The sequence below is a fragment of the Ammonifex thiophilus genome (assembly GCF_003368535.1).
Lineage (GTDB): Bacteria > Bacillota > Desulfotomaculia > Desulfotomaculales > Ammonificaceae > Ammonifex > Ammonifex thiophilus.
Genome location: NZ_QSLN01000003.1, coordinates 110,718 through 168,246 on the forward strand (window position 1 = coordinate 110,718; position 57,529 = coordinate 168,246).

56 protein-coding genes and 2 tRNA genes (1 of these 58 running past the window's edge) are annotated in these 57,529 nt (G+C 58.0%); 16 read left to right on the forward strand and 42 right to left on the reverse strand.

The features are described 5' to 3' along the window. Positions 1–123: 123 nt before the first annotated feature. The 5 genes from plsY to DXX99_RS04010 all read right to left on the reverse strand — a co-directional run bounded on the left by plsY (position 124) and on the right by DXX99_RS04010 (position 5,290). On the reverse strand, positions 124–702 hold the full coding sequence (gene plsY, locus DXX99_RS03990; protein WP_115792224.1) for a glycerol-3-phosphate 1-O-acyltransferase PlsY: 579 nt from the start codon (positions 700–702) through the stop codon (positions 124–126). Further along, positions 695–2,038, reverse strand: coding sequence for a ribosome biogenesis GTPase Der (gene der / locus DXX99_RS03995; RefSeq protein ID WP_115792225.1), 1,344 nt, complete (start codon positions 2,036–2,038; stop codon positions 695–697). The genes plsY and der overlap by 8 nt, the downstream gene beginning before the upstream one ends. Then, positions 1,977–3,347 (reverse strand): DUF512 domain-containing protein, encoded by a 1,371-nt coding sequence (locus DXX99_RS04000; RefSeq protein ID WP_115792226.1) that lies wholly within the window; start codon positions 3,345–3,347, stop codon positions 1,977–1,979. The genes der and DXX99_RS04000 overlap by 62 nt, the downstream gene beginning before the upstream one ends. Before the next feature lie 112 nt (positions 3,348–3,459). Further along, positions 3,460–4,602: a stage II sporulation protein P gene (spoIIP, locus tag DXX99_RS04005; protein ID WP_240610807.1), complete on the reverse strand. Its 1,143-nt coding sequence runs from the start codon at positions 4,600–4,602 to the stop codon at positions 3,460–3,462. Next, positions 4,586–5,290 carry a DUF1614 domain-containing protein gene (locus tag DXX99_RS04010; protein ID WP_115792227.1) on the reverse strand — a complete coding sequence of 235 codons (705 nt, stop codon included), beginning with the start codon at positions 5,288–5,290 and terminating at the stop codon, positions 4,586–4,588. The genes spoIIP and DXX99_RS04010 overlap by 17 nt, the downstream gene beginning before the upstream one ends. A gap of 151 nt (positions 5,291–5,441) precedes the next feature. Between DXX99_RS04010 and DXX99_RS04015 the strand changes: the two genes are divergently transcribed. Beyond that, positions 5,442–5,729 (forward strand): hypothetical protein, encoded by a 288-nt coding sequence (locus tag DXX99_RS04015; RefSeq protein WP_115792228.1) that lies wholly within the window; start codon positions 5,442–5,444, stop codon positions 5,727–5,729. On the opposite strand, the gene DXX99_RS04020 is transcribed toward DXX99_RS04015, so the two are convergent. The 8 genes from DXX99_RS04020 to panC all read right to left on the reverse strand — a co-directional run bounded on the left by DXX99_RS04020 (position 5,726) and on the right by panC (position 12,973). Next, positions 5,726–6,949 (reverse strand): HD domain-containing phosphohydrolase, encoded by a 1,224-nt coding sequence (locus tag DXX99_RS04020; protein ID WP_115792229.1) that lies wholly within the window; start codon positions 6,947–6,949, stop codon positions 5,726–5,728. The two genes, DXX99_RS04015 and DXX99_RS04020, sit on opposite strands and share 4 nt — an antisense overlap. A 65-nt stretch (positions 6,950–7,014) precedes the next feature. Continuing rightward, on the reverse strand, positions 7,015–7,689 hold the full coding sequence (deoC, locus tag DXX99_RS04025) for a deoxyribose-phosphate aldolase (RefSeq protein WP_115792230.1): 675 nt from the start codon (positions 7,687–7,689) through the stop codon (positions 7,015–7,017). A 3-nt stretch (positions 7,690–7,692) separates the two neighbouring features. Next, positions 7,693–8,619 (reverse strand): D-alanine--D-alanine ligase, encoded by a 927-nt coding sequence (locus DXX99_RS04030; protein WP_115792305.1) that lies wholly within the window; start codon positions 8,617–8,619, stop codon positions 7,693–7,695. Positions 8,620–8,663: 44 nt separating this feature from the next. Further along, complete coding sequence (dinB, locus tag DXX99_RS04035; RefSeq protein ID WP_115792231.1) at positions 8,664–9,818, reverse strand: DNA polymerase IV; 1,155 nt, start codon at positions 9,816–9,818, stop codon at positions 8,664–8,666. A gap of 41 nt (positions 9,819–9,859) precedes the next feature. Further along, positions 9,860–10,591 (reverse strand): Rossmann-like domain-containing protein, encoded by a 732-nt coding sequence (locus tag DXX99_RS04040; protein ID WP_115792232.1) that lies wholly within the window; start codon positions 10,589–10,591, stop codon positions 9,860–9,862. A gap of 48 nt (positions 10,592–10,639) precedes the next feature. Continuing rightward, positions 10,640–10,888, reverse strand: a complete 249-nt coding sequence (locus DXX99_RS12090) for an FmdB family zinc ribbon protein (protein WP_115792233.1) — start codon at positions 10,886–10,888, stop codon at positions 10,640–10,642. Between the two features lie 15 nt (positions 10,889–10,903). Continuing rightward, positions 10,904–11,908, reverse strand: coding sequence for a radical SAM protein (locus DXX99_RS04050; RefSeq protein ID WP_240610808.1), 1,005 nt, complete (start codon positions 11,906–11,908; stop codon positions 10,904–10,906). Between the two features lie 195 nt (positions 11,909–12,103). Continuing rightward, positions 12,104–12,973, reverse strand: coding sequence for a pantoate--beta-alanine ligase (gene panC, locus DXX99_RS04055; RefSeq protein ID WP_115792234.1), 870 nt, complete (start codon positions 12,971–12,973; stop codon positions 12,104–12,106). A gap of 337 nt (positions 12,974–13,310) precedes the next feature. Here panC and DXX99_RS04060 point away from each other — a divergent pair, with 337 nt between their 5' ends. The 3 genes from DXX99_RS04060 (at position 13,311) to tatA (ending at position 16,647) form a co-directional block, all read left to right on the forward strand. Then, positions 13,311–15,029 carry an ABC transporter permease gene (locus DXX99_RS04060; RefSeq protein ID WP_115792235.1) on the forward strand — a complete coding sequence of 573 codons (1,719 nt, stop codon included), beginning with the start codon at positions 13,311–13,313 and terminating at the stop codon, positions 15,027–15,029. A 12-nt stretch (positions 15,030–15,041) separates the two neighbouring features. Beyond that, a complete protein-coding gene (locus DXX99_RS04065; RefSeq protein WP_115792236.1) occupies positions 15,042–16,322 on the forward strand; it encodes an ABC transporter ATP-binding protein in 1,281 nt (426 codons plus the stop codon). An 82-nt stretch (positions 16,323–16,404) separates the two neighbouring features. Beyond that, positions 16,405–16,647, forward strand: a complete 243-nt coding sequence (gene tatA, locus DXX99_RS04070) for a twin-arginine translocase TatA/TatE family subunit (protein ID WP_115792237.1) — start codon at positions 16,405–16,407, stop codon at positions 16,645–16,647. 57 nt (positions 16,648–16,704) lie between these two features. Here tatA and DXX99_RS04075 read toward each other — a convergent pair whose 3' ends face one another. The 11 genes from DXX99_RS04075 to DXX99_RS04125 are packed head-to-tail and all read right to left on the reverse strand — an operon-like array spanning position 16,705 to position 29,224. After that, positions 16,705–17,709, reverse strand: a complete 1,005-nt coding sequence (locus DXX99_RS04075) for an isocitrate/isopropylmalate dehydrogenase family protein (protein ID WP_115792238.1) — start codon at positions 17,707–17,709, stop codon at positions 16,705–16,707. Positions 17,710–17,716: 7 nt separating this feature from the next. Then, a complete protein-coding gene (locus tag DXX99_RS04080; RefSeq protein ID WP_115792307.1) occupies positions 17,717–18,217 on the reverse strand; it encodes a 3-isopropylmalate dehydratase small subunit in 501 nt (166 codons plus the stop codon). A gap of 18 nt (positions 18,218–18,235) precedes the next feature. Then, positions 18,236–19,492: a 3-isopropylmalate dehydratase large subunit gene (locus tag DXX99_RS04085; RefSeq protein WP_115792239.1), complete on the reverse strand. Its 1,257-nt coding sequence runs from the start codon at positions 19,490–19,492 to the stop codon at positions 18,236–18,238. A gap of 9 nt (positions 19,493–19,501) precedes the next feature. After that, positions 19,502–20,647 (reverse strand): homocitrate synthase, encoded by a 1,146-nt coding sequence (gene nifV / locus DXX99_RS04090; RefSeq protein ID WP_115792240.1) that lies wholly within the window; start codon positions 20,645–20,647, stop codon positions 19,502–19,504. 31 nt (positions 20,648–20,678) lie between these two features. Next, positions 20,679–20,873: a DUF6485 family protein gene (locus tag DXX99_RS04095; RefSeq protein WP_115792241.1), complete on the reverse strand. Its 195-nt coding sequence runs from the start codon at positions 20,871–20,873 to the stop codon at positions 20,679–20,681. Between the two features lie 12 nt (positions 20,874–20,885). Then, complete coding sequence (gene gatB / locus DXX99_RS04100) at positions 20,886–22,325, reverse strand: Asp-tRNA(Asn)/Glu-tRNA(Gln) amidotransferase subunit GatB (protein WP_115792242.1); 1,440 nt, start codon at positions 22,323–22,325, stop codon at positions 20,886–20,888. Then, a complete protein-coding gene (gatA, locus tag DXX99_RS04105) occupies positions 22,322–23,791 on the reverse strand; it encodes an Asp-tRNA(Asn)/Glu-tRNA(Gln) amidotransferase subunit GatA (RefSeq protein WP_115792243.1) in 1,470 nt (489 codons plus the stop codon). The genes gatB and gatA overlap by 4 nt, the downstream gene beginning before the upstream one ends. 25 nt (positions 23,792–23,816) lie before the next feature. Continuing rightward, entirely contained in the window at positions 23,817–24,098 is a 282-nt protein-coding gene (gatC, locus tag DXX99_RS04110; RefSeq protein WP_115792244.1) for an Asp-tRNA(Asn)/Glu-tRNA(Gln) amidotransferase subunit GatC, read from the reverse strand. Positions 24,099–24,156: 58 nt separating this feature from the next. Then, complete coding sequence (gene ligA / locus DXX99_RS04115; protein ID WP_115792308.1) at positions 24,157–26,175, reverse strand: NAD-dependent DNA ligase LigA; 2,019 nt, start codon at positions 26,173–26,175, stop codon at positions 24,157–24,159. 56 nt (positions 26,176–26,231) lie between these two features. Beyond that, entirely contained in the window at positions 26,232–27,104 is an 873-nt protein-coding gene (locus tag DXX99_RS04120) for a lipid II flippase Amj family protein (protein WP_115792245.1), read from the reverse strand. Further along, positions 27,101–29,224 carry an ATP-dependent helicase gene (locus DXX99_RS04125; RefSeq protein ID WP_115792246.1) on the reverse strand — a complete coding sequence of 708 codons (2,124 nt, stop codon included), beginning with the start codon at positions 29,222–29,224 and terminating at the stop codon, positions 27,101–27,103. Before DXX99_RS04125 ends, DXX99_RS04120 begins: the two co-directional genes overlap by 4 nt. 147 nt (positions 29,225–29,371) lie before the next feature. Between DXX99_RS04125 and DXX99_RS04130 the strand changes: the two genes are divergently transcribed. Beyond that, positions 29,372–29,662 carry a DUF5320 family protein gene (locus DXX99_RS04130; RefSeq protein WP_115792247.1) on the forward strand — a complete coding sequence of 97 codons (291 nt, stop codon included), beginning with the start codon at positions 29,372–29,374 and terminating at the stop codon, positions 29,660–29,662. 40 nt (positions 29,663–29,702) lie between these two features. Here DXX99_RS04130 and DXX99_RS04135 read toward each other — a convergent pair whose 3' ends face one another. From DXX99_RS04135 to DXX99_RS04165, 7 genes are all read right to left on the reverse strand, one after another. Continuing rightward, positions 29,703–30,545 (reverse strand): ATP-binding protein, encoded by an 843-nt coding sequence (locus tag DXX99_RS04135; RefSeq protein ID WP_115792248.1) that lies wholly within the window; start codon positions 30,543–30,545, stop codon positions 29,703–29,705. After that, the gene (locus DXX99_RS04140; protein WP_115792249.1) at positions 30,542–31,378 is read right to left on the reverse strand and encodes an ATP-binding protein; all 837 of its coding nucleotides are present in this window, start codon (positions 31,376–31,378) and stop codon (positions 30,542–30,544) included. Before DXX99_RS04140 ends, DXX99_RS04135 begins: the two co-directional genes overlap by 4 nt. Further along, entirely contained in the window at positions 31,375–31,758 is a 384-nt protein-coding gene (locus DXX99_RS04145; protein WP_115792309.1) for a NifB/NifX family molybdenum-iron cluster-binding protein, read from the reverse strand. Before DXX99_RS04145 ends, DXX99_RS04140 begins: the two co-directional genes overlap by 4 nt. A gap of 4 nt (positions 31,759–31,762) precedes the next feature. Then, positions 31,763–32,236 (reverse strand): NifB/NifX family molybdenum-iron cluster-binding protein, encoded by a 474-nt coding sequence (locus DXX99_RS04150; RefSeq protein WP_115792250.1) that lies wholly within the window; start codon positions 32,234–32,236, stop codon positions 31,763–31,765. 62 nt (positions 32,237–32,298) lie between these two features. Continuing rightward, a complete protein-coding gene (locus DXX99_RS04155; RefSeq protein WP_115792251.1) occupies positions 32,299–32,595 on the reverse strand; it encodes a hypothetical protein in 297 nt (98 codons plus the stop codon). 45 nt (positions 32,596–32,640) lie between these two features. After that, complete coding sequence (locus tag DXX99_RS04160) at positions 32,641–33,771, reverse strand: glycosyltransferase (protein ID WP_115792252.1); 1,131 nt, start codon at positions 33,769–33,771, stop codon at positions 32,641–32,643. A gap of 185 nt (positions 33,772–33,956) precedes the next feature. Beyond that, on the reverse strand, positions 33,957–34,493 hold the full coding sequence (locus DXX99_RS04165) for a PepSY domain-containing protein (protein WP_115792253.1): 537 nt from the start codon (positions 34,491–34,493) through the stop codon (positions 33,957–33,959). Between the two features lie 222 nt (positions 34,494–34,715). Here DXX99_RS04165 and DXX99_RS04170 point away from each other — a divergent pair, with 222 nt between their 5' ends. From DXX99_RS04170 to DXX99_RS04215, 10 genes are all read left to right on the forward strand, one after another. Beyond that, entirely contained in the window at positions 34,716–35,417 is a 702-nt protein-coding gene (locus DXX99_RS04170) for a response regulator transcription factor (RefSeq protein ID WP_115792254.1), read from the forward strand. After that, entirely contained in the window at positions 35,414–36,763 is a 1,350-nt protein-coding gene (locus DXX99_RS04175; RefSeq protein WP_115792255.1) for a HAMP domain-containing sensor histidine kinase, read from the forward strand. Before DXX99_RS04170 ends, DXX99_RS04175 begins: the two co-directional genes overlap by 4 nt. Positions 36,764–36,854: 91 nt before the next feature. After that, entirely contained in the window at positions 36,855–37,718 is an 864-nt protein-coding gene (locus tag DXX99_RS04180; RefSeq protein WP_115792256.1) for a zinc metalloprotease HtpX, read from the forward strand. Positions 37,719–37,939: 221 nt separating this feature from the next. Continuing rightward, the gene (gene aprB / locus DXX99_RS04185) at positions 37,940–38,383 is read left to right on the forward strand and encodes an adenylyl-sulfate reductase subunit beta (RefSeq protein WP_115792257.1); all 444 of its coding nucleotides are present in this window, start codon (positions 37,940–37,942) and stop codon (positions 38,381–38,383) included. A 20-nt stretch (positions 38,384–38,403) separates the two neighbouring features. Next, positions 38,404–40,311: an adenylyl-sulfate reductase subunit alpha gene (aprA, locus tag DXX99_RS04190; protein ID WP_115792258.1), complete on the forward strand. Its 1,908-nt coding sequence runs from the start codon at positions 38,404–38,406 to the stop codon at positions 40,309–40,311. Positions 40,312–40,520: 209 nt separating this feature from the next. Next, the gene (locus DXX99_RS04195) at positions 40,521–41,771 is read left to right on the forward strand and encodes a CoB--CoM heterodisulfide reductase iron-sulfur subunit A family protein (RefSeq protein ID WP_115792259.1); all 1,251 of its coding nucleotides are present in this window, start codon (positions 40,521–40,523) and stop codon (positions 41,769–41,771) included. A gap of 6 nt (positions 41,772–41,777) precedes the next feature. Beyond that, positions 41,778–44,012, forward strand: a complete 2,235-nt coding sequence (locus tag DXX99_RS04200; protein ID WP_115792260.1) for an FAD-dependent oxidoreductase — start codon at positions 41,778–41,780, stop codon at positions 44,010–44,012. Between the two features lie 81 nt (positions 44,013–44,093). Further along, positions 44,094–45,242, forward strand: a complete 1,149-nt coding sequence (locus DXX99_RS04205) for a 4Fe-4S dicluster domain-containing protein (protein WP_115792261.1) — start codon at positions 44,094–44,096, stop codon at positions 45,240–45,242. Positions 45,243–45,399: 157 nt separating this feature from the next. Beyond that, on the forward strand, positions 45,400–45,846 hold the full coding sequence (locus DXX99_RS04210) for an Hsp20/alpha crystallin family protein (RefSeq protein ID WP_165847708.1): 447 nt from the start codon (positions 45,400–45,402) through the stop codon (positions 45,844–45,846). Positions 45,847–46,001: 155 nt separating this feature from the next. Beyond that, positions 46,002–47,021, forward strand: a complete 1,020-nt coding sequence (locus DXX99_RS04215; protein ID WP_115792263.1) for an alpha-hydroxy-acid oxidizing protein — start codon at positions 46,002–46,004, stop codon at positions 47,019–47,021. Here DXX99_RS04215 and DXX99_RS04220 read toward each other — a convergent pair. The 10 genes from DXX99_RS04220 to DXX99_RS04265 form a co-directional block, all read right to left on the reverse strand. Then, the gene (locus DXX99_RS04220) at positions 47,018–48,130 is read right to left on the reverse strand and encodes a YeaH/YhbH family protein (RefSeq protein WP_115792264.1); all 1,113 of its coding nucleotides are present in this window, start codon (positions 48,128–48,130) and stop codon (positions 47,018–47,020) included. The genes DXX99_RS04215 and DXX99_RS04220 overlap by 4 nt on opposite strands. Before the next feature lie 13 nt (positions 48,131–48,143). Next, a complete protein-coding gene (locus tag DXX99_RS04225; RefSeq protein ID WP_115792265.1) occupies positions 48,144–50,024 on the reverse strand; it encodes a PrkA family serine protein kinase in 1,881 nt (626 codons plus the stop codon). A gap of 54 nt (positions 50,025–50,078) precedes the next feature. Beyond that, positions 50,079–50,483 (reverse strand): PaaI family thioesterase, encoded by a 405-nt coding sequence (locus tag DXX99_RS04230; RefSeq protein WP_115792266.1) that lies wholly within the window; start codon positions 50,481–50,483, stop codon positions 50,079–50,081. Further along, on the reverse strand, positions 50,476–51,657 hold the full coding sequence (metK, locus tag DXX99_RS04235) for a methionine adenosyltransferase (protein WP_115792267.1): 1,182 nt from the start codon (positions 51,655–51,657) through the stop codon (positions 50,476–50,478). Before metK ends, DXX99_RS04230 begins: the two co-directional genes overlap by 8 nt. Positions 51,658–51,843: 186 nt before the next feature. Next, the gene (locus DXX99_RS04240) at positions 51,844–53,457 is read right to left on the reverse strand and encodes an alkaline phosphatase (protein ID WP_205664631.1); all 1,614 of its coding nucleotides are present in this window, start codon (positions 53,455–53,457) and stop codon (positions 51,844–51,846) included. 139 nt (positions 53,458–53,596) lie between these two features. Then, positions 53,597–53,672 (reverse strand) — tRNA-Glu (locus tag DXX99_RS04245). Positions 53,673–53,677: 5 nt separating this feature from the next. After that, a tRNA-Gln gene (locus tag DXX99_RS04250) sits at positions 53,678–53,751 on the reverse strand. 56 nt (positions 53,752–53,807) lie between these two features. Continuing rightward, positions 53,808–54,398: a TetR/AcrR family transcriptional regulator gene (locus tag DXX99_RS04255; RefSeq protein ID WP_115792269.1), complete on the reverse strand. Its 591-nt coding sequence runs from the start codon at positions 54,396–54,398 to the stop codon at positions 53,808–53,810. Beyond that, positions 54,379–55,932: a DHA2 family efflux MFS transporter permease subunit gene (locus tag DXX99_RS04260; RefSeq protein ID WP_115792270.1), complete on the reverse strand. Its 1,554-nt coding sequence runs from the start codon at positions 55,930–55,932 to the stop codon at positions 54,379–54,381. The genes DXX99_RS04255 and DXX99_RS04260 overlap by 20 nt, the downstream gene beginning before the upstream one ends. After that, positions 55,899–56,681, reverse strand: a complete 783-nt coding sequence (locus DXX99_RS04265; RefSeq protein ID WP_115792271.1) for a UbiA prenyltransferase family protein — start codon at positions 56,679–56,681, stop codon at positions 55,899–55,901. Before DXX99_RS04265 ends, DXX99_RS04260 begins: the two co-directional genes overlap by 34 nt. A 263-nt stretch (positions 56,682–56,944) precedes the next feature. On the opposite strand from DXX99_RS04265, the gene DXX99_RS04270 reads away from it, so the two are divergent. Next, positions 56,945–57,262, forward strand: coding sequence for a carbohydrate-binding protein (locus DXX99_RS04270; RefSeq protein WP_115792272.1), 318 nt, complete (start codon positions 56,945–56,947; stop codon positions 57,260–57,262). Positions 57,263–57,308: 46 nt separating this feature from the next. Here DXX99_RS04270 and DXX99_RS04275 read toward each other — a convergent pair whose 3' ends face one another. Then, a protein-coding gene (locus DXX99_RS04275) for a rhomboid family intramembrane serine protease (protein WP_240610810.1) crosses the window boundary here: on the reverse strand, positions 57,309–57,529 show its 3' portion. Its footprint extends 316 nt past the window's final position; 221 of the gene's 537 nt are visible here — the last part of the coding sequence; its start codon lies beyond the right edge, outside the window; it ends in the stop codon at positions 57,309–57,311.

Here is a 57,529-nt window from a genome sequence, read left to right on the forward strand (position 1 = left end):
AATGCTTTGGCCTCGGGTACGCCACGTCCCCGTCCTTTTGTCCCTCCTGCACGGCTAATTCGGTGCTGCCGGCGAGGCCTATACCTTTTAGGCGAGCGGGAGTACCTTTAGAGCCGTAAGCCTTCAGCGACCGAAGCGGTGCTCCCTTCCTTCCAGAAGGCGACGAATATTATCGCGGTGCCGGAGAATAACTACCACTGCGGTCAGGAGGCTAAAGATGCAGATGCTGCGAGGATATCTAAAGGCAGAGGCCAGTATGGGAAGACTCCCCGCAGCTATGATGGAGGCCAGGGAAACATAGCGGCCTAAAGCAAAGACAAAAATCCAAACAGCCAAAGCCCCTAAAGTGGCCTTGGGGGCCAGAAGGAGAAAGACCCCCAAAGCCGTGGCCACCATTTTACCTCCCCGGAAGCGCAGGAAGACGGAGAAGGCGTGGCCCACCAGAGCCGCCGCTCCGGTTAAAACGGCAGCGGTGGGACCCAGGCACATCCCCAGGTAAGCGGCCAGAGCTCCTTTACCCGCGTCCCCTATAAAAGCCAGGGTCCCGTAAAAAGGCCCCAGCGTCCGCCACACGTTGGTGGCCCCTATATTACCACTACCCCGCTCAAAGATGTTAACCCCTTTAAGCCGGGCCAGCAGATACCCGGTGGGAAAAGAGCCGATCAAGTAGGCCAGGAGTGCAAACCCCAAAAGCTTAAGCATTCCTTCCCCTCCCCTTCTTATGGCGGCGCAGGACGAAACGTATGGGGGTGCCGGTAAAATCAAAAGCCGCCCGCAACTGGTTTTCCAGATACTTGCGGTAGTAAGGAGTCATGAGCTCCGGGTCGTTCACCTGCAAGAGAAAGACCGGCGGCTCCACCGCCACCTGGTAGGCCCGGTAGATCTCCAGCCGCTTATCTTTTACCCTGGGGGGCGGATTGCGTAGCTGGGCTTCTTCCACAACCTCCCTCAGCTCCTGCTCACGCACCCGACGGCGAGCATTGGCTACCGCCCTTTCCACCTCGGTCAGGATCTGGGTAACCCCGAACCCCTCCGTGGCCACGGTGAAGACCACCGGAGCATAGTCGATGAAGTAAAGCTCTCGCCTCAAGGCCTCCAGGTAGCGGGGAGCGTCCTTCCGGGAGGAAGGCACCAAATCCCACTTGTTGACCGCTATAACCACCGCCCGCCCCGCTTCCTCAATAAGACCGGCAATCCTCTTGTCCTGCATGGTCACCCCTTCGGCGCCGTCCAGAACCAGGACGGCGGCATGAGCGCGCTTCAGAGCCTGCCGGGCCCGCAGGCAACTCTGCCGCTCCGCCTCTTCTTTTATCCGGCTGCGGCGCCTGAGCCCCGCCGTGTCGATCAAAACGTAAGGCTTCCCCTCCCAGGTGAGGAAGGTGTCCACTGCATCGCGTGTGGTACCAGGAATATCGCTCACTATCACCCTCTCCTCGCCCAAAAGGGCGTTCACCAGAGAAGATTTGCCCACGTTGGGACGCCCCACGATGGCCACCGCCACGGCATCGACCTCCGGCCTCTCCTCCTTCCTATCCTCCGGCGGGAGCTGGTCGATTACCGCGTCCAGGAGGTCGCCCACGTTTAAGCCCTGGGCTGCCGACACGGGTATGGGCTCGGTACCCAAGCCCAGAGCGTAAAAGTCGGACAGCACCGGCGGGGGGTCGAACTTGTCTACCTTGTTCACCACCAGCAAGATGGGTTTACCCGTTCGGCGCAGCATAGAAGCTATAGCCTGATCCTCGGAGGTGACCCCTGTCTTGTAGTCCACCACGAAAAGCACGACATCGGCCTCTTCCAAGGCCTGCTCCACCTGGCGCCTGATGGCTAGCCCTAAAGGGCTCTCCGGGCTCTCCACCACTCCTCCGGTGTCCACCAGCACGAACGTGCGCCCGCACCATTCTACCTCCCGGTAGAGGCGATCGCGGGTCACGCCCGGCTCCTCTTCCACTATGGCCACTCCTTTTCCTACCAAACGGTTAAAAAGGGTGGACTTGCCTACATTCGGGCGCCCCACTATCACTACCACGGGTCTTCCCACCCTTTCCCGCCTCCTTCCGCTGCTTCCCGGTCAGTAACCGCACCAGTTCCTCCGGCGTACCGGCTGCCCTTACCTGATAACCCAGCTCTGCCGCCAGCTCTTCCAGGGTGAGATCGTCTAAGAAAAGCCGCCCCTCCTTTAAAGCCGCTGCCGGCACCACCACCAGGTCCGGTCGGGAAGGGTAAGCGAGCAAGGCCCGCTTTATGTCCCGGCCGGTTAAAAGCCCGGCCACGGTTACGGTGGATCCAAAGAACTCGTTTTCCACCACCACCAGCTCCACTTTTAGCCCCCTTATCTTATTCAGACGGGCCACCACCGGTTCCAGAAGCCCCGCCGCCAGCACCCCGGTGACGATAACCGCTCGGAGGGGCGGAACCTCCCGGGGAAGGCGGGGTTCCAGCCTTTCCCAACGGGAAAGGAACTGCCGCGCCAAGCCCACCCCGTTTTCCAGCTGAGGGAATCCTTCGTAAGCGGAGACCGGAGGGAAGGCGCTGCCGGCCAGAAGGTAGAGTTCATCGGCTGCATAAACCAGTCTGGTTCCCCAGCGCCGGCTAAACTCTCGCTGCCAAGAATGTATCTTTTCTAAAAGCGCTGCCGCCTCCTCCCGGGAAACAGGGCGCAGAGGATAAAGCCCCTGCCGGTAGCGGGTGAGGCCCACCGGAACCACGGCGATGGAGGCCACCGCCGGATAAAGGCTGGCCAGATCCCCCACCGTCCGCTCGAGTTCAGTGCCGTCATTAAGGCCCGGGCAGAGCACTATCTGGGTGTGCAAAGTTATGCCACCGGCGGCCAGGAATTTCAGCTGTTCCATGATAAGCCCGGCACGGGGGTTGCCCATGAGCTTCACCCTGAGCTCCGGGTTGGTGGCATGGACAGAGACGTAAAGCGGGCTTAGCCGCTGCCTGATGATGCGCTCAAGATCCCGCCGGGTGCAATTGGTCAAGGTGATGAAGTTCCCTTCCCAGAAGGAGAGGCGGTAGTCGTCGTCCTTGAAAGTCAGCGAGGAACGCAGACCCGGGGGCTGCTGGTCCACAAAACAAAAAAGGCAGTGGTTGGCGCACCGACGGATGGAGCCAAAAGGGCGCACGAAGTCCAGCCCCCAGGGGCGCTCCGGCTCGGAAAGACGCAGCACCAATCCCCGTCCGCCGCGCCGCAAGAAAAGCCGGCGGCCAGAAGCGGCGTAAAAGTAAAAGTCGATGACGTCCCGCAGGACATACTCGTCTACCCGTAAGAGCAGGTCCCCGGGTTTCAAACCCAGCAAAGCTCCTTGCCCCTGAGGGTCGACTGCTTTGATCTCCAGGCCCCGCAAAGTGAAAAGATGCCTCCGTTTACGCTTTCCCAATCCCAAAATAACAGAAAAAGCCCGGGCAAAGCAAACGGCTCCGCCCGGGGGCGCATCCTTTTCCTTGGATGCCCGCTTCTCACCCCTTTTTCTTGCGGAGGCCGAGCTCTCTGGACCAGAACTGGCGCAGCTTTTCTCTAGCACCCTGCCAGCTGCCCGTGCTGAGGAGGAGAAAGCCCCCCACCCCTACTACTGCCGCCAAGGCCAGCCAGCCCACCGCCCGCCAGACCCCCGGCGAGCGCTCGGTCAAGGGGCGCTCCCCTTCGGGCAGATCGGGGCGGGATCCCTGTAGTCCCAGAACCACCGGCACGGCCTCGGCCAAAAGCATCACTCCCCGCTCCGCCTCCGGCCGGGTAAGGGTGTGGGTACCGCACTCCAGCAGAAGGGCGGTGGGAGAAAGGTCCTGGTTATAGTTTCCCCGCCCCAGGTAAATTCCTTTAACCAGTCCCGGATGTACCCGGTTGGCGTAGCTCATGAGGCGCTTGGCAAAGTCAAGGTTGGCACTCATCTTGGGGTTCTGCCGCCCTACCACGATCCGGATCTGCCCCACGGAGCTCCCTCTTATGTAGGCTCGGTAAAAATCGGGGTCGGGAACCCCGTCCCGGTGCACGTCGAAGAGGGCCAAGGGCCGACTCTGCAAAAGCCGGGTTGCCGTCTTGCGGGAACGCACATAGGCGTAAGCATCATGAGGGTCGTGGGGAGTGACATCGTGGTTCACTTTCACCCCCTCCCTTTCGAGCTTACGACTGAAACGCGCTCCTACTTTTAGAATACCGCCGCGGTAGGGAATGGAGGCTGCCCCGTCGGTGGGCACGTAAGACTCGTCACTGTGAGTGTGGTAGATGGCCACCGTGCGGTCGGGCCCTAAGACCGCTGCCGGCACGGCCACCTGCTCGAAGTAGGCCTCCCAAGCCAATATATCCCTGTCCCTGCCCAAAAGACGGGCCTCGGCCACCTTCCCTTTTACCCTCTCCACCCGGTAATGCCTACCGTCAGGCGCAAAGAACTCGTCTCCAGGAGCCACCTCGCGGGACAAGCGGTCGATCACCCGCCGCTCTTCGTCCACCACGGTGTAAAATTCCCCAGGGTTGAGTTCCCCATCGTAATCCCCCAACCGAGAGCCCAAAACGGGCACGGTTCTGCTTCCCGCCCAGCAGGTGAGCAGGCCCGCCGCTAAGAGAAGCAGCAAGAAACCCAACCAGAGCTTACTTTTTCTTATCATTTCTTTCCTCCCCCTCTGGCGGTTGCAGTTGCTCCAGCAAAGCTTCTGGTCGCCCTTCTGTCTCTGGTCCTCCCTGCAAGCGCTCGCGCGCTTCCCCGACAAGCTCGGCCAGAAGTACAGCCAAGAGACCCGAGAGTACCACGGCGTCGAAGACACCCCCACCTCCTAAACTTACGGTGACGGGAGCTCGGTTTTTCAGGACCCAAAAGTAATGGCCCAGGTCTCCCAGCAGCACCCCCAGGGTGGCCGCTACAAAAGCGGCCCGGCGTGAGCGCCCGGCAAGATAGGCCACCGCAGCGGCCACCAGGGGAAAGAGGTAAAGAGGCTCCAGAAAATCGTAGCGCCCCGCTGGTTCCTTCAGCCCCCGCATAAGGTAGGTGCCCAACAGGTAAACCACCAGGCCGGTGATTAAGGCTCCTGCGAGTGCCCGCACTTTCTCTTCCCTGGTTCCGGCGCCGGCTACTAGATAGACGGCCATCGCTACCGGAACTAACGCCCCACCCGCGTTGAGTGTGAGTTTAGGGCCCAAGGGGAACTCTATGAGGCTTCCGATCACCATAGCTCCTATGATGAGAAGAGCTGCTCGGTCGGAAAGGCGCATGCGGTCTAGCACCCTATGCCCTATGCCCAGGTAAAGAAGCAGAGAAAGCAAGATTAGGAATAAAATTCCTACTGGCATGCGTTCCATCTTTTCTCCCCTCCCTCTCCAAGGCTTTCCCCGAAAGGAGAGGGATATGCACCAAAAAGAAAGGCCGCTTCGAAGCGGCCTTTCTTTCTAAAATTTACACTTTCGTCTAATGCTGGTGATCGTGCTCTTCGTCGTGGTGGGAATGATCTAGATGAATTTCACCATGCCCCTCCCCGCCGAGATGTACGTGCTCGTGGACATGGGTTATCGCAGGGTGCTCATGTTCGTGCTCGTGCACCAAATCGCCGTGCCGATGCGGGTGGGAGTGCCGGTAAGCTGGATGGGTGTGCTCGTGGGAGTGGATCACAACAGTTTTTTCTTCTTGCTTGTGGCAGTGAGGCATCCCTCTTCACCTCCTCCGTGGAAGCTGCGCTACCGTCCTTCGGTAGCATCTCCTAAAGCCATTTTAGGCATCCTTCCCTGCCAGAAGCAACCCTAACTTACCTCCAGCCAGAGCTCCTCAAGCTCCCGCCGGCTGTCCCGCAAAGCTTCCACCACCCGGCGGTCCAGCAACCCTTGCTCTGCCTGGTCGGCTATAATACGCATCGCTTTCTCCCAAGAAAGGCTCGCCCGGTAAGGCCGGTCCTCTCTCAAAGCGGTAAATATATCGCTCACCGCCATGACCCTTGCTCCCAAGCAGAGCTCGGCTCCGGTTAGGCGGAAGGGGTAACCTTGACCGTTAAGCTTCTCATGATGGTAAGCCGCCCAGCGTACCAGAGGGAGTTGCCCGTCCAGAGGTTTGAGGAGCCAATAGGTGTAATAGGGGTGCGTCTTTATCAGGTTGAATTCCGCCTCGCTCAACGGCCCCGCCTTTTCCAGGACCTCGTCCGGCACGGCCAGTTTACCCAAATCGTGCAGCAGCCCTGCCAGTTCTATGAGGAAAAGGTCCCCTTCTTTCATACCCAGGTACTCGGCCAAGAACCTTGCCACCACTGCCACGCGCTTGGAGTGAAGGTAGGTGAAAGGGCTTTTGGCATCGACCACGCGGGCAAAGAGTTCGGCCACTGCCCGTAACTGATCGGGGGAAAGAAGAAATTCTCCGCCCGCCCAGAGGCGGAGGCTGTCGCTCAGAAAGGGGGAGGTGAGGTCAAACCACAGGCTTTCGTTTCGCGCCACCTCGCGCAGGAGGCAGACCAACTCGGGGTCGAAAAGCCGGCCCGCCTGAAGCTCGATCTCCCGTATTATCCGGTCCTTGTGGTTTAGAATCTCCTGCTCCGTCCACTCTTCCTTAGTGAGAAGTACCGAAACCCGATCAGCTAAGTGGATGATTCGGGAGCCCAGTGGTATCTCCGCTCCCTTCTTACCAGAAGGATTACCCCCCAGCCAGCGATCGTGATGGTGCAGTATGAGCTCGGCCGCTTCTTGAAGGATCTCCACTTTTCCGACTAATTCGTAGCCTCGGCGACAATGGGGCCAGGGGTCTTGTACGTCAAAAGTGTCTAGGCGGTTCTTCTCGGCCCAGCTAACCACCCCCAGATCGTGGATGATGGCCGCCTTGAAAAGGGCGATCTTGTCGTCCGGTGTCATCCGGGCCGCCTCAGCCAGTCTGAGGGACAAAAGGGCAACTCGCTGGTGGTGACGAAGCAGGCCGCGGTGGGAAAAGTCCAAGGCCAGGGAAAGGTTGCTTAGAAGCCAGACAAGGTCTACGGACCGACCCATCTCCCTACTCCTCTTTCCCAACTTTCACCAAGGAGAAGTTCGGCCCCCGGAGAAAAAACTTGAGCCTAGCCTTGTTGCAGTTCCCTCATGATTTTCGCGGCAGAGCTTGAGCCGATGCGATCCGCCCCCGCCTCCAGCATGGAGAGCAAATCTTTCAGTGTCTTTATTCCGCCCGCTGCCTTCACGCCGGCCCGGTCACCCACCGCCTGACGCAGAAGCTTGACGTCCTCCACCGTGGCCCCGCCCGGACCGAAACCAGTAGAGGTCTTGACGAACTCTGCACCTACTTCCAGCACAAGCTCGCACCCTTTAAGCTTTTCTTCCCGCGTCAGAAGAGAGGTCTCCAAGATTACTTTCAGCACCCCTTGGGGGCAGATCTCCTTCACTGTCTCCCTTACCGCTTTCAGTTCTTCCCGGAGGTAAGAGAACCGCCGATCCTTGAGTGCCCCCAGATTGAGTACCAGATCGAACTCTTCCGCTCCCTCCCGGGCTGCCTGCCGCGCCTCCACTACTTTGGTCACCACGCTGTTGGCCCCTAGCGGAAACCCCACCACAGTGCAGACCTTGACCGGAGAGCCCCTGAGAGTCTCCACCGCCAAGGGAACGTAGACCGGGTTGACGCATACGGCGAAAAAGCCGTAGCGCAGGGCTTCCGCGCAGAGACGCTTTATGTCCTCTTCCCCGGCCTCCGGGCGTAGTAAGGTATGGTCTATGCGTCGGGCCAGCTCTCTCAAATCCATTTCTCATTCCTCCTGTCCCAGGGCCAGGTAGATAAGCTTTTCTACCAGTTCGCCGAAGCTCATACCAGCTGCGCGGGCAGCGTCAGGGAAGAGGCTTACCTCGGTAAGCCCCGGAATGGTATTCACCTCCAGGATGTAGGGATTACCTGTGCGGTTCACCATGAAGTCGATGCGCGAGAACCCCCGGCAGTCAAGCCAGCGGTAGGTAGCCAGTGCCAGTTCCTTTATTTTTTCCTGCCAAGGTTCGGGGAGGCGGGGAGGGATGATGTGCCGGCTTTTCCCGGGAGTGTACTTGGCCTCGTAGTCGTAAACCCCTTTATCGGCCACGATTTCGATGAGGGGAAGTACCACCGGCTTCCGGTTACCCAGCACCGCCGCCGTTACTTCCACCCCTTCTATGAATTCCTCCACCAGTATCACCGGGTCGTAGCGGAAGGCTTCCATAAGAGCCGGGAGCAGCTCTTCTTCCCGGCGCACGATGCTCATACCCAGAGAGGAACCCTGAGTAGGAGCCTTGACCACCACCGGGAAGGAGCGAAACTCTTTCACCCTTCGCAGCCATTCATCGGGGGATTCTTCTTTGTCTAAGATTATGAAGTCAGGGGTGGGAAGGGAAGCCGAAAGTAGATAGCGTTTGGTAGCTATTTTATTCATGGCCAAGGCGCTGGCGAGAATGCCCGGTCCGGTGTAGGGCAAGCCCATGACCTCCAAAAGCCCCTGGATGCTGCCGTCCTCTCCCCCTTTGCCGTGCAGGGCTAAGAAGACCACGTCCGGCTTGACTTCGCTCAACCGCAGGGCGATGTCCGGTCCCACATCGATTTTTACCGCTTCCCAACCCCTTTCTCGCAGGGCCCGGTACACGGCTTCGCCCGAGCGCAAAGAAACTTCTCTTTCGGCCGAGTTCCCGCCGCACAGCACCGCCACTCGCATGTTCACCTGCCGCTCCTTCCCTTGTGCACTTTTCTCCGGAAAGCTTATTCTTCTCCCTCCGGCAAAATCCCTTTAAGCCCGGACGCCCGGCGCACCACCGGTCGGCCGTAGCGGGAACGCAGCGCGTCCAAAACCAGGGCCAGCATCCGCTCCCTCTCCTCCCGCTCGTCTTCCAGCCAGGAAAGCTGCTTCCAGTTAGAAAGCTCCGCCACCTTTATCCCCACCAGCCGCCAGGGAGGAGAAGAGGCGAATTCCTGAAAGAGCTCCCAAGCTGTGCGGTAGATGAGGGAGTCACGGTTGATACCCTCGGCCAGGCAGCGGGTGCGGGTGATGGTGCGGAAGTCGGCAAAGCGCAGCTTTAAAGTAACGCTACGGGCCAAGAAGCCGTTCTGCCGCAGACGGTAGCCCAGATCCTCTGCCAGGCGCATCAAAGCTCCACGCACTACTTCCGGCTCCCACACATCGCGGGGGAAGGTCGTCTCTTTGGAGAAGGAAAGAGGCGGGCGGGAGAGGACCAAACCGCGCCGGTCTACTCCGTGGCTGTACTCTTTGAAACGCAGGGCCTCGCTTCCCAAGACCATTTTGAGCAGGTAAAGGGGAGCAGCGGCCAAGTCGCCCACAGTCCTTATTCCTCTCTCTTTAAGCTGCTTTTCGGTTTTGGTCCCTATCCCGGGCAAAACACCGACCGGCAGAGGCCAGAGGATTTGCGGCACCTCATCCGGCCAAAGGGCTTTGAGACCCTGCGGCTTGGCCAAGTTGCAGGCCACCTTGGCCAAAAGCTTGTTCACAGAAACACCTATGGAAAGGGGAAGGTCGAGTTCCTTCCTCACCGCCTCCTTGATGGCTCGGGCTACCTCTAACCCTTCTCCTGGAGCCACACCCAGGTAGGCCTCGTCTATGGAAACCACTTCGATAAAGGGGGTGAAACGCCGGTAGACGGCCAGTACCTCGGCCGCCACTTCCCGGTAGCGGCTTATGTTCACCGGCAGGAGAACGGCGTGAGGGCAGAGTTTCAAAGCTTTTTTAAGCGGCATGGCAGAGCGGACGCCAAAGCCCCGGGCTTCGTAAGAGCAAGTGGCCACCACTCCCCGGCCCGTAAGTCCGCCCACTATGACCGGCTTGCCCCGGAGCTCGGGGTTATCCCTCTGTTCTACGGCGGCGAAAAAGGCGTCAAGATCGCAAAGCAATATCTCCTGCACACTTCTATTCTACCGTAGCCTTCGGAAGAGATCATTTAGTTTCAGGTGCTACAGGGGCAGAAACGAAGCAAGCCTAGCAGAGAAGCCGCACCCGCTATGGTGGTGCCGTAAAAAAGCGCCGGGCAAGGGGCGTTGAGCCAATCGGCAATAGTGCCGTTAGTTAAGGTGCTCCCGGTAACTAGCAAAACCTCGGCCCAGCGCCGGAATGCTTCTATGTCGCCGCGACCGTCTTCGATTAACACCCCGAACTTCTCTCGGCCGATATTCTCCGGATCGAGATCCAGCACGCGCACCGGGAAATACCTGGAGCAGGCCTCCACCAGGGCCGGCTGCAGCCCGATGAAACCCACCTGCGGCGTGCCGAAATGCTCTTTTAAATAGCTGACCAACTCCTCCGCGCAGCGGCGCGGCCCCTCGTTGCGGCAGTGCACCGTGCCCGTAACCTTTCCCAGGTGACGCAGCAAAGCGTTGAGGGTGGCGACGAACACGGCACGATGATAGTTGTCCTCAAGCGGGAGTGTTAACACCTGCTCCAAAGTGCCGGTAAAATGGCCCGGGTGGTCGGTGAAGGCCTGGCCCCGCGAACCTTGAAACTGCGCCTCCACCAGACTCTCTTTTCCCTTTTGCAGGGGAAAATCGGACCTCCCCGGATCACCAATTGCTTCCCGGGGTGTGAGCACCCGAGCCCGTACCTCGACCGGCAGAGCTAGCAACCCCGCTTGTTCGGCTAACTCCACCGCCCTCCGGCGCAGGGTAGTATAGATATCCTCCACTTTTCAGAACCTCCGTTCTGAACGAAAGTCCTTGCCTCCCTACCTAGCTTACCAAATTTCATTTTTCCGACAACCTCCCCCTCCGGCGCAAGGAGGGGTGTCACACCGTTCCTCCCGCCCACAGCACGTCCGTCCCGGAGGTTGGCCAACGCTTCTCAATAAATTAGGTGCAGGGAAAAGCCTTTGCAGATCGGTTCCCCCACAGCGGGGACAACTTGCAGGGGTTGAATCCGCCGACTCAGAACGCTCCTCCCAAATGTACCCGCAGCTCCGGCACTTGTAATCGTAAATAGGCACCTTTGTCCCCCTCCATCAAGATTGATTGGCCAGAAGATAGTAAATAATACTACCAACTTTTGTAGACTTGATTTTCCCGGTAGCCAGAAGCTCCTGGACCCGCTTCGCAGCCTCGGCAGGGTGAATCCCCAGCCCGGCGGCTATTTCCTCAAGAGTAACGGGGCGCCTCCGGAGTACATTGAAGAGTTCCTGCTCCTGAATCCAGGTTTTCCCTTGGGCTGCAACTTCGTGGTGTAATGCGATCACCTCAGCGTTTCTGCCCAGAATAGGAGCAAGCCGATGTAATTCTTCTTCCGGCACGGAAAAAGCAAATTCCTCTGCAGGGGGACGGGTTACAGTATTGATCTGGATTTTATCCGGCTTTATCAATTCTACCCACTTGGCTAGCTTGCGAACCTCGTCCTCGATGGCAGTAACACCGCCAAGCAAAAAGACCTCGAGCCAAAGTGCCCCTGCATATTCCTCCCGGAAGCGGATTAACCCCTCGACTACCTGATCGAAGCTAAGGGCCGGGTGGGGCCGGTTTACGTAGTTAAAGAGTTCGGCATCGCCAGCATCGAGCGAGGGTAAAACCACATCTGCTCGTAGCAACGCACGCCGCACTTCTGCCTGATAAAGAAGCGAGCCGTTGGTCAGCACAGCCACCGGAATCTGGCTCCGTTCTTTGAGTTTGGCGATAATAGCCTCGATTTCGCTGTGAAGCGTCGGTTCGCCTGAGCCGGAAAGGGTAATGTAGTCAGGCGGGGGTCCGGCGGCAAGCTTTGCTTCTACCTCATCCAGCACTGCCGCCACCGGGAAAAACGCTCGCCGCTCAAGCGTCCGGTTGGTGGTTCGACCAAGCTGGCAATAGATGCAATCGTAAGTACAGGTTTTAAATGGCACCAGATCTACGCCAAGAGAGTTGCCTAAACGACGGGAAAAGATGGGGCCGAAAACTCGCCCGGAGAAAATCGCTAATCCCTCCTCGCAATTACCCGTCGCTCGAGCTGGCTCCTGTGCGCCTTGGGTCGCCGCGAGCAAATTTCGATCATATGACCACTATCATAGTAAGGCCCATTCCTCACTGTGTCAATACCTTCCTACCCTCGTGGGCGGAAGGACCAGAGTTTCGCTCACAAATGACATTATCCAGCAGCTTAAAAGGAGCGGAAATCCCAGGCAGTCGCCCAAACCGTGGCTTTCTTCCTTAATATACCTCCCAAGGGCGGGAGGAGATCACTCTACCTCAACCTCCACCAGGCTGTGATCGGTCAGGTGGGTCGGGCCAAAGTAAGCTGAAACGGTCAGGATATAGCGCCCAGCTTTAAGCCTTTCTACCGGCTGCAAGGTAGGCCACTGCAAGATCTCCACATAATCGAAACGAGCCAAGGGCTCCTCTTTTATGGTATTGATCATGAGCTCCTGCAAGGCAGCCACTTCCCTTTCCCCCTTTTGAATCGCCTGCTCAGCCGCCTGCAGGCTCCGGTAAAGGACCTTGGCCGCTTCTCTTTCTTCCTCGCTCAAAAGGAAGTTCCGTGCGCTCACCGCCAGGCCGTCCTCGTCCCGCACTACCGGGTGTACCTTCACCTTAACGGGGAAGTTGAGATCCCTTATCATGCGGCGGATGGCCACTACCTGGTAGGCATTTTTTAGGCCTAAATAAAGGCAGTCAGGTTGCACTATGTTAAGGAGCTTGGCCGTGGTGGTCAGAGCTCCCCGCATCCTTTCCGGGTGACGCTTGACTTCGGTGACGTGCTCTAAGCCCCCTACGCTTATAAGAGTAGCGAAGCCTTCAGGGTAAAGTTCTTCTGCCGAAGGGACGAAAAAGACGTCGGCTCCCGCTCCCAAAGCTACCTCTTTATCCCAGCGGATATCCCGGGGATAGCCCCGGTACTCTTCCGCCGAAGAAAACTGAAAGGGGTCGATGAAGACCCCGACCACCAGCCGATCGAACTCCTTATCCCGGTCCTCACGAGCCCAGCAGAGGATGGTCAGGTGCCCCGCGTGCAAGTAACCCATGGTAGGAACGAAGCCCAGGCGCCTCCCACGCCTCTTGCGCTCTAAAGCCCATTCCTGCATTTCTGCCACCTTTTCGATAACCTTCATACCCATACCTCCCGGCAAGATTGTGAAAAGAATAACTTTCTATCCCCAAGATACCACTCCGACAGGGAAAGATCAATACACTTTTACTTGTGCTTGACAGCACCAAAGCACTCGGCTTAGAATGGGGATGGCCTGGCGCGGGCGAACTTTCGGCTTCGAAACCGGACAATCCAAGCGAGGGTACTTTAAAAGCCAGGCCGTTTAGTTTTTTTAGAGGGAAGGGGGTGCCGGCAGGATGGGCTCTAGGAAAATTTTTCTTGGCTATCTCCAACCGCCAAAACCCTTTGCCTCGGGCCGAAGCTTTATTGAGTTCAGCAAGGAAAGGAGGCTATGATCGATGCGCCAGCCGGTGGAGCTGCTAGCTCGCAGGTTCAGCCTCGTAGACGTGGCGGTAATCCTGACCGTTGTGGCCTTACTCTACACTTTGATCCACCTCGGGGCCGGCATGGCCGAACCCCTCCACATGGGGGCGAAGATAGATCTTAATCCCGTAAACCTCCCTTACTATGTGGGCAGGTCTCTTCTGCGCATGTTCATAGCCCTCACAGCTTCCCTGGTTTTTAGCATAGTTTACGGTTACTGGGCCGCCTACAGCCGGCGGGCAGAGAAAATCCTGATTCCGCTCCTAGACATTCTGCAGTCCGTGCCCGTGCTGGGCTTCCTTTCCGCCACCATCACCGGACTGGTGGCTCTCTTTCCCAACAGCATGCTGGGAGCGGAGCTGGCCTCCATTTTCGCCGTCTTTACCGCCCAGGCTTGGAACATAACTTACGGCTTTTACCAGTCGCTGCGCACCATTCCCCGCGAGCTGCGCGATGCCGCCGCCGTGTTCCGACTCAACTGGTGGCACAGGCTCTGGCAGTTAGAGCTTCCTTTTTCCGTCATTTCTCTAGTGTATAACGCTATGATGTCCTTTGCCGGAAGCTGGTTCTTCCTTTCGGCCAGCGAGGCCATAACCGTGCTTAACCGCCAGATCTACCTTCCCGGGCTGGGCTCCTATCTGGCCACGGCCATTATGCACAAAGACATAAAGGCGCTTATCCTCTCCATTATCACCATGGCCGTTACCATAGTGCTGGTAGACCAGTTCTTCTGGCGGCCGGTGGCCATCTGGAGCCAGCGCTTCAAACTGGAACAAACCAAAGAGCAAACGGAGTCCCATTGGCTTCTGAAGGTATTGCAGCGCTCAAGCTTAGTCCGGGCCTTTGGCAATCGAGTGCTGGAGCCGATGCAGCGCCGCCTTATTACGAGCGGCGGGCGGCTGGTGGCCGGAACCGCCGAGTCCGGCTTGGGGGCAGGGATCAAGCGCATCGTACACCTTCTAGGAATCTTCCTTCTTTTGCTGTTGGCCGGATACACGGCCTACTATGGTTACCGGGGGATCTTGCTGATCGCCCAGCTGGGCTTCGAAGGAGTACTAAATCTATTCCGCCTGGGATTTTATTCCCTCCTGCGGGTGGTGGTCGCGGTCGCCCTGGGAACGCTTATCATGCTTCCCCTGGGAGTTTATTTGGGCTGGGACGCAGAGAGGGCCAGGCGGTGGCAGCCGTTTATAACTTTCGCTGCTTCTTTTCCGGCTAACATGCTCTTCCCTTTCTTTACCATCCTCTTCTTGCGTCTGCATATAAGCCAGGAATGGGGCGCTATTCCCTTGATGATGCTGGGAACCCAGTGGTACATCTTGTTTAACGTCATAGCCGGAGTAAGCTCCTTGCCCAACGACCTCAAAGAGGCGGCAGCAGTTCTGGGTATCAAAGGCTGGAAACGGTGGCGCTATTTCATCCTGCCCGGCATCTTTCCCTTTTTAGTGACAGGAGGAATAACCGCCGCCGGTGGCGCCTGGAACGCCACCATAGTGGCAGAAGTGGTCAGCTGGGGCGACCACACCTTGCAGGCCACCGGCCTGGGCGCTTACATCACCAACGCCACGGAAGCAGGGAACTGGCCAGCCATTATAGGAGGAATAATCGTTATGTCTCTTTACGTGGTGGCGATTAATCGCCTCTTCTGGCGCCGACTTTATCACCTGGCGGAAGTCAAGTACCACGTAGAGTGAGGAGAGGGGAAAATGGAGGCACTCATCGAGCTCAGAGGAGTAACCAAAAAATACCCCCTCGGGGAGCGCAGCGAGGTAACCGTGCTGGAGGATATCTCCCTCGCCGTGCGGCAGGGGGAGTTTCTGGGTATCCTGGGACCTTCCGGTTCGGGCAAGTCCACCCTTTTGCGCATGATGGCTGGGCTGGTCAAGCCCACTTCGGGAGAGGTGCTGTACAAAGGTCGGCCGCTGGACGGGGTGAATCCCGGGGTAGCTATGGTCTTCCAAACTTTTGCCCTTTACCCCTGGCTTACCGTGCTGGAAAACGTGGCCCTGCCACTTCTGGTGCGCGGTTACCCTTGGGAGACCTGCCGAGAAAAGGCCCTGCAGATTATCGACATGGTGGGGCTTGACGGCTTTGAAAGTGCTTATCCTAAAGAGCTCTCCGGCGGTATGCGCCAGAGGGTAGGAGTGGCGCGAGCTTTGATAGCCGAACCGGACGTCCTCCTAATGGACGAACCCTTTTCGGCCTTAGATGTCCTCACGGCGGAGAACCTGCGACGCGACCTTTTAAAGCTCTGGTTGGAAGAGAAAATACCCACCAAAGCTATAGTTCTGGTCACCCACAACATCGAAGAAGCGGTTTATCTCTGCGACCGCATCCTAGTTCTGTCACGCGATCCAGGGCGCATTATAGCTGAGGTAGCGGTGAACCTGCCTCATTGGCGGGAGCGGAAAAACCCCCGCTTCACTGCCCTGGTGGACGAAATTTACACCATCCTCACCCGCCGCAAGATACCAGCAGCTCCTCCGGCTCCACCGGCTCCCCGAAGGTTGCCCGTGGCGCGGGTAGGTGCTGTGACCGGTCTGGTGGAATATCTTCTGGAAGTGGGTGGCAGGGCCGACCTTTACGCCTTAGGCGAAAAGTTCGCCATGGATCTGGAAGACCTTCTTCCCATAGTGGAGGCAGCGGAAATAACGGGTCTGGTGCGTGTGCAGGAGGGCGATATCGAGCTCACCTCCGCCGGCAGGCGCTTCGCCGCCGCCCCCCTGCTCGAGCGCAAGGAGATCTTCCGCGAGCAAATCCTGCAAAACGTCCGGCGCATCCGCTGGATAGTCTCGGTGCTCTCTTCCAAAGCTAACCGCCGCATGCCCCGGGAGTTCTTCTTGAGCGTGCTGGAACAGCACTTCAGCCCCGAAGAAGCCCGGATCCAGCTCGACATTCTTATCGACTGGGGGCGCTACGCCGAACTTTTCGGTTACGACGAAGATTCCCGTTGCCTCTATTTGGAAGAAGGAGAGACGGTCGGCTAAAAAGAATTTTTTCTTTGCAGAACCGATTCCCGGGAGTACAATTAACCTGAGGAGCTGGGGGAATTGAAAGGGGGTGAAGACCATGTTCCGCGGTTTGTTCGAGCCCGCGCATTTACTGCTTATCCTGGTGGTGGTCTTACTTATCTTCGGTCCAAGCAAGCTTCCTGAGATAGGCCGAGCTTTCGGGCGGACTTTGAAAGAGTTCCGCAGCGCTTCCGCCGGCACCTTCGACGAGACGGAGGAGAAGATTTCCTCTCCCAAAGCAGAAGCCCAGGTTATAGCCCAGGCTTGTGAGGCCAGCAAAACTTCGGAAACCAAGCATTAAAAATCGAAGGGGGAACCCTTCCGAGCACCAGAAGGATTCCCCCTAGTTCCGCTTTTTCTACTTCCACATGTGCGCTACGATGGCGGCCGCCATCTCGCTGGTGCGGGCACTACCTCCCAAGTCGTAGGTTAGGGTCTTCCCTTCTTGCAGCACGCCGATAACTCCGCGCATCACCCTTTCCGCCGCTTCTATCTCTCCCAGATGCTTGAGCATCATCACGCCGGAGAGGATGGTGGCCAAGGGGTTGACCTTGTCCTGGCCGGCGTGCTTGGGGGCGCTGCCGTGCACCGGCTCAAAGACCGCCGCTTCGTCGCCGATGTTGGCCCCCGGCGCCACCCCTAGCCCCCCTACGAGACCCGCTGCCAGGTCAGAGATTATGTCGCCGTAAAGGTTGAGGGTCACTATCACGTCGTAGTTCTCCGGCGACTGAACCAGCTTCATGCACATGGCATCCACAATCATTTCTTCAAAGACAATATCGGGGTATTCGGCCGCCACCTCCCGGGCGCATTCCAGGAAAAGCCCGTCGGTGAGCTTCATGATGTTGGCCTTGTGAACCGCCGTTACCTTCTTTCTCCCCTCCCGGCGGGCCAACTCGAACGCGAAGCGCACAATGCGGGTGGAAGCCTCGCGGGTCACGATCTTTATGCTCTCGGCGGCGTTTTTCCCCACGCGGTGCTCGATCCCGGCGTAAAGGTCTTCAGTGTTCTCCCGCACCACGATTAAATCCACGTGATCAAAGCGGGTTTTGATTCCCGGAAGGGTCTTGGCCGGACGGACGCAGGCATAAAGGTCGAGCTTTTGCCGCAAGGTCACGTTGACGCTGCGGAAGCCGTGACCTACAGGGGTGGTGAGGGGACCCTTCAGAGCCACCCGGTTGCGCCTTATGGAGTCCAGCACATGTTCCGGAAGAGGAGTGCCGTACTCCGGGATGACCTTCTCCCCCGCCTCGACTACTTCCCATTCGATCTCCGCCCCGGAAGCATCCAGGACTTGCCGGGCTGCCGCCGTGATCTCCGGACCTATGCCATCACCCGGAATGAGAGTTACCCGGTGCGCCAAGCCAGCCTCACACTCCTTCCAGCTTGAATCCGCCGTGCTTCTGGAAGTGGGCTATTAAGCCTCCGTCTTCCAGGATCCTGAGCATAACCGGGGGAAGGGGCTTTATCGGTATGGAGACCCCTTTGGTAAGGTTCTCCACCACTCCCCGAGCCAGATCGACCTCCAGCTCATCCCCGGCCTCTATCTGGTCGGTATCGCACTCCACCACCGGAAGCCCGGTATTGATGGCGTTGCGGAAGAAGATGCGGGCAAAAGACTTGGCCAAAACCGCGCCTATGCGCGCGTGCTTTATGACCAGCGGTGCTTGTTCCCGAGAGGAGCCGCAGCCGAAGTTCCAGCCGGCCACGATAAAGTCCCCCGGCCGGATTTTGTGGTAAAAGTCGGGATCCAAGTCCTCCATGACATGCCGGGCCAGTTCGTCCATGTCCAGAGTTTTGAATTTATACTTCCCTGAGATTATGTAGTCGGTGTTGATGTCGTCGCCGAACTTGTGAGCCCTTCCGCGCAGAACTTGCACCCTTCTCACCTACTTCAAGAATGGTCGGGGATCGGTGATTTCTCCCGCTATGGCCGAGGCCGCCACGGTGGCCGGAGAAGCTAGGTAGATTTCCGCCTTGGCGTTCCCCATGCGCCCTTTAAAGTTGCGGTTAGCGGTGGAAACTACCACCTCGCCATCCGCCGGCACGCCGTTGTGGGTTCCTACGCAGGGACCGCAACCGGGTGTAACCACCGCCGCACCCGCCTCCACCAGGGTAGCCAAGATGCCCTCCCGCATAGCCTGCAGGTAGACTTTGCGCGAGGCCGGTGCTACCACCAGGCGCACCCTGGGATGTATTTTCCTGCCCGCCAGTATTTGCGCCGCTACGCGCAAATCCTCCAGGCGACCATTGGTACAGGTCCCTATGAAAGCTTGGTCGATTTTGGTTCCCGCCACCTTCTCGACGGGAGAAACATTGTCCACTCGGTGGGGACAGGCCACCTGAGGAGATATAGAGGTGAGGTCGAACTCGACCACTTTGGCGTAAACGGCGTCAGGATCGGAAGAGAAAGCGGTAAACTCCCCGCCTCCGTGCTCCCTCAGCCACTCCCAGGTCTTCTCGTCCACCTCCATGAGCCCCACTTTGGCTCCCATTTCCACCGCCATATTGGCCACCGTGAAGCGCCCTTCCATGGAGAGCTCCTTAATGGCACTTCCCGTGTACTCCACCGCTTTATAGGTGGCTCCGTCGGCGGTAAACCTTCCTATGAGGTAAAGTATAAGGTCCTTGGCGAAGACCCCGGGAGGCAAAGGACCGTGGCATACGACCTTTATGGTCTCTGGCACTTTAAACCAGAGGCGGCCGGAAATGAGGGCCGCCGCCAGGTCGGTAGAGCCCACGCCCGTGGCGAAGGCTCCCAGAGCGCCATAGGTACAGGTGTGTGAGTCCGCCCCTACCACCACGCACCCGGGGCCTACCCGGCCGCTCTCCACCATGACCTGGTGGCAAACGCCATCCCCTACGTCGTAAAGGTGGCAGCCGTGCTCCCAGGCGAACTCCCGCATCATCTTGTGTAGATTGGAGATGCTTTCGGTGGGGCTGGGGGCGCTGTGGTCGATAACCAGGTTAACCCTTTTAGGGTCGAAAGGGTTTTTTCCTCCCATTTGCCGGAAGACCTGGATGGCCAAAGGCGCCGTGCCATCTTGAGCCATCACTTGGTCGACCCTGGCCACCACGATCTCTCCTGCCTGGACCTGCCGCCCCGCCGCCTGTGAGAGAATCTTCTCGGCTATGGTCTGGCCCAAAGTTTTTGCTTACCTCCTTTTTCCAAACAGTTCTTCATACAGGCTAACCAGTTCTTTGTCGAAAAGGGGGCGCTTGAGGGACACAGCTGCCTTGCGCACCTCCGGTAGCAGAAGCTCAGCCTCGTGTTTGCTCAGGGAGATTCCATACTCGGCAAATTTGGCCCGCAGAGCAGCAGTCCCGGAGTGCTTCCCTATCACTATCTGGCGGGTAAGCCCCACTTCTTCCGGCTGGAAGGCTTCGTAGGTCTTGGGGTTTTTCAGCGCCCCATCGGCGTGGATACCCGACTCATGAGCGAACATGTTGGAACCCACGATGGGCTTCCAGGCGGGCAGTTCGCGGTGGGCAGCGCGAGAGACGTACTCGGCTATCTCCCGGAAAAGCTCAGTCTTGAAGCCCAGATCTACCCCGAAGATATGTTTGAGGGCCATCACCACCTCTTCCAGAGCGGCGTTGCCCGCCCGCTCCCCCAGACCACAGACCGTGACCCCCACCCAGTCAGCTCCGGCCAGCACCCCAGCCAGGGCGTTGGCGGTAGCCATACCAAAGTCGTTGTGGGTGTGCATCTCGATGGGAAGTCCCACTTCATCTATAAGCTTTTTGATGTTCTCGTAAGTGGTGAAGGGATCGAGTACCCCTACGGTGTCGCAGTAGCGTAACCGGTCGGCTCCCGCCTCCTTGGCCGCCCGGGCAAAAGTGATGAGAAATTCCATGTCGCTGCGGGAGGCATCCTCGGCGTTTACCGAAACATAAAGTCCGTGCTTTTTGGCGAAGTGCACCGCCTCTACCATTTTCTCGATAACCCACTCGCGCGTGGCCCTCAGCTTGTGCTCGATGTGAATATCTGAGGTAGAAATGGAAATGGCCACCGCGTCCACGCCGCAGGCCAAAGAAGCCTCCAGGTCCTTGATGACCGGCCGGTTCCAGCCCATGATGCTGGCCTTAAGCCCCGCCCGGCAGATTTGTTTGATGGCTTCGGCCTCGTCTCCTCCCATGACCGGAATGCCCGCTTCTATCTGGTGCACCCCTATTTCGTCGAGCATTTTGGCGATACGCAGCTTCTCCAGGTTGGAGAAGACCACACCCGCCGTCTGCTCCCCGTCCCGCAGGGTAGTGTCCACTATCTTTATGCTCCGCCCTTTAAGCTCTTCCCGCAAATCAATGCCACCCCCAACCCTCGGTTTTACTTTACCGTTTATAAGCCTTTATAAAAGCCTCGATGGAACGGTCGTAGGTCTTCTCCACTTCGGGCGGGAAGAAGCAGCCCGGGATCTCTCCCCGTTCCCGGTGATAGGCCACACACTCACAACACAATCCCTTCTTCTCACAATAAGGGTAGGTGCAGGTGCACATTTTGAGGTTACGTTCTTTGCGGCACTCCAACTTCAGCTCACCTCACTCACGGCTGAGTTCTTCCTTGAGCAGCTGATTCACCAGGCCCGGATTGGCCCGCCCCCGGGTGGCCTTCATCACCTGGCCCACCAGGAAAGAGAGAGCCTTCTCCTTCCCTCCTTTATAGTCCGCCACCACCTTGGGGTTGGCCGCAATCACTTCCCGCACCACCTGGCGAATGGTTTCCTCGTCGGTAATCTGCGTGAGTCCCTTCTCTTTGACTATACTCTCTGCGTCCTTGCCGGTGGCAAACATTTCCTCAAAAATATCCTTAGCTATCTTACCGCTTATGATCCCCGCATCCATAAGCTTCAGGAGTTGGGCTAAAGCCTGCGGCTTCACCGGCGAAGCAGTTATAGAAATACCGGCGGCGTTAAGACAACGGGCCAACTCTACCATCACCCAGTTCGCTACCTGGCGCGGCTGGGGATAGAACTTCAAGGTTTCTTCGAAGTAATCGGCTACCTCCGGCGTGGCCGTGAGAACGGTAGCAGCGTTCTCCGGCAGGCCGTACTCTTCGATGAAGCGGCGGCGCTTGGCGTCCGGCAGCTCCGGCAGCGCCTTCCGCAAGGACTCCACCCACTCCGCGTCGATCACCAGGGGAGGAAGATCGGGCTCGGGGAAGTAGCGGTAGTCGTGCGCCTCCTCCTTGCTGCGCATGGAAAAGGTTACGCCTCTCTCCTCGTCCCAGCCCCGGGTCTCCTGCACTATTTTTTCCCCCCGCTCAAGGCAGGCTACGTGCCGCTCAATCTCGTAGGCCAAAGCCCGGCTCAGGGAGCGGAAGGAGTTCACGTTTTTGATCTCCGTCTTTACCCCTAAGACGTCGCTGCCGGCGGGACGCACCGAGATGTTGGCGTCCACTCTGAGCGAGCCCTCCTCCATCTTGCAGTCGGAAACGCCTAGATAAAGCATTATCTGCCTCAACTTCTCGGCATAGGCTCGCGCCTCCTCGGGGGAGCGGAGATCGGGAGCAGAAACGATCTCTATGAGAGGTACTCCTGCCCGGTTGTAATCTACCAGTGCGTAAGAGCTACTCCCGGACTGCACGTGGACCAGCTTGCCAGCGTCCTCCTCCAGATGCAGCCGGACGATTCCCACCCGCTTGGGACCGGAAGGGGTATCTATCTCCAGGTAGCCGTTCTGGGCCAGCGGCAGATCGAACTGAGAAATCTGGTAGTTTTTGGGAAGGTCCGGGTAGAAATAGTTCTTCCGGTCGAACTTGCAGTAAGGAGTTATTTCGCAGTTAAGAGCCAGGGCAGCCATTATGGCGTACTCCACCGCCCGCCGGTTAAGCACTGGCAAGGTGCCGGGTAGCCCCAGACATACCGGGCACACGTGGGTGTTGGGTTCGGCCCCGAAGGCTGCCCGGCAGCTGCAGAAGATCTTGCTCTCCGTCTTCAGCTCCACATGTATTTCCAGTCCGATTACCGCTTCGTATTTCACGCTATCACCTCCAGCGGGGGGCGCCAAGAAGGAAAGCCCACCACCTGCTCCAGAGCGTAGGCTACCTGGAAGAGCTTGTCCTCCCTCAGAGGTGGGGCAATGAACTGCACCCCTACCGGTAAGTGACCGACTTTCCCCGCCGGCACCGAGATAGCGGGTAGGCCCGCCAAGTTAACAGCCAAGGTGCATATATCGGAAAAGTACATGGCTAAGGGATCGGCAAGCTTCTCTCCCATCCGGAAAGCCGGCGTAGGAGTAGTCGGGGTGAGGAGACAGTCGAAGTGGGCGAAAGCTTTGTCGAAGTCGCGCTTGATGAGAGTCCGTACTTTGAGTGCTTTCAAGTAGTAGGCTTCGTAGTAGCCCGCCGAGAGGGCGTAGGTTCCCAGCATGATGCGCCGCTTAACCTCTGGACCAAAACCCTCCTTGCGGGTGAGCGCCATGGAATCCTTGGCCTCTTCTGCCGGAACCCGCAGGCCATAGCGCACTCCGTCGTAGCGGGCCAGGTTGGAAGAAGCCTCGGCAGTGGCTACCAGATAGTAAGCAGGCAGGGCGTACCTGGTGTGGGGAAGGGAAGTGTAGTCCACCTGCGCTCCTAGGTCCGTCAGTTTGGCCGCTACCTCCCCCACCACCGCTCCGATTTCCGGCGCGACACCTTCCCCCAGGTATTCGGAGGGAATTCCTATCCTCATCCCTTTGAGATCCGAAGCAAGGCTTGACCGGTAATCCGGTATTTCGCCCGGGATGGAGGTGGCATCGCGAGGATCGTGCCCAGCGATAACTTGAAGGACCAAAGCACAGTCCTCCACGCATCGGGTGATAGGGCCTATCTGGTCGAGCGAAGAAGCAAAGGCCACCAGCCCGTAGCGGGACACCCGGCCGTAAGTAGGCTTGAGCCCCACTACGCCGCAGAAAGCGGCCGGCTGGCGAATGGAACCTCCCGTGTCCGATCCCAGCGCCACCGGAACTTCTCCGGCGGCCACGGCCGCCGCCGACCCCCCACTTGAACCCCCCGGCACGCGGGAAAGATCCCAGGGATTGGTGGTGGGATGGAAGGCCGAGTTTTCCGTAGAAGAGCCCATGGCGAACTCGTCCAAGTTGGTCTTGCCCACAATGATGGCCCCTGCCTCTCTAAGCCGCCTGACCACCGTAGCGTCGTAAGGAGGGTAAAAGTTGGCCAAGATCTTGGAGGCGCAGGTGGTGGGGAAACCGGAAAGGCAGAGGTTGTCTTTAAGGGCCACCGGCACTCCCGCCAGGGGCCCCATCTCTTCCCCACGAGCCAAGGCCTGATCGAGTCGTTCGGCCTGGCTCAAAGCTTCCTCCTCACAAAGAGTCAGGAAAGCCCTGACCTTGGGCTCCACCTGCTTTATCCGCTCCAAGAAAACAGTGACTATTTCTTTGGCCGAAATCTCCCTGCGGCAGAAGCGCTCACGCAGAACGTGAGCTGGTAGGAAGCATATGTCCTCCACTCCTCAACCCCCTCCGCCAAACATCCTAGACTACTCGGGAAACCCGGAAGAAGCGCTCCTCCCGGTCAGGCGCCCGGGAAAGGACTTCCTCCACTTCTAAGTGCTCTTCTACCTCGTCTTCCCGCCACACGTTCTTGAGCGGTACCACGTGCACCAGGGGAGGTACGTCATCGGTGGGAAGTTCCTGCAAGATGTTCACATATTCGATAATTTCTCTCAATTGCTGGGCAAAAAGCTCTTTTTCTTCCTCGCTAAGCTCCAGGCGGGCTAAGGCGGCTACGTGTTCTACTTCCGACCGGGAAAGCACGCTTTTTCACCCCCAAACTTGAAGGAGATTATATCAGATGGCTTAGCTTCGGAACAAGCTAGCTTTCTAGGCCCAGCAGCCGCTTAAACTCCTCTTCGTTCAGCATCTTTATCCCCAGCTCCCGAGCCCGGTCGTATTTGGAACCGGGGTTCTCTCCCACCACCACGTAGTCGGTGCGCCGACTCACGCTGGAAGCCACCCTTCCTCCCAGGCGCTCAATCAAAGCTTTGGCCTCTTCCCGGGTGAAACTTTTAAGCGCCCCCGTGAGCACAAAGACTTTACCCTTAAGCGGACCCTCCTTCTGCATCTCTTCGCCAGTCTCCAGCCTCACCCCCGCCTCCCTCAGCCGCTCGATCACCTCTAGGTTGCGGGGCTCGGCGAAGAAGGCGCGCACGCTGGCGGCGATCTTCGGCCCTATTTCCGGAATGGCGGTGAGCTCTTCCTCTGTGGCCCGGGCCAAGCGATCGATGCTTCCAAAGTGTTCCGCCAGGAGCTTGGCCGCCCTCTCCCCCACATGCCTTATGCCCAGGCCGAAGATCAGCCGGTGGAGTTCCCGGCCCTTACTCTCCTCAATCTCCCGGAGGAGATTGGCCGTGGACTTGGGCCCCATTCGCTCCAGGCGTAAAAGGTCTTCCCGGCGCAGGAAATAGATGTCGGCCACGCTTTTCACCAGGCCCCGGTCCACCAACTGCTCCACCAGCACCTTGCCCAGACCCCGGATGTCCATGGCGTTACGCGAGGCGAAGTGGAAGATGCTCTCTTTAAGCCGAGCCGGGCAGGATATGTTGGGGCAGCGGACGGCCACTTCCCCTTTTTCCCTTATAGTCTTGGCCCCGCAGACCGGGCAGTGGTCGGGCATGCGAAAGATCTGCTCCTCGCCCGTGCGCCTCTCCGGCAGGGAGCGAACCACCTCAGGGATGACGTCTCCCGCTTTGTGTACCACGATGTAGTCCCCTACCCGGATGTCCTTTTCCCGGATGAGGTCCTCGTTGTGCAGGGTGGCGCGGGAAACCGTGGTGCCCGCTATCTGCACCGGGTCGAAGACCGCCACCGGGGTCAAGACCCCCGTCCTCCCCACGCTTATTTCAATCCGCCTCAGCTTGGTCACCGCCTCCTCCGGCGGGAACTTGAAGGCCACCGCCCAGCGCGGGCTCTTCATGGTAGCCCCTAAGCGCGCCTGCTGCTCCAACGAGTTGACCTTCACCACCATGCCGTCGATCACATAAGGAAGGTCAAAGCGCCTGTTCTGCCAGGACAAGACGTAGTCTATGACCTCGTCGATGCTGGAGAAGAGGCGCCGGTGCTCGTTCACCCTAAAACCCTGTTCCGCCAGCCAGTCGAGCACCTCCCAATGGGTGGAGAAGGATATCCCCTCGTAGTACCCTATCCCGTAGGCGAAGAAGTCGAGCTTCCGCCCCGCTGTCACCCGGGGATCGAGTTGCCTGATGCTGCCGGCGGCCGCGTTGCGGGGATTGGCAAACGGCGGCTCTCCCTCCTCTTCCCGCCGCTCGTTGAGCTTGACAAAGGCTTCTTTGGGCATAAAAGCCTCTCCCCGCACTTCGACGAGGGGGGGAGCATCTTTGAGAAAACGCAGGGGTATGCTCCGGATGGTGCGCAGGTTGGGCGTAACGTCTTCTCCCACCTCTCCGTCCCCGCGGGTGGCTCCCTGGACAAACTCGCCGTTACGGTAAAGGAGGGAAACGGCCAGCCCGTCTATCTTGGGCTCCACCACATACTCCACCTTCTCGCCCGGCAGAGCTTCTTTCACCCGTCGGTCGAAGTCGCGCAGGTCCCCGGGTTCAAAAGCATTGGCTAGGCTCAGCATGGGTACCAGGTGGCGTACCGTGGGGAAACCCTCGCGGGGTGCCCCTCCTACCCGCTGGGTAGGGGAGTTAGGAGTAATGAACTCGGGAAAGGCTTCTTCTAAAGCCATAAGCTCCAGCATCAAGCGGTCGTACTCGGCGTCAGAGATCACCGGAGAGTCGAGCACATAGTAGCGGTAGTCGTGGTAGGCTATCTCCCGCCGCAACTCCTCTATACGCCGCTTGGCCTCTTCCCTGGAAAGCCGACGGGCCATCTCCCGGAATTTTTCCCTCTCTTCCACCCTTATCACCTCCAGAAAAGTTTGAAGGATCACACCAAGAGCTGGGCCACTCCCCTTATAAGCCAGGCCGCGGGAACGAAAAGGAGCTGGGCCAGAAGGGTGCCCAGGAAGCGGGTAAGGGCTAAGTAGGCCACCATCTGCCGCACGTCCTTCTCCTCCCGTCTGCCCTGTAAGGCTTGGTCAGTGATCACTGCGGCGGTAGGATCCACCACCGTGGCCAAAAGGACGGTGGCCAGGCCGTTTACTATGGGGGAAAGGAGGGTAGCGGTGGTGCGGTAGTGGGGAAAGAGGGCGCCGGCGTAGAGGGCCGAGAGTACCCCGGTGGTATAGATACCGCTTATGAAAATGTTTAGCAGAAGAAAACCCTTGGGCAGCCCTAGTCTTTGCCCCATCACTCGGCGCAAGGAACTGGGAGAGGCAGGACGCAGCGTTTTGAGCGCCCCCCAGAAGCGCCGGGGTGTCAGAGCCAAGAGGAAGAGGCGGGGAACCGAGCCCACCTCCTCGAAGAGTAAGATGGTGCGGGCGAAGAGGCGAACGAAAGGAGGAAGCAAAAGGCCACCGATCACGGTCCCCACCGTAGCCGCCAGAATAACCAGCCTTATTTTGTACTCCAGGATGCCCAGCTCCTGCCGGTAAGCGGGCATCTGCAGTAGGATATCGTCGGGCAGGTGGCTACCCAGAATAGTCAACCCGCGGTTGATAGTATGCTCCACCAGCGAAGAGAGAAGGGGGGCCTGGATGGTGTTGGCCGTGCTGGCGATGAGAAAGATGATGTTGAAAAGAGAGTAAGCGGTAGCCAGCCGACCCGTCTTCACCCCTGCCCACCGGGCGCTGTAAATCAAGGTGTTGATGAGGTGGATGAGTACGGTGAGGAAAAGCACCAGAATAAAGCTAATGGTCATTCCTCTGCCAACCTCTCTAGAGGAGCATAGGCTAAGAGTAAGGTTTTGGTTCCCACCGAGGAAAAGTTTACCGTGACCTGCCTTTCCTCTCCTCTGCCCTTCACCTCCACCACCGTGCCCTCACCCCACTTGCGGTGGCGCACCCGATCCCCCGGCTCCAAATCCTCCCCTACCTGCCCGGAACAGGCGGGCACTGGCGGTGGCGAATAAAGCTCGTAAAGCCCGGCGGGTATTTCTCGGAGGAACCGGGAGGGAGGGTTGGCCCTCACCTCCCCATAAAGTCGCCTTTCTTGGCTGCGGACAAGATACAGGCGCTCCTGGGCGCGGGTTATTCCCACGTAACAAAGCCTTCTCTCCTCTTCTAACGCTGCTCTGTCCCCTAGGCAGCGAGCGTGAGGAAAGAGCCCTTCCTCCATACCTACCAGAAAGACCACCGGAAACTCCAGCCCCTTGGCGCTGTGCAGCGTCATGAGGACCACGGCGTCAGTCTCCGGGTCATGCCTGTCCACCTCGGAAAAGAGGGCTATCGAGGCCAGGAAGTCCGGAAGATTCCCCCCGACCTCCATATCGAACTCCCAGGCTACCGAGAGAAGTTCCTGCAGGTTCTCCAGTCGGGCCAGGGCTTCCGGCGTTCCTTCCTTAAGAAGATGGGTCCGGTAACCGGTACGGGACAAAATCTCTTCTACCAAGGGCTTGACCGGACCCATCGCCCGGCCCCGCAGCTCAGAAAGCAGCTCCCCCAGTTCCCGCATGGCCACCTTTACCCTGCGCGGCAGACCGGGAATATCCTCCGCTCGAAGCAGGGCCAGCGCCGGCGGCAACTCCTGCGAGGAGGCAAAGTTCAACAACCGGTTGTAGTACCCTTCGCCTACCCCTCGCGGGGGCACGTTGATCACCCGCTTGAGGCTTAAAGCGTCAGCGGGATTGACCACCAGCCGCAGGTAGGCCAGGACGTCCTTTATCTCCTTACGGGCGTAGAATTGCGTCCCGCCCACAATGAAGTAGGGTATGCCCGCTACCAGGAAAACCTCCTCTAAAATGCGCGACTGGGCATTGGTGCGGTAAAGGACGGCAAAGTCCCGCCAAGAATAACCGTGGCTTGCCCGCAGCTGCTTTATGGTCTCGGCCACGAAATTAGCTTCTCCAACTTCGTCTGCCGCCACGTAAAGCACCGGGAGCGCGCCCCCCGGCTTCACCGGGCGCAGGATCTTCTCCTTACGAAGCTGGTTGTACTTGATAATCTCATCGGCCAAGGCCAGGATGGGAGCAGTGGAACGGTAATTTTTCTCCAGCTTGATCACCCTCGCCTCGGGATAGTCGCGCTCGAAGGAAAGAATATTGCGGATGTCCGCGCCCCGCCAGCCATAAATAGCTTGGTCGGGGTCGCCCACCACGGTGATGTTGCGGTGTCCCTGAGCCAAGAGGTTTAGCCAGACGTACTGGGCGTGGTTGGTGTCCTGGTACTCGTCCACCAGGATGTAGCGGAAGCGCCGCTGCCAGCGGGCCAGTACTTCCGGGTGCTCGCGGAAAAGGCGCACCGCTTCGACCAGCAGATCGTCAAAATCAAGAGCATTGTACTGCCGCAACTTCTGCTGGTAGAGGGCGAAGATCTTGGCCACTTTCTCCTCGTAGATACTCCGGGCCCTTTCCGCCATCATCTCCGGCGTGACCAGCCAGTTTTTGGCCCAGGATATGGCCCCGATAATTCCGGCAGGAGGAAAACGTTGCTCATCCAAGTCGAGCTCGCGCAAACACTCCTTCATCAAAGCCCGGCGGTCATCCTCATCGTAGATGGCAAAATCGCGGTCGCGCCCTAGATGGTGGATCTCCTGGCGCAAAAGCCGGGCGCAGGCAGCATGGAAGGTCATCACCCACAGATCTTCCGCCTCCCGGGGCAAAAGACTGGTGACGCGCGCCCGCATCTCTTCCGCCGCTTTATTGGTGAAAGTAAGGGCCAAGATGGCCTCCGGCGGCACACCCCGGTAGGTAATGAGATAGGCAATGCGGTAGGTAAGGACTCTGGTCTTACCGCTGCCGGCTCCGGCCAGGACCAGAAGAGGCCCTTCCCCGTGTTCTACCGCTGCTCGCTGCTCCGGATTGAGTTGTTCGAGCCAGTCCATGGCGCTATTGCTCCCTGCGCTTCAAGTCTCCCTTTCCAATTTTACATGAAAGAATTTTCTTCACGCAGCGGGTTGCCTCGAAAATCTGTTCGGGTTATAATAGTAACGAACATATGCTCTATTCCTTGCCCGGAGGGAGGGGAAAATATGCCGTGGGGTTTCGGCTTTGGACGCCGCTGGGGTGGCGGCTGGGGGGCTGGCTGGGGCCGCGGCTGGGGCTGGTGGGGAGGCTGGCGCTGCCGCTTCTTCCCCTGGCTTCCGCGCCGCTGGTGGGCTATGCCCGGCTGGGGAGCAGGGCAGGTCCCTCCCACCCCTTGGGCCGGTACGCCGGCGGAGGCAGAATTCTTAAGGCAGGAAGCTAACTTCCTGCGCCAGCAGCTACAGGCCATCGAGCAGCGCCTGCAGGAACTGGAGAGGCGGCAACAGCAGCAAGGATAACTTAAAAAAGGGGGCTGTCGAGTGCAGCCCCCTTTCAACTTTAGAGCAGGCTTAAAGCACGCCTCCAAACCTCTCGCATAGCCTCGGCCACCGGTCCTTCAGTCACCGGCCGGCGGTGAGTCAAAGCCTTCACCACTTCGCGGGCGAAGGGAATCCGGCCCAGAAACTCTACCCCTTCCTCGCGGCAGAACTTTTCGATCTTATCAGCCATTTCTTCGTCTAAAGAGGCCTTGTTGAGGCAGACGGCCAGCGGAATCCCAAAGTGGCGGGTAAGGGACAGCAGCCTCTCCAGATCGTGCTTCCCGGCCGCCGTAGGCTCGGTCACCGCTAGCACCAAGCTGGCTCCGGAAACCGAGGCTATCACCGGGCAGCCTATGCCCGGCGGGCCGTCCACCACCAAGAGCCTGTCCCCCTGCCGGGCTATCTCCCGCGCCACCTCTTTCACCCGGGCCACCAGTTTGCCGGAAGCCTCCTGGGCAATGCCGAGCTCTGCCCAGACGAAGGGTCCGTAAGGGGTGCTCCCCCGGTAGAGGTGGCCACTTAAAACCGGCTCCATGGTTATGGCCCTTTCCGGGCAGCCATGAAAGCAAACGCCACAGCCTTCACAGTTGAGTTCGTCCACTTCCCCGTAATAAATGGCGTCGAAACGGCAAAGCTGGGTGCAAACCCCGCAGCGGGTGCACTTATTCTGATCCACTACTGGCTGCTGAGAACCGTAGAAAGGCTCCTCGTACTCTTTTACCGGGTTGAGGATGAGGTGAAGGTTGGAAGCGTCGACGTCGGCATCGGCCAAGACCGCTCTCCGGCCCAAAGTGGCAAATACCCCTGTCAAAGTAGTCTTGCCCGTTCCTCCTTTGCCACTCAGCACCACGATCTCCTTCAAGCCCTCACTCCTTCCCTCTTAAGCCTCTGCCAGAGGTCAGAGAAGGCTTGGCGCCACCGGGGCAAGCGGGTAACGAAGGGTACGCCGACGGCAAAAGAGCGAGCTATTACCGGATCAAAGGGAATCTTTAGCAAAATAGGAATACCCTCTTGGTGGCAGTACTCTTCTACTTCTTCGTCCCCCAGGTCGGCCCGGTTGATGATTACCCCGGCGGGAACCTTCAATACTTTGAGCATTTCTACTAAGAGGCGGAGGTCGTGCTGCCCGAAAGGAGTGGGCTCGGTGACCACCAAGCAGAAGTCAGCTCCTTTTACTGCCTGGATAACGGGACAGGAGGTTCCCGGCGGGCAATCGATAATGGTGTTCGGTCCTTGCTTCTCGCGCAGCTTCTTTATCACGGGAACGGCTAAAGCCTCTCCTACCGACATTTTCCCCTGGATAAAGCGGACCTTGCCGGCCCGCCCCTCCTGTAGTACCCCTATCACGCGCTCTCCCTCGGTTAAGGCTTTTTCCGGGCAGAAGTAAATGCAGCCGCCGCAGGCGTGGCACATCTTGTCGAATATCAAAACCTCGCGCCCAATAAGGGCTAGGGCGTGGTAGGCACACACTTCCACGCACTTACCGCAGCCAGTACACCGCTCGCGGTGAAAAACCGGTACCAGCAAGGGTACCGGTGTCTCCTTCTCGATCTCCGGTCGAAGCAAGAGGTGGGCGTTAGGCTCCTCCACATCGCTGTCAAGCAAAGTGACTTCTTCTTCTGCTGCCAGGGCCAGGTTGACAGCTACCGTGGTCTTCCCTACCCCACCCTTCCCGCTGGCTACGGCCACAATCACGAGGAGTGACCCCCACAGCGCCCGCCGCAGCCGCCGTGAGTACCTTTCTGCCCGTGGTCACAAAGGGAAGGACCGGGAACAAGCCGGTTGTCACAAAACGCCTGGATGACCTCCTCTACCGCGCCCTGAACTCCCAAAATGGTAGTAATGCCGTGGGCCTGGAATAGTTCTTGCGCCCGGGGCCCCATGCCTCCGGCTATCACGTGGGTTATCCCCATCTGGGAAAAGTAGGCGGGTAAGAACCCCGGTTTGTGTCCTGGATTGGGGACGAACTCCGTACGCTTCACCTTACCATCTTCGATTTCAGCTATCAGAAAAGAAGGCGCGTGACCGAAGTGCGCCGCTACCCGGTCGCCTTCCACTGCCAAGAGCACCTTCATAAACTTACCACCCCCCACGACCTTGTCCACCGCCACGGCCTCCACCCCAGCCACCGCCGCCACGGCCTCCGCCGCCACCACGTCCCCATCCCCAGCCGCCAGGACCTCCGCCCCAGCCACCGCCGGCGTGAGGGGGCGCGGTAGCGCCACTGGCCAGAGGGAGCTTCCCCTGGCGAAAAGCCTCTATCGCTTCTTGCACCGTGCCTCCCGCTCCCACGTAGCATTTGATGCCCGCCGCCGCGAGTACCTGAAAGGCGTTGGGACCCAAATTGCCGGTGATCACCGCACTGACTCCTTGGGCGACTATGGTCTGGGCCGCCTGAATGCCGGCCCCGCCTCCCGCGGCTTGCGCTGGGTTAGGCACGGCGTAGTAGGTACCGCTGTCGGTGTCGTAAATGACGAAATAGGGGCAGCGCCCAAAGCGGGGGTCTACCGGGGCTTCTGGCCCCTGCCCGGTTGCCGATACGGCTACCTTCATTTTGTTCCTCCTCCCAAACTTGGGTTTAGCTTAAGCATACCTCCATTATGGGCATATGTCAACTACTTCTTTCCCCGGTGGCGCTGCATGATCCCGGCCGCGAGCCCGGTCAGGAAAGCATCGATAGCCGTCATCAGGTAGACGTTTACGGGGCGGTGCGGAGGAGCATAGAGTAGGAGATCTACGCCAAAGGACACCCCTGCATAGTCCAGGTAGTCGCGTAGCTCAGCAGATGTTGGAAGCCTCTCTTCCCGCCCCAGCCTCGTACCGAACAGAAAAGCGAAGATTCCGATGGCGTCGAGTAATCCTTCATGTATTCCCCTGGGTAAAGTCTTCCCCTCCTGATGCCGGTTAAACAATCGGCCTACCCCCCTTGGCCGGAAAATATTTCCTCAAAGCCATTACTATGCCGGATGCACTCCTGGCGCAACTTCCTTCAGGAGGTTAATCATCCTGTCGGCGCGGCGGCGCCAGGAAAAACTCTCCGCTGCCCGGCGTGCCCTATCAGCCTTCTCCGGTGTCCACTCGCGTAAAGCCTTGTCTACCAGTTTTATAAACTCTTCCCGCCCCCGAGCCACATAGACTAACCCGGCGAAGCGCCTGACGGCCGGCAGATCGGTGGCCACCACCGGCTTTCCGGTAGCCAGATACTCATAGAGCTTCAGGGGATCACAGGCTAGAGAGTGGGGGAGGTAGTTGCGGGGAAGCAGCAGGAGATCGAGTTGGTGCAGAAGATGAGGAACTTTTTCGTAAGGCTGAGGGCCGAGGAAAACGACCCGGGGGTGCCGCTTCAAAGCCTCCCATAAATCGGCAGGCACGGTATCTTCTACCACCGGCCCCGCCAGCAACACCTGCCCGTGGCTAAGACTGTTGGCCAAGTCCAAAAGAAGCCGGTAATCTATCCAGTCGGTCAAAGTGCCAACGAAGCCCAGAATGGGTCTCTCCAGCGAGGCGAGCTCTGGCCAAGGCTCCTCGTAAGCGGGGCAGGGAGCGAACCTTTCCACCTCTACCCCGTTGGGCAGGTAGTGCGCCTTTATCCCGAACTCTACCCGCAGGTGCTCCACCAGCGGCTCGGAAACCGCCGTCACCAGGGTAGCCCGACCCACCAGGTAAATGAAGGTTTCTTTCAAGCGGTGCTTCTCCTTAACGCGAGGGAAGTTCAGATTGTCGTCCAAAACATCTAAGATGAAGTAGGAAGGTTTGAGGCGCCTGACCAGTTCCGCTCCCAAGAGGAGTGCTCCCGAGGGAATGTAAAAAAGGGTTTGCTTCCTCCACTGTGGCCCCAGCAAGCGCTTGAGGGGAAAGGCCAGGGTGAGGAGGGAGTACTGGAGCTTTGCGCGGCCCGCGGGGCCGGAAAGAGGAAGTACCCCCAGCGGAGGGATGCCGATCCAGACCTCTCCCTCCCGGTAAAAGCGCCAAGAGAGGTGAAGCCCCTGCCTCATGGCCAGCGCCTGTCGGCCGGAAAGGGGAGGGTTGAGGAAAAGCTTGCGGGCAAAACCGGCGAGATTTAAGGTCATGAAGCGGGCGGTGTCCATGACGGTCTTCTCTTCCCAAGTATAAGGCGGCAAAGCCAGGGAAACGAGAAACTTAAAAATGGAGCCTCACCTCCCCCTAAGTGGCAGAGAGCCATTGCTGTTGCCTCACCATTCTACCATCGCTACAGACAAATAAAAACCCCGGGCAATGATGCCCGGGGTGTAAAGAGCAGGGGCGCGAAAGCCTAGCGGGTGGTTTCGGCTTCGGGAGCGGTCTCCCGCTCCTCCTTCTTCTCCTTCTGCTTCAACTCTTTACCGCCCTTTTCCTCGTCCTGGCCCCTGTCCTGAGCGAGAACCTGGCCGTTGCCGGCATCCACCTTCACATCCACTACCTCGTTGCCGTTCTTGATCTCGACGCTGTACACCAGGTTACCGTTCTCGTTGTCCAGCGAGACACCGGTCACCTGACCAGGAACAGCCTTGAGGGCCGCAGCCTTGGCCTCGTCGGGAGTTATCTTGGCCAGCTTGGCCAGATACTGAGCCTCGGCCTGCTCGTTATCTTGCTGCAACTCGTTCACCCGGATACTGGCCGCGTAAGAAGGTTGCTGCTCCTCTACCTGGACATTCTGCTTGGACTCCACCATCGCCGACTGGGCCACTACCGGAGCAGTCCCAGCCGCAGCCCTTGCCTTGGCCAGTCCCGCTCCCGCTCCGGTCACTGCACCAACTGCAAACAACCCAGCCGCCAGATAACCCAGACACTTTTTGCTCCAATCCTTCATGACCTCTCCCTCCATGATTAATTAAAATTCGGTGGCGAACCCACTTCGGGAAACGGGGGGCTTGGGTACCGCTCCCTCTACACTAGCCTCACCTCCCTTCCCCACCGCCAGTTTAGCCCTTCGTCCTTAGAGGACAATTAAAGGAAAATTAGAATTTGCTTAGAATTACCACCGCCTCCGACCAAGCGGGTTTATAATCGAAGAGAGCGGGAGGGATAACCGGTGGAGCAGGGAACCAAAAAGGCGCGCATCCTAGTGGTGGAAGACGACCGGAGCCTGGCGCGTTTTTTAGAGCTGGAATTGGGACATGAGGGATACGCCGTAGAAACGGTGGGGGACGGCTACCGGGCGTTGGTCCGAGCGACGGAAGAAGACTGGGATCTCATCCTTCTAGACATAATGCTCCCGGGAATGGACGGTTTCTCGGTGTGCCGCCGGATAAGGGAGAGGTCTTCGGTTCCGATAATCATGCTCACCGCCCGCGACGCCGTGAACGACCGCGTCCAGGGGTTGGATGCGGGGGCCGATGACTACCTCTGTAAACCCTTCGCCACCGAGGAACTCCTGGCCCGGATAAGGGCCAGACTGAGGCGGCAAAAGGAAGACGGTCCGGAGAGCGACAAAGTGGTGGTAGGCGATCTGGAGATCTGCCCCAAGACCCGGACGGTCACGCGCGGTGGCCAAAAGATCCATCTCACCAAGCGCGAGTTCGATCTCCTTCATTATCTGGCGGTAAATGCCGGAGTGGTCTTGGACCGGGAAACCATCCTCAACCGGGTATGGGGGTTTGACTACTTTGGCAACACCAACGTAGTAGACGTTTATATTCGCTACCTGCGGGCCAAAATAGACGACCCCTTCCCGAAAAAGCTCATACACACGGTGCGCGGTGTGGGCTATGTGCTCCGGGAGGAAGAAAAATGAAAATTACCTGGCGCTTGACCCTCTGGTACACCATAGCTCTGGTATTGGTCCTGGCGGTGATTCTGGCAGCCGTTTTCTTCGGTATGAAGCATCTGCTGGTAAATCAAGCCGAGCAGGAAGTCGTTGACGCCGTGGGTAGGATCGAAGCTCTGGCCGGTACTTCCGAGGGAGGAAACGGTAGCCACGTCCATATCGACCTCGACGATCCTGAGCTTACCCAAGTGGCTGGCAGCCCCGTGCTCTGGGTGCAGATAACCGGGCCCGACGGAGTGGTGCAGCGCTCGCGCTCTCTGGGCCAGGCGACCTTACCCTCCTACGTGGGTCCCCCTGTAGAACGGCAAATCTTCGGAGAACAGGTCATCCTTTACGGCCGGAAACTCCCCTGGGGCTCGGTACAGGTGGCACGGCCTCTGACCCAAGAGTACCGCTTTCTTTTCAGCCTCCTGCGCCTTTCCCTGCTGCTGGAGGGGGTGGGACTCGGCTTGGCCGCCCTGGGAGGCTTAGTACTCACCCGCCTGGCGCTAGAGCCGATCAGCACCCTGACCCGGACCATGTTGAGCATAGGTCCGGAAGATCTGAACAGGCGGGTAGAGTTGCCTGGACCCAAGGACGAGCTTCGCGCCTTGGCTCAAGCTTTCAACCACATGTTGGACCAGTTGGAAGAAGGCTTTCGCAAACAAAAGGAGTTCATGGCGGCCGTTTCGCACGACCTCCGCACCCCTTTGACCGTGATAAAGAGCTATGCCGGTCTTATCTACCGCTGGGGCAAAGAAGATCCCCAAGTGGTGGCCGAAGCAGCTGCTGCCATCAACCGAGCAGCGGGGCTCATGGAGCGCTTGGTAAACGACCTTCTGCTCCTCATGCGGATCCAATCACCGGCGGGGCTGCGCCAGGAGGAGATAGCTCTAGATGAACTGGTAAATGAAATAGTAAGCGACGCCGCAATAATAGCGGAAGGGGTCACCGTGGTTAAAAAAGAATTTCCCCGCGTGCGCGTGAGAGGAGACCGGGACTACTTGCGCCGAGCTATTTGGGCCTTGGTGGACAACGCCATCAAGTACAACCGCCCCGGAGGGCGGGTGATGGTTTCCCTCGCTGTGGTCGGTGAGGAAGCGAGGCTTGAAGTAGCGGACACAGGGGTGGGCATACCGCCCACGGAGATAAACCGGATTTTTGACTGCTTCTATCGTTTGGACTCGGCGCGGGAGCAGGGCAAGGGCTTCGGTATCGGCCTTTGCTTGGCCAAAAGCATTGCAGAAGCCCATGGCGGGCGTATAGAGGTGAAGAGCGAACTCGGCCAGGGAAGTACCTTTACTCTGATACTCCCCTCGGCGCCAAGCCCTTAGGCTCCTGCCTTGCTGTCACCTGGCGCCTATGCCATAATAATTTTCTAGCTGAGAGGTAAAAAAAACACCTTCCCGGAGGGATAAGGCGACGATGTATCGCGTGCGCATGGTAATGCTCATGGCTTTCCTCACAGCCATCCTGGTGCTAATAGGAAGGCTCGTAGGAGGTACGAGCGGGGCCCTAATCTTTTTCCTCATCGCGCTGGGAATAAACTTCCTCAGCTACTACTATAGCGACAGGATAGCCATAGCCATGACCGGCTCCCGTCCCTTAAGCCCATCTGAAGCCCCGGAGCTTTACGCTATTATCGAGAGACTTTGCCGGCGGGCCGGCCTTCCCATGCCCAGAGTCTATCTCACTCCTTCCCCCCAGCCCAATGCCTTCGCCACCGGGCGCAACCCGCAACACGCCGCGGTGGCGGTGACGGAGGGCTTGCTCCATTATCTTAACGAAGCAGAGATCGAAGGAGTGCTGGCACACGAGCTGGCGCACATCAAGAACCGTGACACCCTGATAGCCACCATCGCCGCAGCTTTGGCCGGTGCTATAACCTTCATCGCCGATGTGGTGCGCTGGGGCTTTATCTTTGGCGGCTACCGGGACAGCGAAGAGGGAGGTTATCACCCCATCGCCGCCCTGGTGCTGGCCCTGGTGGCGCCCTTCGCCGCCCTTATCATCCAGCTGGCCATATCCCGCGCTGCCGAGTTTCAGGCTGACGCTACCGGCGCGCACATCGCCGGCCGGGCAGACGGGCTGATAAGCGCCCTCTTGAAGCTGGAAAAAGCCTCGCAGCAGATACCCATGCATGTAAACCCTGCTACCTCCCACCTCTTCATCGTTAACCCTCTTAGCGGTGAAGCCTTGGCTTCCCTCTTCAGCACTCACCCGCCCATCGCCGAGCGGGTAAAGCGTTTGCAGGCCATTCAGAGAAATTTGCACAAAATAGGGCGCTAACCTAGAGAATCGCCACGAAAGCTTTTGGAATCTCGATCAAGCTCTTATTTTGACTGCTTGACTCTTCTAGCTACCCTTGTTAAAATAACCACAAACACAAAGTCTGGCGGGTGGGATACTTACTCTGGGGAGGTGATATTAAGAGAGCGTGAGAGAAATCCTGGCTAGTCAAGGAGATTACCATTGAAGTCCAGCGATCACCACGAAAAGGAGGTTGAGTTATGCCCGCCTATGTAATCACCGAAAAGTGCGACGGCTGCAAAGGTCAGGACAAGACGGCCTGCATGTACATCTGCCCCAACGACCTCATGGTACTCGACAAGGAGCGCATGAAGGCCTACCAGCGCGATCCCCAGATGTGCTGGGAGTGCCTGTGCTGCGGTAAGATCTGCCCACAGCAGGCCATCGACTTGAGGGGCTACGCCGATTTCGTACCCATGGGCTCCAAGTGCGTACCTCTCCGCGGCTCCCAGGATATCATGTGGACCATCCAGTTCCGCGACGGCGAAATCAAGCGCTTCAAGTTCCCTATCCGCACCACACCGGAAGGCTCTGCTCAGCCCGACGGCGGGTTCGGGCCCGGCAAAGCCGATGACATCAACAGCATCTACCTTTTCACCGAACCCGATTCCACGGGTGTAGAAATTCCCACCCTTAAGAAGTAACGCAAAGGAGGTCAGGAAGAATGCCGGTACCGAACTTTGAAACGGTAGAAGTTACCACCGACCTCTTGATCCTGGGCGGCGGCATGGCCGGTTGCGGTGCCACGGTAGAGGCCTGTCACTGGGCCAAGAAGTACGGTCTTAAGGTGACGGTAGTGGACAAGGCGGCCCTCGATCGCAGCGGTGCCGTGGCCATGGGTCTGTCCGCCATCAACCTCTACCTCAACATGAAGGGTGGCGAGCGGACGCCGGAAGACTTCGTCCGCTACGTCCGCAATGACCTCATGGGTATCTGCCGTGAGGACGTGGTCTACAACATCGGGCGGCACGTCGACTCCACCGTGCACCTGTTTGAAAAGTGGGGTCTCCCCATTTGGCGTGACGAAGAGGGCAAGCCCATCCGCTCCGGCGCCTGGCAGGTGATGATCAGCGGCGAGTCCTACAAGATCATCGTGGCCGAAGCGGCCAAGAACGCGCTCAAGGAGCTCGGGGACAAGGGCGAGCTTTACGAGCGCGTGTTTATTATGGAGCCGCTGCTCGACGGCGACCGGATCGCGGGTGCGGTGGGCTTCAGCGTGCGCGAGCCCAAGATCTACGTCTTCAAGGCCAAGGCCGTGGTTTGCAACATGGGTGGTGCGGTGCACGTCTTCCGGCCACGCTCTCAGGGCGAAGGCTTCGGCCGTTCCTGGTACCCGCCGTTTAACTCCGGCGCGAGCTTCTACTTCACCGCCCGCGCGGGTGCGGAGCAGACCTGCCAGGAAGTGCGCTTCATCCCCGTGCGCTTCAAGGATGCGTACGGCCCGGTAGGCGCCTGGTTCCTGCTCTTCAAGTCCCGCGCCACCAACACCATGGGCGAGGAGTACACGGTCACCCGCAAGAAGGAGCTCGAGCCGTGGGAGCCCTACGCTTCGGCTAAGCCCTTGCCGGCCAACCTCCGTAACTACCAGGGCATGCTGGAGGTGCTGGAAGGCAAGGATCCGCTCCTGATGCGGACGGAGGAGGCCATCGCCAACCTCGCCGCCGCCTACAAGGACGACGAGAAGGCCTTCAAGAAGAAGATGAAGCAGCTGGAGAGCGAGGCTTGGGAGGACTTCCTCGACATGACCATCGCCCAGGCCAACCTGTGGGCGGCCATGAACATCCGTCCGGAGCAGAGCCCGTCGGAGATCGCCGCCGCGGAGCCCTACTTCATCGGCTCCCACTCCGGCGCTTCCGGCGCCTGGGTCTCCGGTCCGGAGGATGTGCAGACCGAGGAGTCCAAGAAGGACTATTGCTGGGGCTACTGCAACATGACCACGGTGAAGGGCCTCTTCGCAGCCGGCGACGCTTCGGGCGCCTCCCCGCACAAGTTCTCCTCCGGTTCCTTCACTGAGGGTCGTATTGCCGCCAAGTCGGCCATCAAGTTCATTCTGGAGAACAACACCCAGCCCAACGTGGACATGGCTAAGGTGGAAGAGTTCAAGAAGTGGCTCCTGCGGCCCTTCGAGATCTTCGAGCAGTACAAGGACTACGCCACCACGCCGGAGGTCAACCCGCACTACATCCTGCCGCGGCAGTACCTCTTCCGCCTGCAGAAGATCATGGACGAGTACGCCGGCGGCTGGGGTTCCAACTTCACCACCAACAAGTACAAGCTCGAGCGGGCGCTGCAGCTCCTCCAGTGGCTGAAGGAGGACGGCGAGAAGATGATCGCCCGCGACCTGCACGAGCTCATGCGGGTGTGCGAGAACGTGCAGCGCACCATGCAGGCGGAAGCACACGTCCGGGCGATGCTCTTCCGCGAGGAGACACGGTGGCCCGGCTACTACTTCCGCGCCGACTTCCCCAAGATGGACGAGCAGAACTGGAAGTGCTTCGTCAACCTGCGCTGGGATCCCAACACCGGCGAGTGGTCGGTCTTCAAGCGCCCCGTTCACAACATCATTCCCTAAGCAGATCTCAAGTGGCGGGCAGGGAAAGTGGCGGCTCGCCCGCCACTTTCCTTTTTCTTGCATCGGTATTGCGCTAAGTCCCACTATCACTTTTTGCGCTTATACAGCAGGAGAACTCCCCTCCTTCGTCGAAATTTAATCAAACGAAAGTACTCAATATCGTTTTTACAGAGGAGGAAAAGTGATGCTGAGAGGGACGGTGATAAGGCGTGGGTAGCCAGAACGTGCTGGTAGTAGGCGGCGGCATAAGTGGCATCACCGCAGCCGTCGAAGTGGCCGAAGCCAGCCAAGGAGAAGTCTACCTGGTGGAAAAGCGCCCTTACTTGGGCGGAAGGGTGACTCAACTTAACCAGTACTTCCCCAAGCTCTGCCCCCCCAACTGCGGCCTGGAGATCAACTTTAAGCGCATCAAGAATAATCCCCGCATCCACGTTTACACCCTAGCCCAGGTGGAAGAAATTAAGGGCGAAGAGGGTAATTTTGAGGTCAAGGTAAAGATCAATCCGCGTTACGTGACAGCTGCCTGTACAGCTTGTGGCAAGTGTGTAGAGGTGTGTCCGGCAGAAAGGCCCAACGAGTTTAATTATAACCTAGATAAGACCAAAGCCATCTACCTTCCCCATATTTTTGCTTTTCCCTATAAGTATGTCATAGATATGCAATTCTGCCAGGGCACTTCTTGCAGCAAGTGTGCGGAAGTCTGCCCGGTAAAGGCAGTAGACCTCAACATGCAGCCGGAGACCCTCACCCTGCAAGTGGGAGCCATCATCTGGGCCACCGGTTGGGATCCTTATGACATCACCAAGCTGGAAAAGTACGGGGCAGGTCGCTACCCCAACGTGATCACCAACGTGATGATGGAGCGCCTGGCCAGCAAGGACGGCCCTACGGGTGGACAGATCTTGCGCCCTTCCGACGGCAAGCCTGCCAAGAAAATAGCCTTCGTACAGTGCGCCGGCTCGCGCGACGAAAACCATCTCCCCTATTGTTCTACCGTGTGCTGTCTGGCCTCGCTCAAGCAGGCCCTTTACGTCAAGGAGCGAGATCCGGAAGCGCAGGTTTACTTCTTCTTCATTGACATCCGGGCACTGGGCCGCTACGAAGACTTCTTCAACCGAGCCAAAAACGAGGCTAACATCACCTTCATAAAGGGTAAGGTGGGCGAGATCACCGAGGATCCTGCCACTAAGGACCTCACCCTCAAAGTGGAAGATCAAAGTGAAGGGAAGCTCATAAGTGAAACCTTCGACCTGGTGGTATTGGCCACCGGCATGATGCCCACCACCAAGATCAACCCGCCGCCGGCCCGGGTGGCGCTGGATAAAGACGGCTTTATCCTCAATGAAACCCCGGGCATTTACGGCGCCGGCTGCGTAACCAGGCCGGTAGAAGTGGCGGCTGCCGTGCAAGAAGCTACTGCGGCTGCTTTGCGGGCGCTTCAGTCCATAAGGGGGAGGTAAGGTACCGTGGCGAAGAAAATAGCCGTTTACCTGTGTTCCGGCTGTGGCCTAGGTGAAGGGCTGAACCTGGAAGCCCTGGCCAAAGTGGCCACCAAGGAGTACAAGATAGAGCTCGTCAAAACCCACCCCGCCCTCTGCTCCGCCGAAGGTCGCCAACTCATCCAGGAGGATATAGAGAAAGAGGGTGTGGACGGGGTAGTAATAGCTGGCTGTTCCCCGCGGGTCAATACCGAGGTCTTCGACTTCGGGCCTAACATCATCGTGGAAAGGGTCAACCTCCGCGAACAGGGCATCTGGTGCCATCCGCCGGGAGACGAGGACACTCAGATGCTGGCGGAGGATCAGCTGCGCATGGGCATCGTCAAGGCCAAGGATGCTCAGGTGCCGGAGCCTTACAAGGTAGAGGAAATTTCTAAGACCATTCTGGTCATCGGCGGAGGCTTAGCTGGGATCACAGCCGCGCTGGAAGCTGCCAAGGCTAACTACCCGGTCGTTCTGGTGGAGAAGAACGAAGAGCTGGGCGGCTGGGCCGCTAGGCTTTACAAGCAGGTAACCCTTAAGCCGCCTTACAACCAGTTGGAGGAGCCCGACATAAAGGACCGGATTAAAGCTCTCCAGGAGAAGCCCAACGTCAAAATCTACACTTCGGCCAAGGTGGAGAAGATAAGCGGCGCCCCGGGCCTTTTCGACGCCACTATTAGCACCAAGAACGGTACCGTCACCGAGCGAGTAGGAGCCATAATCCTGGCCACCGGAGCCGTTCCCTACGATGCCAGCAAGCTTGAACACCTAGGCTTCGGCCGCTTCCCCAACGTCATTACCACCGACATGCTAGAGGAAATGGCTCGGCAGGGTAAGTTTGTCCGGCCCTCCGACGGCAAAGAGGCGAAAAACGTGGCTTTCATCCTCTGTGCTGGCTCCCGCGATCCGGAGCATCTCCCCTATTGCTCTGCCAGCTGCTGCGTCGATTCTCTGCGGCAAGCCCTTTATCTCAAGGAGAAGGATCCGGATACGGCTGTTTACATTTTCTACCGCGACCTCCGGGCGCCAGGCCAGCACGAGTACCTCTACAAGCGGGTACAGGAGGAAGGGGTCATTTTCTTCCGCAGCGATAATACGCAAATAGAAGAGGGCAGCAATAACCGGCTGGTAATCCGGGCCAAGGACGTGCTGGTGAACGAAGAAGTAATTGTGGAGGATCTAGACCTGGTGGTATTAGCTACCGGTATGGTGCCCACCACCGCTCTGGGCGAGATGATCGTGGTAGGTGCGGAGGAGGAAGAAGAAAAGGGCAAGAAGGAAGAAGGGCCGCTGGTGCGCCCCGACGTTTACTTCCGCTGCGATCTCCTTAACCTAGAGTACCGGCAGGGGCCCGAGCTCCCTACTCTCAAGTACGGTTTTCCCGACTCGCACTTTATCTGCTTCCCCTACGAGACCAGGCGCACGGGTATTTACGCCGCCGGCACGGTACGGGCCCCCATGGACATGCGCACCACCATCGTAGATGCCACTGGCGCGGCGCTCAAAGCCATCCAGTGCCTGGAGCTCACTGCGCAGGGCATGGCCGTGCACCCGCGTTCTCTCGACACTTCTTATCCTGAGTTCAACCTGACTCAGTGCACCCAGTGCAAGCGCTGCACGGTGGAGTGCCCCTTCGGCGCGCTCAACGAGGACGAAAAAGCTAACCCGCTACCCAACCCGACTCGCTGTCGCCGGTGCGCTACCTGCATGGGTGCCTGCCCGCAGCGGGCCATCTCCTTCAAGAACTACAATGTCAACATGATCGGCAACATGGTCAAAGCCATCGAGGTGCCGGAGGAGGACGAGGAGAAGCCCAGGATTGTGGTCTTCGCCTGCGAGAACGACGCCTACCCGGCCCTAGATATGGCAGGCATGAAGCGCTTGCAGCTCAGCCCCTGGATCCGGGTGATACCGCTCAGGTGCCTGGGCTCTATGAACCTCATTTGGATCGCCGACGCTCTGGCCAAGGGAATAGACGGCGTGTTACTCCTGGGTTGCAAGCATGGCGAGGACTACCAGTGCCACTTCGTTAAGGGAAGCGAGCTGTGCAACTACCGTCTCTCCAAGATCAAGGAAACGCTCGACCGCTTGGCCCTGGAGTCGGATCGAGTACGCATGGTCCAGGTGGAGATCATGGACTGGCACAAGTTGCCGGAAATCATCGAGGACTTCGCCAAGAGGCTAGAGGAAGTCGGACCCAACCCCTACAAGGGATTCTAAGGACGAAGGAGGATGCCCGCTGGGCTTTTCCCCGGTGGGCATCCCACCCCAAAATCATGGCGATAATGGGAGGGAAAGTGTGTGGCGGTAAGAGTAAATCCGGACTTTTACCGGAAGCTCAAGAAGTTCGGCGGCCAATCGGCCACGCAGTGCTTCCATTGTGGCAACTGCACCGTGGTCTGCCCGCTATCCACCGAGGAATACCAGTTTCCCCGCCGCTTCATGCGGTATGTTCAGCTAGGAATGGAAGAAAAAATCAAGCACTCCGTTGAGCCATGGTTGTGTTACTACTGCGGCGACTGCCAGCGCCTCTGCCCCCGGCAGGCCAACCCGGGCGAGGTTATGATGGCCCTGCGCCGCTACCTCACCACCACTTACGACTGGACGGGGTTGGGCCGTTTGCTTTACACTTCTAACTTCTGGAAGTTGTTCTTTGTGGGTCTCCTCTTTTTCGTAACCCTGTGGGTGGTGTATACCTTCCACGGGCCTGTGGTCACCGAGCACGTGGAGCTTGAAACCTTCGCCCCCGCCCATATCGTGCACCCGGTGGGCTATATCTTTGGTACTTTGCTGGCGGTGCTCCTGCTTTCTAACGTCTACCGCATGTACAAATTCATCTTGGGGCCGGAGAAGATCTCTCTTCCCGCCAGCGTTTACCTCGAAGAGCTCAAGACCCTGCTCCTGCACTTCTTCACCCAGCTCCGGCTGCGGATGTGTACCGACAAGAGCCGCTGGATCAAGCACTGGCTCTTAATGTCGGGTTACTTCATCGCTTTCATGCTGGTAAACATCGACATGGTCACGCGCTGGTCGCTTACCAACGAACCGCCCGCCTGGTGGCATCCGGCCAAGCTCCTGTGGACTTATGCTACCTTCGCCATGCTTTACGCCACCACCGAGGCCATCATCGGGCGGCTCAGGAAAAAAGAGCCCATTCACCAGTTCTCCCACTCCACCGACTGGATGTTCCTGCTGCTCCTCTGGCCCACCATTTTCACCGGGCTCTTGGTCAGAATCTTCATGGAAGCCGATTTAGCTCTACCCACCTACTACGCCTTTGCCTTCCACCTGGCCTTCACCGTACCCTTGCTAGGGTTGGAAGTGCCGTTCGCCAAGTGGTCGCACCTAGCCTACCGTCCCTTTGCGCTCTACTTCATCCGCTTGCGGGAGCGCGCCCGGGCCATGCAGCAGCCCCAGATGGCGACAGAAGCCGAGGCGCAAAGCGCTTAAAAAGCCTCTGTGCGAATCGTGAAGGTAGCGGGGGCATTTTGCCCCCGCTACCTTTATTTGTTCCCTTGCGCTTGTCTTGTATATGGGTTCCAGATCATGGTATAATAATTTCGTAAGCTCTTTGCAAAAACTCGGATCTTCAAGGGAGGTGCTGATTATGGCCCGTCTGGTACCCTGGGATCCGTGGCGTGAACTGCAGGAACTGGAAGAGTCGATCGACCGGCTTCTGAGCCGCCTGACTCGTCCTTTCCGCGAAGAGAGGCAGCGGCTGGTTCCGTGGTTTCCGGCGGTGGACGTGCTAGAAGAGGGAGATAACATTGTGGTGCGAGCCGATCTTCCCGGTGTGAGCAAGGAAAACGTGCGCATCTTGGTAAGCGATGAGGAGATCACCATAACCGGAGAGATTAAGCGGGAAGAGGAGGTCAAAGGGAAGAACTACTATCGGAGCGAACGGGCATACGGCAGTTTTTCTCGCACTATCCCCCTGCCCGTGCCGGTGGAGAGGGACAAGGCAAAGGCCACCTTCAAGGATGGGGTGCTAGAAATCGTGGTCCCCAAGGCCAAAGGACCCGGCCCTAACCAGGTGGAAATAAGGCCCGAATAAGAAGGGTTTCTTTCAGCCTACGGCAGGGCCCGGTGAGCCTGAGGCTCACCGGGCCTGTTTTTTTCAGCCGCCCAGGAGGAATTCGCGCTGGAGCAAGCGAAGTTTTAAGATTCATTACGAACATAACTTAAAAATCCCGAGGGGGTAAGGCTAACTTGAACTTGGCGGAAGTGAGAAAAACAGCACGGGAAAAACTTAAGGGGTATTGCCGCGTTTGCCCGGTCTGTGACGGCCGGGCCTGTGCCGGCGAGGTCCCCGGCATGGGAGGGGTGGGAACCGGCGCCAGCTTTCGCGCCAATGTAGAAGCCTTGGCCCGCTACCGCCTCAACCTGCGCACCATTCACAACGCCAAGAATCCCGACACTTCCTTGGAGCTTTTTGGCCTCAAGCTTAAAACCCCGATCCTATCCGCTCCCATAACCGGTACCACCTACAACATGGGAGGAGCTTTGAGCGAGCGCGAATTTATCGGGGCGGTGATCACGGGGAGTAAAATGGCCGGTTCGCTCGGCTTCTCGGGTGATGGTGCCGACCCCACGATGTATGATTCCGGCATCGAGGCCATCTCCGCCGAAGGGGGATGGGGGATCCCCATCATCAAGCCCCGGGCCCAGGAGGCCGTTGTAGAGCGGATTCGCCGGGCCGAAAAAGTCGGGGCACCCGCGGTAGGAGTAGATATAGATGGCGCTGGGCTCATAACCATGGCCCTTAAGGGGCAGCCAGTAGAGCCAAAGACCTTAGACGAACTGAAGGAGCTTATCCGCTCTACCCACCTCCCCTTCATCCTCAAAGGCATCATGACCGTGGACGAAGCAGAGCTGGCCGTGGAAGCAGGAGCGGCCGCCATAGTGGTGTCCAACCACGGAGGTCGCATCCTAGACCACACCCCCGGTGTAGCCGAGGTGCTGCCCGAAATCGTTCGGGCGGTAGGCGACCGTATCACGGTGCTGGCCGACGGCGGGGTACGTTCGGGAGCAGACGCCCTGAAGCTCCTGGCCTTGGGAGCAAAGGCCGTGCTGGTAGGGCGCCCCATTGTAATAGGCGCTTTCGGCGGCGGAGCAGAAGGGGTGAAACTCGTCTTAGAGCAGATGACGGAAGAGCTTAGACAAGCCATGATACTGACTGGCTGCTCGAGCCTCCAAGAGATAAGCCCGCGGGTACTGCGCCCCGTCTAAAAGCGGGCAAAGAAGGCCTTGAGCGCCCGGTAAACGTCCTTTCTCTCGCGTAAAGTGACAACTACCAGGCGGGGGTGCGCTATGCTCTGGTAAACGGTCTTCAAAGTGCTGGTGTAAAAGTAAGGGCCCTCGATCTCACCGTAACCCACCAGGTTGGCCACCTCCAGAAGCTGCCCGATGAGCTCCATGCACCGCTCGTTGTCGGCCGGTAAATTGTCGCCATCGGAAAAGTGAAAGGCGTAGATGTTATATTCCGCAGGAGGATAGCGGGTCTCGATTATATCTAGCGCCAGTTCGTAAACCGAGGAGCAGCGCGTCCCCCCACTTTCTCCCTTTCGGAAAAACTCAGAAGCGGTGGTTTCCCTGGCCTCAGTGTGGTGGGCCAGGTAAACGACCTCCACATTGGCGTAGTTAGCCTCCAGGAAACGGATCATCCAGAAGAAAAAGCTGCGGGCCAGGTATTTTTCCAGAGGGCCCATAGAGCCAGAAGTGTCGAGCATGGCCAGAACCACCGCCCTGGCCTCCGGCGATTCGATACTACGCCCTACCCGAAAGCACAGGTCGGAAGGACAAAGCCTGAGCTCCCCTTCTCCTCCCTTTTTGGCGTGGCGCTTGAGGGCGTTTAAGAGGGTACGCCGGCGGTCAAGACAAGCCCTTATCCCCTGGCGGCGCAGATCGCCCCACTCCTCAACCCTTCTCCGGCTGGCCGCGTTCTTCGGCTCGTAATGAGGCAGGGCCAGTTCCTCGAAAACTATCTCGGCTATCTCTTCCAGCGATATCTCCGCTTCATAATAATCAACGCCGGGCTCTGTCCCCGCTCCTCCCCGCCCTGTACCAGGAAAGACTAGGCCCTCGTCCGCCCCCGGCTGACCGTTGGCCTGGCCCACCAGTATCTCCTGGTGGGGAGCGAAGCGGAAGCGGAACTCCTCCACCAGACGCAAGGGGATGCGGACCTTCCGGCGGTCGTCGGCCAAAATAAGGCTTTCCTCGGTGATGAGCTCGGGCAGCCGCTGGCGGATGATCTCCTTTAGCTTTTCCTGGTGGCGGCGCGCATCCTCCTCTCCCTTCCGAAAAAGTCCCCAGTCTTCTTTAAAAATCTGAAAATCCAATTAGTTTTCCCCCTCAGGTGCACAGGTTGCTTCCCACATAGCGAATCGCTTCCCTGGCGCAATGGGGGCAGTAACCGTAAAGCCTTATCAGCCGCTCTTTGACCTCTTCCAACCGTCCCTGTTCGGAAGAAGAAAGGGTAAGGCGTAACATTTCGCGTAGGTCGGCCAAAAGTTTTTTCTCCACCGCCTCGCGCAGACCCTCGTGGTCGCGGTAACTGAAGCTCTTGCCCTGTCGGGCATAGGCGGAAAGACGGAAGAAAATTTCCTCCCGGAAGCTTCTCTTGGCCGTCTCCCCTATACCTATTTGCAGTTCGAGGGAGCGCATGAAATCTTCCTCCGGCGAGATTTCTTCACCGGAAAGGAGATCCCGCCGCTTGATCCCCTGACAGTAAGCCCTGAGGTTATCCACATAGCGTTCGAAAAGGGCCTGAGCTGCCGACTCGAAGGAGGCCAGCAAAGCCCTCTGTACGTCCCTCTTTACCAGCTCGTCGTACTCGCGCCGCACCAGAGAAATAAGCGATAAAATGCGCTCCCTTTCTTCGGGAGTTATCGAGGGGTGCTGGTCTAGGCCCTCCTTAAGGGAGCGCAGGACCTCTAGGGCGGTGAGACATTCCCCTTCACTGGCCGCCAAAGCAACGCAAAGGCGGTTGATGACGTACCGAGGATCCACGCCGCTCATCCCCTCATCCGGATGCTCGGCCCGTAGCTCCTCCACATCCGCCGGGGTAAAGCCTTCCACCTCTTCCCCGTCGTAGAGCCTCATTTTCTTAACCAAATCTACTCCTTGCCGGTGCGACTCCTTCAGCCGGGAGAGCACGGAAAACATGGCAGCAACCCGCAAAGCGTGAGGGGCTAAGTGCACTCCACCAAATTGGCTTTGGCGCAAGAGTTTTTCGTAGATTTTGATTTCCTCGGAGACTCGCAGGTTATAGGGAACGCGCAGGACGATCATGCGGGAAAGAAGGGCTTCGTTACGTCGATTGGCGACAAAAGCTTTGTACTCGGTCTCGTTGGAGTGCCCGATTATCATCTCGTCGGCGTAGATGAGGGCAAAACGCCCTGCCTTAAAGTTTCCTTCCTGGGCAAGGAAAATAAGATTCCACAGGAAACGCTCGTCGCACTTGAGCATTTCCATGAACTCCATTATTCCCCGGTTGGCTACGTTGAGCTCCCCGTCGAAGCAATAGGCCCGGGGGTCAGACTCCGCTCCATAGTGGGTTATGGTGGAGAAATCGATGCTGCCCGTGAGCTCTGCAATGTCCTGGGATTTGGGATCGGAGGGGGCAAAGGTCCCTATGCCCACGCGTTTCTTCTCCGAGAAAAAGATGCGCTCCACCGGTACCTCTTCTATGCGACCGCCGAATTCGGTTTCCAGGCGCAGACGGCAAAGGGGACAGAGGTCTCCCTCTATACGGACGCCGAATTCGCGCTCGAACTCTGGCCGCAGGGGAGGAGGAATAAGGTGTAGGGGCTCTTCGTGCATGGGACAACCCTTTATAGCGTAAACGGCTCCTTCCTCCGTGCGGGAGTACTCCTCCAGGCCCCGCTTCAGGAGGTTCACCAGGGTAGACTTTCCTCCCCCCACCGGTCCGACCAGAAGAAGAATGCGCTTTCGCACCTCCAGCCCCTCAGCCGCTGGACGGAGGTACTCTTCTACCAGCTTTTCGATGACCTCTTCCAAACCGAAAAGTTCGCGGGTGAAAAAGGAGTAGCGCCGACGGCCGTTTACCTCTTCCACTCCTGCCGATAGGATCATCCGGTAAATGCGGCTGTGGGCCAGCTGACAAATCCAAGGTTTACGGCGTACTAGTTCCAGGTAGTCTCGGAAAGTGCCTTCCCACCTAAGGCCTGCTTCCCTATCCCGGTATTCCTGCAGGCGCTGCCAGAACCCCAAAGCTATCTCCCTCCCCCGGCCAATATATGCCGGAGGGAGGGAGAAAAGAAGTGCTCATCGCTTCTTGAGAAGGAACTTTCCTTCCGCCACCACCACTACTTGCCCAGCGGTATTGAGCACTTGGGCTATCAAAAGAAAAAGGGCCCTTTTTCTCTCTTTGAGCCAGGCCTCTACCAATACCTCTTCTCCCACTGCCACTTCCTTGCGGAAGCGCACTCTAAGCTCCCCGGTGTAGGCAACGAACCCCCGCCGCCAGAGCCACTGCGCCATAGCCTCATCGCATAAAGTGGCCAGCAGACCGCCGTGAATGAGTCCGGGCCACCCCTGGTGCTCCGGCTTTACCCGGAACCTAGCTTTCACCTTCTCTCCTTCCTCGGAGAAAGAGAGCTTAAGCCCTATGGGGTTGGCGGGGCCGCAAGCGAAGCACCAGTTGTCTTCTGGTGAGAGCCCTTTAGGCATCGCGGCGCAGGTCCTCGGCCTTATCTGTCCGCTCCCAGGGAAGGTCAATATCAGTGCGGCCGAAATGCCCGTAGGCTGCCGTCTGCCGGTAGATGGGACGCCGCAGGTCCAGGTGCGCGATGATGGCCGCCGGGCGCAGGTCAAAATGCTTGTAAATGAGCTCCACCAGCCGCTCCTCGGGGACTTTACCCGTTCCAAAGGTGTCCACACTAATCGAAACCGGTCTGGCTACGCCGATGGCGTAAGCTACCTGCACTTCACAACGATCGGCCAGGCCGGCGGCCACGATGTTCTTGGCCACGTAACGGGCCGCGTAGCTTCCCGAGCGGTCCACTTTGGTGGGATCCTTGCCCGAGAAGCAGCCCCCGCCGTGCCGTGCCATTCCTCCGTAGGTATCCACGATGATCTTACGGCCGGTAAGCCCAGTGTCGGCCTGCGGTCCACCGATGACGAAGCGCCCCGTGGGGTTGACCAGGAAGCGGGTTTCCCCGTCCATTAACTCCGGTGGTATTACCGGCCTTATAACCTTCATCAACAGATCCTCTCGTAAGGTGGGAAGATCGATATCGGGATGGTGCTGAGCCGAAACCAGCACAGTATGCACCCGCACCGGGCGATCCCCCTCGTATTCTACCGTCACCTGGGTTTTGCCGTCGGGGCGCAGGTAGGGAAGTTCTCCCGATTTGCGTACCATGGCCAGTTGCCGCGCCAGCTTGTGGGCCAGCATGATGGGGAGGGGCATGAGCTCCGGCGTCTCGTTGGTGGCGTAGCCGAACATTATCCCCTGGTCGCCCGCTCCTATGGCGCTGTAGGGGTCCTTCTCCACACCCGTGCGGTACTCCAGAGCCTGGCTTACCCCCATGGCAATGTCAGGAGATTGCTCCTGGATGCTGGTGATAACGGCACAGGTCTCGTAGTCGAAACCAAACTTGGCCCGGGTGTAGCCTATTTCCCGGATGGTCTCCCGCACCACCGCCGGGATGTCCACGTAGCACCTAGTGGTTATCTCTCCAGCCACGAAGGCCAGACCAGTAGTCACCAGAGTTTCGCAGGCCACCCGCGCCTCCGGATCCTGAGCCAAGATAGCATCCAGGATGGCATCGGATATCTGGTCGGCCATCTTGTCGGGGTGCCCTTCCGTAACTGATTCGGAAGTAAAAAGGCGCTTCGCCATGCTCCATCAACTCCCATCCCCGAAACTTGGTTTTTCTTAGGCACAGAAGCGACAAACAGCGGTTTTTAGTATACCATGAGCGATCTTAAGAGGCAATACAATCCGGAGAAGAAAAAGCCTAAAGTATAAAGGCCGGGGCAGAGCTCCCGGCCTTTAAATGAGGGCAGGGGAGAAATTGATAGCTTTTCAGGCGGCTTTAGAAGCCCTAGCCTTCTCCCAGGCGGCTTTGAAGAGATCCACAGCCGCTTGGGGAACGTAGGTTTTGGTCCCGTAGTAAACGGTCAGCCCGTTAAGATGGATGGTTTTGCCGTTAAGCTTGGCCACGTTGGTGTTCACCGGCAAGCTTAACTCCACCCCTTCTTTGCTGACTACCAGCACCGGGCTTGCCGGGTTGCGGTCGTCCCAATAAACTTGGGCGCCCAAGGCTTCGAAAGCCATCCTCGCCGGCACGAAAAGCTCTTGGGTGGCCTTCCGCAGGTCAAGCCCCAGAACTTTGCCAATGTACTTGGCTATGTCGGTATTATCGACCACGCCGGTAAGCTTCTCTCCCTTGGGGGAGTAGACGTAGAGAACAACGTCCTCCCCCGTGTGTCCGTTGGTAGTCCAGCCGATGTGCGCCCGCTTCGACAGCATCGGCCCCACAACATAGCTCAACTTGCCAGGTTTAGCTTCCTTGATAGCCTTAATCTCTTCCTCCGACAGATCGGCGATCCCGTAGTACCGAGACACGGCCTCTATGACGTTGGAACGATCCGGAGCAAGCTTTTCCTCCAACCCCACTCCGGTAAGCTTGGCCCGCTTGAGAGGCTCAATGAAGGAGGAGAGTGGGAGCTTACTGTAGTTTCCGCTGGTAGCTCGGTCACCGATGCTAACTCCACCGTTCCCATGGTCGGCTGCCACGATCACCACGGTGTCCTTATTCTTCTTGGCGAAGTCCAGCGCCACTTTCACCGCCTCGTCGAAGGCCAAGATCTCGCTTACGAGATACACAGGGTCGTTGGCGTGAGCTGCCCAGTCTATTTGGCTTCCCTCCACCATCAGGAAGAAGCCCTTCGGGTTCTTGGAAAGAATCTCGATGGCTTTAGCGGTCATCTCGGCTAAACTAGGCTCTCTGACCGGGTCGCGATCGAAGTCGGGTTTTAAAGCCTTAGGAGCAAACATGCCCCACACCTTACCCGCCTCGACCTTATGAAGCTCTTCCGGATCGGTTACGTACTCATAACCCAGTGCTTTGACCGCCTCGACGAGGTCTTCACCGTCCTTCCGGGCCCCTGGCTTCATGAAAGCGTGACCGCCACCAAGCACCACATCCATACCCTGGTACACTTGCTGTTTTAGGATCGTGTCGTAGTCTTTCCGGCTGAGAGCGTGAGCAGAAAAGACCGCCGGAGTAGCGTGCGGAATCTCGCAGGTGACCACAAGCCCGGTGGACTTCCCGGCCAGCTTGGCTGCCTCCAAGACAGAAGCCACCGGAGTACCGTCGGGCAAGACAGTCACATACCCGGGATTAGTCTTGAAGCCTGCAGCCAGAGCCGTCCCTGCCGCAGCCGAGTCGGTTATGGGGCCAACGGCAGAATGTGTCCGCACCAGGCCGCAGGCCATTTCGTCCATAGCCAGCGAGCTCCCTCTGTACCACCGCGCCAGAGTGGTTCCCGCCAGACTCATCCCGTCCGGGATGAGAAAAATTACGTTTTTCACCACAGGGTAATCTTTGGAGTAGGCGGGTAAAAGCGGGAAACTCGCACAGAGCAGAAGAAGAACCAAGAAGGAAGCAAGGACACGGGTGGCGTAACGCTTCAACAGGCATCCCTCCCTTTAAAATTATTGGTCTACAGGACCAGTATAGGGAGGGAATGTTAAAACTATTGCTTTGAAAGATTTAAAGGTGGGTTAAAAGCAAAACTCCTCCCGACCGAGGCGGGAGGAGTTTAGGTGCTAATGGTAGCGCCAACGGGATTCGAACCCGTGCCTCCACCTTGAGAGGGTGGTATCCTAAACCCCTAGACGATGGCGCCACTTTTGGCTGCGGGACCTGGATTCGAACCAGGACTACATGATCCAGAGTCATGCGTGCTACCGTTACACCATCCCGCAGCGACCACTTTTAATTATAGCCACCTCCTCCCCTTTTGGCAAGGGGTAAAAGGCTCCTATCCTTCTCTTTCGTTAAGTCCGAGGAAAAGCAGATTCTTGAGGGTTTGCAGAAGACTCTCGTAGTGATACTGCCGCTCGAACAGGAAAGCATTGAGAGCAGCCACTGCCACGGCGCCGAACACCCCCATGGCCGCCGTGTTGACTTCCAGGTCTTGGCGGATTATTCCCTCCGCCTGGCCCCGCTGTAAGAGGTCCTTGATAATGCCGATATATCCTGAACGTAGCCTTTCTAACTGCTTCTCCCACCTACTTCCTAGGCCCCAGACCTCACTGAGCAGAAGCTTGCAGTAGTCCCGATACTCCTCAAAGAAGCTAAGTTGAGCTCCGATCAAAGCCTCGAGTTTGCTGGAAGTATCCCTGCGGCGCGCTATTTCCCGCTTAACAGCCGCTTCCAGCCGCTCGATGCCCTCCTCGATGAGCGAGAGAAAAAGCTCTTTCTTGCTCCGGTAGTTATAGTAGAGGGTGCCTTTGGCAATACCAGCACGTCTTGCTATTTCCTCCATGGTTGCCTTGGCAAATCCCTTCTCAGAAAACACCGCAACAGCAGCCTCAAAAATGGGTAAACGCTTAGTTGAAGTGCGCTCCATCCGTTCCCTCCTCCTGCTTCGTTTTGCCCGGACCTATCTTCCGAAAGCAACATAACACGATAATACCTAAAGCCGCAAGAACGCCAAAAATCACCGCCAGGACGAAAGCGTCGTCTAGGGCATATACAAAAGCTTGTAACTGGAGCTGAGCCGCAATTAAAGCCCAGACCCCAGAAGAATCGTGCGGCCCTATAGAGGCCCAGGAGAGCCGCGTTAAAAGTTCAGGAAGCATTGGGTAGTTGTAGGTAAACTTTTCTGCCAGGTGGACGAAGTGGGCTTCCTGGTGCGTCTGAGCCACCGTCGACATCAAGGCGATCCCGAAGGAACTCCCCACCTGGCGTAACATGTTAAGGATGCTGGTTGCCTGGTTATTCAGTTCCGGTGGAACCACGTCCAGGGCAGCGGTCATCACCGGCATAATCCCTAGACCCATGCCGAAGCCCAGCAAAATGAGGTTTGGCGTCAGGAAAGAAACCGTGGTATCCAGACCAAGGCGGGTTAAACCAAGAGTACCCCAGATGACTAAAGAAGTTCCGGTAAGAGCAAGTGGTCCCGGTCCCACCCGGCCAGTAAGGAACCCGGCGATCGGAAGGGCTACCATTGCCGCCAGCGCCTCGGGAAGCAAAATTACGCCCGTCGCCAGTGGTCCGTAACCCTGAACGTCCTGAAGGAAAATGGGCAACAGAAAAAGGCTTCCCATGATGGCCATGATCGCCAAGGTTATCGCTAGAGCTCCGGCGGTGTAGACCGGGTGGCAGAAGAGCTTTATCTCCATCAATGGGTCCTGACGACCTACCTCCCACAAGGGGAAAAGGACGAAGGAAAAGCCGGCGTAAACCAGCAGCAACACAATATACGGTGCACCCCAGCCATCAGACGGTGCCTTGTTCAAGGCCAACAAAAAACCGCTTAAAGCTGGTGCTAACAAGAAAAAGCCGACGTAGTCTATCTTGCGGGGATGAAGGGCAAACTCAGGCATCGCCAAAAAGGTCAGAAGGATGGCCAGCAAACCTATGGGAAGGTTGAGGTAGAAAATCAAGCGCCAGGTAGCATGCTCGACCAGGTAACCGCCGAGAATAGGGCCAACTGCGGGAGCAACAAGGAGAGGTACCCCCATAATTCCCATAGCCATATCCCGCTCGGAAGGGGGAAAAGTTCGATAAACGATGCTGATTCCAAGCGGCATGATCATCCCGCCGCCCAATCCCTGAAGTACCCTAAAGAAGACGAGAGTATCGAAATTCCACGCCAGCCCGCAGAGAAAGGAACCGGTAGTGAACAGGCCCATACTGATTAAGAAAAGACGTCTCATCCCATAGGTGTCGGCCAGAAAAGCCGTGAGAGGTATGACAACTCCCATAGCCATGAGATAAGCCGTACTTATCCAATGAATATCATCAACGCCGACGCCGAATTCGGCCATAAGATGAGGTATGGCCACGTTTACTACGGTAATGTCAAGGAGATCAAGGGCCAGCCCCGTGACGATAGCAGCAAGAATCAGCCATTTTCTCCGCTGCGCAAGCTCCTCCATACAGCCCTCCAGTCCCGCCAGTAGATTCTGTCTCCCGGCCCGTTAAGCCGGTAGTAAAGCACCCCGGAAAGGAGCACAATTACTCCGGCCACGGCAACACCACCCGGAATAAAACGCCCAAGCGCCAAAGCAAGCCCTCCCAAAAACAAAATGGTGACCGCCTTTTCCAGGTAGGGGTGCCGGGCATAAAACACCGTATACTCTTTACCGGCCGTCGTCCCAAGCTTTAAGAGGTAACGCCCCTCGGCAGTATAAGCAGCGACGTAAATGACTAGGCGCTGAAGATAGACAAGCAGGCAGGGAAAAGGAAGCGGCCAGATCCCTGCTACGGCAACGTAACCTGCCGCAAACCTTACCACAGAGCCACAAGCCGCTACTCCAGCATTGATTACGGGAATCCTTTTAATACTGTCGTACAGGAGCTGGATTAAGGGGAGGAGTAAAGCGAAGATTAATGCTCGGGGTTGATAAAGCGACAGAAAAAGAATTCCCGTAAAGAGACGAAGGGCGAAGAGAAAAGGCAACCATCTTACCGGAAAATAAGCAGCTGCCGAAACTCGTTCCCTCTTTCGTGGGTGCAGACGATCGGTAGCCGCGTCGCGGTAATCGTTAAGCCAGTATTTGGCCTGGTTAACCATGAATTCGAGACCAAACCAAACAACCGCTATATCAGCCACCGGAACTCCAACCTTATATTTTAACCAGGTAGCGTAAACGACGCCGCCCCAGAAGTAGATGGAACCGCCCATTATGGCTCCTGGACGGGGCAGCAAAAGATACAAAACTAGTTTCGTGAAATCCGCAGCGCGCGAGCGGATGTAATTTCCCTCCCCTCAAGCTTTAAACTATAAAGTATAATTTTTATACCCACTAGTCTAAAAGAAGACTAGCCAGTCCAAAAGCAGTCTGTCAACCTCGAATTTTTCTGAATATGCATACCAGCACCATGGGCGGGCGCAGACTATAAGCAGCTACCGAAATCTTTTGAAGCCTCCGAAGGGAGTGAATAAAGGTGTTTGTAATTAAAGGCAAGCAGATACTCGACGATCGCGTGGATGTCTGCCCCTCTCCCGCCTTCAAGGGAAGGGATGTGCTCATCCGTTACAAAGGGCTTTTGGCCAAGAGTGGGGCCGACCGGGTCTTCTGCCACTACGGCTACGACGGGTGGAAGAACGTCAATACGGTAGAAATGCGCCGGGAACCCGACGGCTCCTTTGTGGCCTCCATCCCGGTAAATGGCCAGAGTGAGATCAACTTCTGCTTCAAAGACAGCGCCAACAACTGGGACAACAACAGCGGCTGGAACTGGGCTACAGACATCCGTCATTAAAAGCGCGGGCAAAAAAGGGCGGGCGCACGATGCCCGCCCCAAATTTTTAGCGCCGCCGGAAGACGTGTACCAGCACCGCGCCGGAGACAAACCCTCCTATGTGAGCCCACCAAGCCACCGGCTCCCCCGGCACCCCTAAAGAGGCCACCCCGCTTAGAAGCTGCAGCCCAAACCATAGGAAAAGAAATAGCACGGCCGGCAGCTCGACTAGGGTGATGAAGATGAATATGGGCACCAAAGTGAGCACCCGCGAGTGGGGAAAGCTCA

Bases quoted from the DNA above. Each gene is read 5' to 3' on its own strand.
- aprA (WP_115792258.1), top strand. From the start codon at position 38,404: ATGCCGGTACCGAACTTTGAAACGGTAGAAGTTACCACCGACCTCTTG.
- spoIIP (WP_240610807.1), bottom strand. From the start codon at position 4,602: ATGATAAGAAAAAGTAAGCTCTGGTTGGGTTTCTTGCTGCTTCTCTTA.
- DXX99_RS04125 (WP_115792246.1), bottom strand. From the start codon at position 29,224: ATGGACTGGCTCGAACAACTCAATCCGGAGCAGCGAGCAGCGGTAGAA.
- DXX99_RS04265 (WP_115792271.1), bottom strand. From the start codon at position 56,681: ATGGGCGGTTCCATCTACTTCTGGGGCGGCGTCGTTTACGCTACCTGG.
- DXX99_RS04210 (WP_165847708.1), top strand. From the start codon at position 45,400: ATGGCCCGTCTGGTACCCTGGGATCCGTGGCGTGAACTGCAGGAACTG.
- DXX99_RS04180 (WP_115792256.1), top strand. From the start codon at position 36,855: ATGTATCGCGTGCGCATGGTAATGCTCATGGCTTTCCTCACAGCCATC.
- DXX99_RS04065 (WP_115792236.1), top strand. From the start codon at position 15,042: ATGGAGGCACTCATCGAGCTCAGAGGAGTAACCAAAAAATACCCCCTC.
- DXX99_RS04260 (WP_115792270.1), bottom strand. From the start codon at position 55,932: ATGGAGGAGCTTGCGCAGCGGAGAAAATGGCTGATTCTTGCTGCTATC.
- DXX99_RS04230 (WP_115792266.1), bottom strand. From the start codon at position 50,483: ATGCCTAAAGGGCTCTCACCAGAAGACAACTGGTGCTTCGCTTGCGGC.
- DXX99_RS04130 (WP_115792247.1), top strand. From the start codon at position 29,372: ATGCCGTGGGGTTTCGGCTTTGGACGCCGCTGGGGTGGCGGCTGGGGG.
- aprB (WP_115792257.1), top strand. From the start codon at position 37,940: ATGCCCGCCTATGTAATCACCGAAAAGTGCGACGGCTGCAAAGGTCAG.
- ligA (WP_115792308.1), bottom strand. From the start codon at position 26,175: ATGGCCCGTCGGCTTTCCAGGGAAGAGGCCAAGCGGCGTATAGAGGAG.
- plsY (WP_115792224.1), bottom strand. From the start codon at position 702: ATGCTTAAGCTTTTGGGGTTTGCACTCCTGGCCTACTTGATCGGCTCT.
- tatA (WP_115792237.1), top strand. From the start codon at position 16,405: ATGTTCCGCGGTTTGTTCGAGCCCGCGCATTTACTGCTTATCCTGGTG.
- DXX99_RS04030 (WP_115792305.1), bottom strand. From the start codon at position 8,619: ATGCGAGTGGCGGTGCTGTGCGGCGGGAACTCGGCCGAAAGAGAAGTT.
- DXX99_RS04255 (WP_115792269.1), bottom strand. From the start codon at position 54,398: ATGGAGCGCACTTCAACTAAGCGTTTACCCATTTTTGAGGCTGCTGTT.
- DXX99_RS04010 (WP_115792227.1), bottom strand. From the start codon at position 5,290: ATGGAACGCATGCCAGTAGGAATTTTATTCCTAATCTTGCTTTCTCTG.
- DXX99_RS04175 (WP_115792255.1), top strand. From the start codon at position 35,414: ATGAAAATTACCTGGCGCTTGACCCTCTGGTACACCATAGCTCTGGTA.
- deoC (WP_115792230.1), bottom strand. From the start codon at position 7,689: ATGGATTTGAGAGAGCTGGCCCGACGCATAGACCATACCTTACTACGC.
- panC (WP_115792234.1), bottom strand. From the start codon at position 12,973: ATGAAGGTTATCGAAAAGGTGGCAGAAATGCAGGAATGGGCTTTAGAG.
- DXX99_RS04165 (WP_115792253.1), bottom strand. From the start codon at position 34,493: ATGAAGGATTGGAGCAAAAAGTGTCTGGGTTATCTGGCGGCTGGGTTG.
- DXX99_RS04145 (WP_115792309.1), bottom strand. From the start codon at position 31,758: ATGAAGGTGCTCTTGGCAGTGGAAGGCGACCGGGTAGCGGCGCACTTC.
- DXX99_RS04160 (WP_115792252.1), bottom strand. From the start codon at position 33,771: ATGGACACCGCCCGCTTCATGACCTTAAATCTCGCCGGTTTTGCCCGC.
- metK (WP_115792267.1), bottom strand. From the start codon at position 51,657: ATGGCGAAGCGCCTTTTTACTTCCGAATCAGTTACGGAAGGGCACCCC.
- DXX99_RS04060 (WP_115792235.1), top strand. From the start codon at position 13,311: ATGCGCCAGCCGGTGGAGCTGCTAGCTCGCAGGTTCAGCCTCGTAGAC.
- DXX99_RS04015 (WP_115792228.1), top strand. From the start codon at position 5,442: ATGAATTTCACCATGCCCCTCCCCGCCGAGATGTACGTGCTCGTGGAC.
- DXX99_RS04020 (WP_115792229.1), bottom strand. From the start codon at position 6,949: ATGGGTCGGTCCGTAGACCTTGTCTGGCTTCTAAGCAACCTTTCCCTG.
- DXX99_RS04120 (WP_115792245.1), bottom strand. From the start codon at position 27,104: ATGACCATTAGCTTTATTCTGGTGCTTTTCCTCACCGTACTCATCCAC.
- DXX99_RS04150 (WP_115792250.1), bottom strand. From the start codon at position 32,236: ATGAAGGTAGCCGTATCGGCAACCGGGCAGGGGCCAGAAGCCCCGGTA.